The 57671-nt window shown below is 56.3% G+C and carries 51 protein-coding genes and 1 riboswitch (1 of these 52 running past the window's edge); of the genes, 34 read left to right on the forward strand and 17 right to left on the reverse strand.

The genetic code is table 11. The features are described from left to right. Nucleotides 1-86: 86 nt before the first annotated feature. From GGE09_RS15725 to GGE09_RS15735, 3 genes are all read right to left on the reverse strand, one after another. Nucleotides 87-572: a hypothetical protein gene (locus GGE09_RS15725; RefSeq protein ID WP_309747115.1), complete on the reverse strand. Its 486-nt coding sequence runs from the start codon at nt 570-572 to the stop codon at nt 87-89. A gap of 213 nt (nt 573-785) precedes the next feature. Beyond that, entirely contained in the window at nt 786-1670 is an 885-nt protein-coding gene (locus GGE09_RS15730) for a DMT family transporter (RefSeq protein WP_309747116.1), read from the reverse strand. Nucleotides 1671-1786: 116 nt separating this feature from the next. After that, on the reverse strand, nt 1787-2812 hold the full coding sequence (locus GGE09_RS15735; RefSeq protein WP_309747117.1) for a helix-turn-helix domain-containing protein: 1026 nt from the start codon (nt 2810-2812) through the stop codon (nt 1787-1789). Nucleotides 2813-2893: 81 nt separating this feature from the next. Here GGE09_RS15735 and GGE09_RS15740 point away from each other — a divergent pair, with 81 nt between their 5' ends. The 9 genes from GGE09_RS15740 to GGE09_RS15780 all read left to right on the forward strand — a co-directional run bounded on the left by GGE09_RS15740 (nt 2894) and on the right by GGE09_RS15780 (nt 13482). Beyond that, complete coding sequence (locus GGE09_RS15740) at nt 2894-3805, forward strand: 3-keto-5-aminohexanoate cleavage protein (RefSeq protein ID WP_309747118.1); 912 nt, start codon at nt 2894-2896, stop codon at nt 3803-3805. A 27-nt stretch (nt 3806-3832) separates the two neighbouring features. After that, nucleotides 3833-4336 (forward strand): lipocalin, encoded by a 504-nt coding sequence (locus GGE09_RS15745; RefSeq protein WP_309747119.1) that lies wholly within the window; start codon nt 3833-3835, stop codon nt 4334-4336. Between the two features lie 58 nt (nt 4337-4394). Then, a complete protein-coding gene (locus tag GGE09_RS15750; RefSeq protein WP_309747120.1) occupies nt 4395-4592 on the forward strand; it encodes a hypothetical protein in 198 nt (65 codons plus the stop codon). Between the two features lie 56 nt (nt 4593-4648). Further along, nucleotides 4649-6106, forward strand: coding sequence for a carnitine 3-dehydrogenase (locus GGE09_RS15755; RefSeq protein ID WP_309747121.1), 1458 nt, complete (start codon nt 4649-4651; stop codon nt 6104-6106). 78 nt (nt 6107-6184) lie between these two features. Further along, nucleotides 6185-8155: a CocE/NonD family hydrolase gene (locus GGE09_RS15760; protein WP_309747122.1), complete on the forward strand. Its 1971-nt coding sequence runs from the start codon at nt 6185-6187 to the stop codon at nt 8153-8155. A gap of 323 nt (nt 8156-8478) precedes the next feature. Continuing rightward, a complete protein-coding gene (locus GGE09_RS15765) occupies nt 8479-10065 on the forward strand; it encodes an ABC transporter substrate-binding protein (RefSeq protein WP_309747123.1) in 1587 nt (528 codons plus the stop codon). Between the two features lie 17 nt (nt 10066-10082). Further along, nucleotides 10083-11039 carry an ABC transporter permease gene (locus tag GGE09_RS15770; RefSeq protein WP_309747124.1) on the forward strand — a complete coding sequence of 319 codons (957 nt, stop codon included), beginning with the start codon at nt 10083-10085 and terminating at the stop codon, nt 11037-11039. Continuing rightward, on the forward strand, nt 11036-11848 hold the full coding sequence (locus tag GGE09_RS15775; RefSeq protein ID WP_309747125.1) for an ABC transporter permease: 813 nt from the start codon (nt 11036-11038) through the stop codon (nt 11846-11848). The genes GGE09_RS15770 and GGE09_RS15775 overlap by 4 nt, the downstream gene beginning before the upstream one ends. Further along, nucleotides 11845-13482: an ABC transporter ATP-binding protein gene (locus tag GGE09_RS15780; RefSeq protein ID WP_309747126.1), complete on the forward strand. Its 1638-nt coding sequence runs from the start codon at nt 11845-11847 to the stop codon at nt 13480-13482. The genes GGE09_RS15775 and GGE09_RS15780 overlap by 4 nt, the downstream gene beginning before the upstream one ends. Before the next feature lie 75 nt (nt 13483-13557). Here GGE09_RS15780 and GGE09_RS15785 read toward each other — a convergent pair whose 3' ends face one another. Continuing rightward, nucleotides 13558-14178 carry an NAD(P)H-binding protein gene (locus GGE09_RS15785; protein ID WP_309747127.1) on the reverse strand — a complete coding sequence of 207 codons (621 nt, stop codon included), beginning with the start codon at nt 14176-14178 and terminating at the stop codon, nt 13558-13560. A 104-nt stretch (nt 14179-14282) separates the two neighbouring features. On the opposite strand from GGE09_RS15785, the gene GGE09_RS15790 reads away from it, so the two are divergent. Together GGE09_RS15790 and GGE09_RS15795 are read left to right on the forward strand one after the other, a co-directional pair. Further along, nucleotides 14283-14654, forward strand: a complete 372-nt coding sequence (locus GGE09_RS15790) for a helix-turn-helix domain-containing protein (RefSeq protein WP_309747128.1) — start codon at nt 14283-14285, stop codon at nt 14652-14654. A gap of 74 nt (nt 14655-14728) precedes the next feature. After that, nucleotides 14729-15565 carry an alkaline phosphatase family protein gene (locus GGE09_RS15795; protein ID WP_309747129.1) on the forward strand — a complete coding sequence of 279 codons (837 nt, stop codon included), beginning with the start codon at nt 14729-14731 and terminating at the stop codon, nt 15563-15565. A gap of 9 nt (nt 15566-15574) precedes the next feature. On the opposite strand, the gene GGE09_RS15800 is transcribed toward GGE09_RS15795, so the two are convergent. From GGE09_RS15800 to GGE09_RS15810, 3 genes are read right to left on the reverse strand one after another with little or no spacing between them, the layout of a single operon-like run. Next, entirely contained in the window at nt 15575-16186 is a 612-nt protein-coding gene (locus tag GGE09_RS15800; protein ID WP_309747130.1) for a sulfotransferase family 2 domain-containing protein, read from the reverse strand. Nucleotides 16187-16208: 22 nt separating this feature from the next. Beyond that, nucleotides 16209-18266, reverse strand: coding sequence for an NAD-binding protein (locus tag GGE09_RS15805; RefSeq protein WP_309747131.1), 2058 nt, complete (start codon nt 18264-18266; stop codon nt 16209-16211). 30 nt (nt 18267-18296) lie between these two features. Further along, nucleotides 18297-19214 carry an alpha/beta hydrolase gene (locus tag GGE09_RS15810; protein WP_309747132.1) on the reverse strand — a complete coding sequence of 306 codons (918 nt, stop codon included), beginning with the start codon at nt 19212-19214 and terminating at the stop codon, nt 18297-18299. Nucleotides 19215-19583: 369 nt separating this feature from the next. Here GGE09_RS15810 and GGE09_RS15815 point away from each other — a divergent pair, with 369 nt between their 5' ends. Together GGE09_RS15815 and GGE09_RS15820 are read left to right on the forward strand one after the other, a co-directional pair. Then, nucleotides 19584-20954, forward strand: a complete 1371-nt coding sequence (locus tag GGE09_RS15815; RefSeq protein ID WP_309747133.1) for a formimidoylglutamate deiminase — start codon at nt 19584-19586, stop codon at nt 20952-20954. Nucleotides 20955-21018: 64 nt separating this feature from the next. Continuing rightward, complete coding sequence (locus tag GGE09_RS15820) at nt 21019-22353, forward strand: adenylosuccinate lyase family protein (RefSeq protein WP_309747134.1); 1335 nt, start codon at nt 21019-21021, stop codon at nt 22351-22353. Between the two features lie 18 nt (nt 22354-22371). Here GGE09_RS15820 and hpaR read toward each other — a convergent pair whose 3' ends face one another. The 5 genes from hpaR to GGE09_RS15845 form a co-directional block, all read right to left on the reverse strand. After that, nucleotides 22372-22800, reverse strand: coding sequence for a homoprotocatechuate degradation operon regulator HpaR (hpaR, locus tag GGE09_RS15825; RefSeq protein WP_309747135.1), 429 nt, complete (start codon nt 22798-22800; stop codon nt 22372-22374). Nucleotides 22801-22903: 103 nt separating this feature from the next. Then, nucleotides 22904-24442 (reverse strand): trimethylamine methyltransferase family protein, encoded by a 1539-nt coding sequence (locus GGE09_RS15830; RefSeq protein WP_309747136.1) that lies wholly within the window; start codon nt 24440-24442, stop codon nt 22904-22906. A 275-nt stretch (nt 24443-24717) separates the two neighbouring features. Next, nucleotides 24718-25812 (reverse strand): TPM domain-containing protein, encoded by a 1095-nt coding sequence (locus tag GGE09_RS15835; protein ID WP_309747137.1) that lies wholly within the window; start codon nt 25810-25812, stop codon nt 24718-24720. A gap of 44 nt (nt 25813-25856) precedes the next feature. Beyond that, nucleotides 25857-27254 (reverse strand): pyridoxal-dependent decarboxylase, encoded by a 1398-nt coding sequence (locus GGE09_RS15840; protein WP_309747138.1) that lies wholly within the window; start codon nt 27252-27254, stop codon nt 25857-25859. Between the two features lie 97 nt (nt 27255-27351). After that, entirely contained in the window at nt 27352-27756 is a 405-nt protein-coding gene (locus tag GGE09_RS15845; protein ID WP_309747139.1) for an SgcJ/EcaC family oxidoreductase, read from the reverse strand. A 332-nt stretch (nt 27757-28088) separates the two neighbouring features. On the opposite strand from GGE09_RS15845, the gene cysS reads away from it, so the two are divergent. From cysS to GGE09_RS15865, 4 genes are read left to right on the forward strand one after another with little or no spacing between them, the layout of a single operon-like run. Continuing rightward, on the forward strand, nt 28089-29567 hold the full coding sequence (cysS, locus tag GGE09_RS15850) for a cysteine--tRNA ligase (RefSeq protein WP_309747140.1): 1479 nt from the start codon (nt 28089-28091) through the stop codon (nt 29565-29567). Next, nucleotides 29564-31186 carry a citramalate synthase gene (gene cimA / locus GGE09_RS15855; protein ID WP_309747141.1) on the forward strand — a complete coding sequence of 541 codons (1623 nt, stop codon included), beginning with the start codon at nt 29564-29566 and terminating at the stop codon, nt 31184-31186. The genes cysS and cimA overlap by 4 nt, the downstream gene beginning before the upstream one ends. A gap of 32 nt (nt 31187-31218) precedes the next feature. Beyond that, nucleotides 31219-32187: an alpha/beta fold hydrolase gene (locus GGE09_RS15860; protein WP_309747142.1), complete on the forward strand. Its 969-nt coding sequence runs from the start codon at nt 31219-31221 to the stop codon at nt 32185-32187. After that, complete coding sequence (locus GGE09_RS15865; protein ID WP_309747143.1) at nt 32184-32978, forward strand: squalene/phytoene synthase family protein; 795 nt, start codon at nt 32184-32186, stop codon at nt 32976-32978. The genes GGE09_RS15860 and GGE09_RS15865 overlap by 4 nt, the downstream gene beginning before the upstream one ends. Nucleotides 32979-33008: 30 nt before the next feature. Here the strand turns inward: GGE09_RS15865 and GGE09_RS15870 are convergent, their stop codons facing one another. The 3 genes from GGE09_RS15870 to cobA all read right to left on the reverse strand — a co-directional run bounded on the left by GGE09_RS15870 (nt 33009) and on the right by cobA (nt 36423). Further along, nucleotides 33009-34232, reverse strand: coding sequence for an MFS transporter (locus GGE09_RS15870; protein ID WP_309747144.1), 1224 nt, complete (start codon nt 34230-34232; stop codon nt 33009-33011). Between the two features lie 80 nt (nt 34233-34312). After that, a complete protein-coding gene (locus GGE09_RS15875) occupies nt 34313-35572 on the reverse strand; it encodes a cobyrinate a,c-diamide synthase (RefSeq protein WP_309747145.1) in 1260 nt (419 codons plus the stop codon). Then, on the reverse strand, nt 35572-36423 hold the full coding sequence (gene cobA, locus GGE09_RS15880; RefSeq protein ID WP_309747146.1) for a uroporphyrinogen-III C-methyltransferase: 852 nt from the start codon (nt 36421-36423) through the stop codon (nt 35572-35574). The genes GGE09_RS15875 and cobA overlap by 1 nt, the downstream gene beginning before the upstream one ends. 225 nt (nt 36424-36648) lie before the next feature. Between cobA and GGE09_RS15885 the strand changes: the two genes are divergently transcribed. The 5 genes from GGE09_RS15885 to GGE09_RS15905 all read left to right on the forward strand — a co-directional run bounded on the left by GGE09_RS15885 (nt 36649) and on the right by GGE09_RS15905 (nt 40868). Then, nucleotides 36649-37704: a cobalt-precorrin-5B (C(1))-methyltransferase gene (locus GGE09_RS15885; protein ID WP_309747147.1), complete on the forward strand. Its 1056-nt coding sequence runs from the start codon at nt 36649-36651 to the stop codon at nt 37702-37704. Then, nucleotides 37701-38432, forward strand: a complete 732-nt coding sequence (locus GGE09_RS15890; protein ID WP_309747148.1) for a cobalt-precorrin-6A reductase — start codon at nt 37701-37703, stop codon at nt 38430-38432. Before GGE09_RS15885 ends, GGE09_RS15890 begins: the two co-directional genes overlap by 4 nt. Beyond that, nucleotides 38429-39073: a DNA-3-methyladenine glycosylase 2 family protein gene (locus tag GGE09_RS15895; protein ID WP_309747149.1), complete on the forward strand. Its 645-nt coding sequence runs from the start codon at nt 38429-38431 to the stop codon at nt 39071-39073. The genes GGE09_RS15890 and GGE09_RS15895 overlap by 4 nt, the downstream gene beginning before the upstream one ends. After that, the gene (locus GGE09_RS15900) at nt 39070-39729 is read left to right on the forward strand and encodes a dienelactone hydrolase family protein (protein ID WP_309747318.1); all 660 of its coding nucleotides are present in this window, start codon (nt 39070-39072) and stop codon (nt 39727-39729) included. Before GGE09_RS15895 ends, GGE09_RS15900 begins: the two co-directional genes overlap by 4 nt. A 95-nt stretch (nt 39730-39824) precedes the next feature. Next, nucleotides 39825-40868: a Hint domain-containing protein gene (locus GGE09_RS15905; RefSeq protein ID WP_309747150.1), complete on the forward strand. Its 1044-nt coding sequence runs from the start codon at nt 39825-39827 to the stop codon at nt 40866-40868. On the opposite strand, the gene GGE09_RS15910 is transcribed toward GGE09_RS15905, so the two are convergent. Then, nucleotides 40858-41553: a glutathione S-transferase N-terminal domain-containing protein gene (locus GGE09_RS15910; RefSeq protein WP_309747151.1), complete on the reverse strand. Its 696-nt coding sequence runs from the start codon at nt 41551-41553 to the stop codon at nt 40858-40860. The genes GGE09_RS15905 and GGE09_RS15910 overlap by 11 nt on opposite strands. Before the next feature lie 92 nt (nt 41554-41645). Continuing rightward, a riboswitch (SAM riboswitch) is annotated at nt 41646-41722 on the forward strand. A gap of 74 nt (nt 41723-41796) precedes the next feature. Between GGE09_RS15910 and metZ the strand changes: the two genes are divergently transcribed. The 12 genes from metZ to GGE09_RS15970 all read left to right on the forward strand — a co-directional run bounded on the left by metZ (nt 41797) and on the right by GGE09_RS15970 (nt 57284). Continuing rightward, nucleotides 41797-42975, forward strand: a complete 1179-nt coding sequence (gene metZ / locus GGE09_RS15915; RefSeq protein WP_405048566.1) for an O-succinylhomoserine sulfhydrylase — start codon at nt 41797-41799, stop codon at nt 42973-42975. 86 nt (nt 42976-43061) lie between these two features. Beyond that, nucleotides 43062-44192: a GTP cyclohydrolase FolE2 gene (gene folE2, locus GGE09_RS15920; protein WP_405048564.1), complete on the forward strand. Its 1131-nt coding sequence runs from the start codon at nt 43062-43064 to the stop codon at nt 44190-44192. A 185-nt stretch (nt 44193-44377) separates the two neighbouring features. Further along, entirely contained in the window at nt 44378-45826 is a 1449-nt protein-coding gene (locus tag GGE09_RS15925; protein WP_309747153.1) for a TrkH family potassium uptake protein, read from the forward strand. Next, complete coding sequence (locus GGE09_RS15930) at nt 45827-47410, forward strand: 5-guanidino-2-oxopentanoate decarboxylase (protein WP_309747154.1); 1584 nt, start codon at nt 45827-45829, stop codon at nt 47408-47410. It begins immediately after the preceding gene. Between the two features lie 161 nt (nt 47411-47571). Beyond that, the gene (comD, locus tag GGE09_RS15935; protein WP_309747155.1) at nt 47572-48078 is read left to right on the forward strand and encodes a sulfopyruvate decarboxylase subunit alpha; all 507 of its coding nucleotides are present in this window, start codon (nt 47572-47574) and stop codon (nt 48076-48078) included. Further along, nucleotides 48075-48629, forward strand: a complete 555-nt coding sequence (gene comE, locus GGE09_RS15940) for a sulfopyruvate decarboxylase subunit beta (protein ID WP_309747156.1) — start codon at nt 48075-48077, stop codon at nt 48627-48629. The genes comD and comE overlap by 4 nt, the downstream gene beginning before the upstream one ends. A 319-nt stretch (nt 48630-48948) precedes the next feature. Then, on the forward strand, nt 48949-49386 hold the full coding sequence (locus GGE09_RS15945; RefSeq protein WP_309747157.1) for a hypothetical protein: 438 nt from the start codon (nt 48949-48951) through the stop codon (nt 49384-49386). A gap of 274 nt (nt 49387-49660) precedes the next feature. After that, on the forward strand, nt 49661-50593 hold the full coding sequence (locus GGE09_RS15950) for a glycine--tRNA ligase subunit alpha (RefSeq protein ID WP_309747158.1): 933 nt from the start codon (nt 49661-49663) through the stop codon (nt 50591-50593). Continuing rightward, entirely contained in the window at nt 50590-51489 is a 900-nt protein-coding gene (locus tag GGE09_RS15955; protein WP_309747159.1) for a DUF6446 family protein, read from the forward strand. The genes GGE09_RS15950 and GGE09_RS15955 overlap by 4 nt, the downstream gene beginning before the upstream one ends. Nucleotide 51490: 1 nt before the next feature. Next, nucleotides 51491-53644: a glycine--tRNA ligase subunit beta gene (gene glyS, locus GGE09_RS15960; protein ID WP_309747160.1), complete on the forward strand. Its 2154-nt coding sequence runs from the start codon at nt 51491-51493 to the stop codon at nt 53642-53644. A 217-nt stretch (nt 53645-53861) separates the two neighbouring features. Beyond that, a complete protein-coding gene (gene ppdK, locus GGE09_RS15965) occupies nt 53862-56423 on the forward strand; it encodes a pyruvate, phosphate dikinase (RefSeq protein ID WP_309747161.1) in 2562 nt (853 codons plus the stop codon). 162 nt (nt 56424-56585) lie between these two features. Continuing rightward, nucleotides 56586-57284 carry a cell wall hydrolase gene (locus tag GGE09_RS15970; RefSeq protein ID WP_309747162.1) on the forward strand — a complete coding sequence of 233 codons (699 nt, stop codon included), beginning with the start codon at nt 56586-56588 and terminating at the stop codon, nt 57282-57284. A gap of 16 nt (nt 57285-57300) precedes the next feature. Here GGE09_RS15970 and GGE09_RS15975 read toward each other — a convergent pair whose 3' ends face one another. Then, nucleotides 57301-57671: the 3' portion of a CAP domain-containing protein gene (locus GGE09_RS15975; protein ID WP_309747163.1), read on the reverse strand. It continues 235 nt past the right edge of the window; only the last 371 of its 606 coding nucleotides appear in the window; the start codon falls outside the window, past its right edge; the stop codon is at nt 57301-57303.

A 57671-nucleotide genomic window follows, 5' to 3' on the forward strand; every position in this document is an offset into this window, starting at 1 on the left:
CATGCCAGAAACGGGATGCTGTCGCCCGTCGACTTTGAAGACAGACAGCGAAATAACAACCAAGAAGGTGTCTAGGAAACTAGGGGCTATTCAGTCGACCAGACTAAAGCAGTCATCAAGACTGACGCAAGGCCAGCAAGGCTGGCGCTCATCGCAACAAACCCACCATCTTCATCTAGCCTGCCCCAGTTACCGGGAATGAACGAGAATGCTAAATTAAACATGATTAAGAATAGGAAGAAATAGCCAATAAGGGCACCCATGATATGGATGTAGGCTCGCCTTTTGCTGAAAGGGGAATCCGAGCCGTCTGATAAATAAAGGCTTTCTGGATTTTTGTTCATCCAGTTGAAAATGTCTGGTTTAAACACTGCGTGGTATGTCACCCATGCCGTGTTGAGCAAAACAACCCATCCCAACACATATAGAAAAATTTGCATCCAATCCATGACGTCATTCTCATATACAGCCCTTAGAATATCATAACAGGCAACGTCCCAAAAACCACCGTTTGTTGAACAGTTCACCACACCGGACTTTGGAGCCCTTTGAGCCAAGGTCGCTCCGTTCACAGAGTAACCATGCAGTCTAAGTCTATTCTATATCAACTTTTCCACATCACTGACCTTTAAGGGCGCTATTCGCAGGGCGTTGGAACGTCCCAAGAACTCGCATCTTAAAAAACTAACATTTCATCGAAAGACTGACGCAGGACCGAAAAGCCACCAGCCTTTTGCTGACAGCTTAAGAACGCTATGCTTTACACAGAGGAATGGCTCTAAATCCTAGGCCGTCTTTTTGCCGCGCCACAGGATGAACAGGCCCGACAGCACGATCAGGCCAGAGCCAAGGATCATTGACGAACTCAGGCTCTCGCCAAAGACCAGCACGCCAAGACCGATGCCAAACAGCAGGCGGGTGTAGCGGAACGGGGTGACGGCGGATACATCGCCGGTGCGCATGGCCTTCATCAGGCAGGAATAGGCACCAGCACCCGCCAAAGCGGCGGCGGTCAGGCTAAGGGTGGCGGTGGTGTCAGGCCAGACAAAGGCTGCGCCCTCCCATATGGCAAAGGCGATGCCTGCGACCACAACTGACAAAAATCCATAAAGCCCCAGCAATGAGGTGCTAAGCGTTGCGGGGGCTGCGCGGCTGGCCAAATCGCGCCCCGCAAAGCCCAACATCCCGATGATTGCAAGGATCGACAACAGGGAAAAACTGTCAGCCCCCGGGCGGATCAGGACAATCACGCCGAAAAGACCGACGAAAATAGCAGTCCAGCGCCGCCAGCCCACGGGCTCGCCAAACACCAATGCCGCGCCTGCGACCACCACCAGTGGGGTGGCTTGCAGGATCACTGTGGCCGCAGACAGCGGGGTTAGTGTGATGGCCAGAACATAGAACAGGCGGCCCATGATTTCAAAGCCGACGCGGATGCGCATGGGGCGGGAAATCACGTCTTTGGTGTATAAAGGCTCACCGCGCAAAAGAGAGGTTGCGGCAAAAACCACAGCGCCGCCAAGCCCGAACAGGATCAGGATCTCGCCCACAGGCAGGCTGGCTCCTGCGGCTTTTAGCAAAGAATCCTCGACTGCGAAAATCGCCATAGCAGCCACCATGAACAGGCCCCCGATCAGGTTGGCCGACTGGCCTTCAGCACGTGGGGTCATGGGGGTTCCAGTGTTTTAGGGTGTTAAATCCGAGCTTGGGTGCAAGGCGCGCCCGCGCGATCGACCTGTTCCTGACGGGATTGGGCGGGGTTGTCAATTGCTGGCGGGTAGGGCTGTTAAGCTGTGCGCAGACCACTGGGCGCAACCCCGAAAGTTTCTTTAAACGCCCGCGAAAACGCCGCAAGCGAATTAAAACCGCAGCGCACGGCGATGTCTTGCAGGGGGGTGCGGGTGTCGATGACCATACGGTGGGATTCTGCCAGCCGCAAAGCGCGAAACGTCTTGCCCGGGCTGGTGCCCAATTCGGAAGCGAACAACATTTCAAGGCGGCGCACCGACAGGCCGCAATGGCGGGCGATAGCGGCAGTGTGGATCGGGTCCTCGATATGCTGTTCCATCAGTTGCAAGGCCCGCGCCACAGGCGGAGAGCGCCGTTTCAGGCGGGATACCGACACCAGCGATTGCGGGTCTGATCCCGCGTGAACCGGATCATATAGAAAGGTGCGCATGACGCTTTCGGCCAAGGATCGGCCGTGGTGGGTCTGGATCAGATGCAGCATCATGTCGATGCAGGGGCTGGCCCCGCCCGTGGTGATGAACTTGCCCGATTGCACAAAACGGTCGCGCACAACTTCGGTTTCGGGAAAATCCCGTTCCAGTTTTTCCAAGTCCTCCCAATGGGTTGTGGCGCGGTGGCCGTGAAGCACGCCACAGCGGGCAAGGATCTCTCCGCCGCCGTCAATGGCGCAGACAAGGGGTGTTTGATGGATAGCCGCCTGCAATCTGCGGCGGTTGTCGGGGGTGGTTTGTGCGGCAATGTCAAACCCGGCGATAATCGCCAGCATTTGGGCTGGCGGCAGGGCAGATGCGGGGTTCGCAGGCAGGTCTACGCCTGTAGTCAGGCGCACGGGGGCGTCGGTCAGGGTTGCGATGTCCCATGTATACACCTCAGCGCCCGCAGCGCGATTGGCCGCGCGTAACGGGTCCAGCACTGCGGCAAGGCAGAGCATATTGCTGTGGGGCATCACCAAGGCGCGTGTGTGAAACGGGCGCAGAGAGGGGCGTAGATTCTGGCCCGTACTTTGGCCCGTACTTTGACCTGTGATGCCGTTTTGCTGAGGCGGAATTTTTGCGGTATTCATCAAATTTGTTTCGTAAACTGTAAAGCGTGGGCCTGCAAGGGGCGGCACACTGGCGTCAACACGCGAATTTGGGAGCAGATCATGCCTTTGGAAATGAACACCGACGTCTTTATCACCTGTGCCGTAACAGGGGGCGGTGGCACGCAAGACCGCAGCCCCCATGTGCCCCGCTCCCCTGAACAAATCGCCAACAGCGCGATTGCTGCAGCCAAAGCGGGCGCGGCGGTGGTGCATTGCCATGTGCGCGACCCTGAAACCGGTGCGCCGCGCCGCGATGGGCATTTGTACCGCGAAGTGACCGAACGGATTCGCGCCGCTGATGTGGATGTGGTGTTGAACCTGACCGCAGGCATGGGCGGGGACATTGTCTTTGGCGATGTGGAAAACCCCATGGAGCTAAGCAAGACAGGCACCGATATGGCGGGCGCGACGGAACGCATGGCCCATGTGCTGGACTGTCGCCCTGAAATCTGCACGCTCGATTGTGGCACGATGAATTTTGCCGAGGCTGACTATGTGATGACCAACACCCCCGGCATGTTGCGCGCCATGGGGCAAATGATGACCGATTGCGGTGTAAAGCCGGAAATCGAGGCGTTTGACACTGGGCATCTGTGGTTTGCCAAGCAACTGGTCAAAGAGGGCGTTCTGGACAGCCCTGCACTGGTGCAGCTGTGCATGGGGGTGCCTTGGGGTGCGCCGGATGATCTGAACACCTTTATGGCGATGGTGAACAATGTGCCTGATGATTGGAACTGGTCCGCCTTTGCGCTGGGCCGTCATCAACAGCCGTTTGTTGCTGCTGCGGTGCTGGCGGGGGGCAATGTGCGGGTGGGACTAGAGGACAACCTGATGCTGGGGCGCGGCAATCTTGCCACCAATGAAATGCTGGTGGAAAACGCGGTTGGCATCATTGAACGCATGGGGGCCACTGTGATGGGGCCGGATGCTGTGCGCAAAAAACTGGGCCTGACCAAACGCGCACCGGTGTAAGCGGTGATGTGGCGTGGGGGTGCAATATTGGCTGTAGTGGTTGGTGTTCTGACCGCCTGTAGCCTTGCACCGTCCACGGATCACGGCCCGATCCGCAATCCAAAGGTGCTGATGTCTGCAACCTCGCGCTATGATGCGGCGCGGTTTGCGGGGCATTGGGTGACGCGGGCGGATTTTGCGGGGGACTGGCGGGTCACTGCCTTTGATTTTGCTGCACCAAAAGCAGTTAGGGCAGGGGCGTGGCGCGAACAGGGTGTCGGCGGCGAACCTGCGCGGGTTGCGCAAGTCTCGGCGGATCAGCCGGCGGTGTTTACCCTAACCTATGACGGATTGCCCAGACAAAGCCGCCAGATGGTTGTGCTATGGGTGGATGAAGGCTTTCGCACAGCAGTTTTATCCACGCGGGACGGCAGTTACGCGTGGATCGCGGATCGCAAGGCAACAGGCGGGGCGGATCGGGTGATTGCCGCCCGTCAGATGCTGGATCACAACGGTTTTGACACGACACAACTGCGCGGGGCGCTGGAATGATCCGCCTGTTGCGATATATCAGGTTGAACGAAACCGTATTAATCTTTGAGGTCCGATCATGAAAACTCTCACCCTAATCTGTTGTGGTGTTCTGCTGGCGGCTTGTGCCCCGCCAAGCGGGCAGAAAAGCAACCACCAGAACCTGAATGTCAAAGAATGCAAGCAGATTGCGGACGCGGTGTTTGACGCGGGCAAGCTGAGCAACAACCTGTGTCCGGGCTATATGCCTTCGGGTGAACCGATCGAGCTGCCCTAGCTGATCGGCTTGGGCACGGGCGAAGAACGACTAATTTTCAACTCTGTAGGTAGAATATGACGAAAATAGCAGCGATTGTGGGTGGCGGTGTAATTGGCGGGGCTTGGGCTGCGCGGTTCTTGCTGAACGGGTGGGACGTGCAGGTGTTTGACCCCGATCCCGAAGCTGAACGCAAGATTGGCGAAGTACTGTCCAATGCACGCCGTGCGCTGCCCAGCCTTTCGGATTTCACCATGCCAACGGAGGGTGCGATCAGCTATCACGGGACAATCGCACAAGCTGTAGCGGGGGCTGAATACATTCAGGAAAGCGTTCCCGAGCGTATGGATATCAAACACCAGACCTTTACCGCGATCACCGAGGCCTGTTCCAATACTGCGATCATCGGCTCGTCTACGTCCAGTTTTACGCCCACGGAATTGTCCAGCCAGCAGGTGGATAAAAGCCGGATCATGGTCTGTCATCCGTTCAACCCCGTCTATCTGTTGCCGCTGGTAGAGGTTGTCGGCGGCACCACTGCATCCCCTGAAGCGGTTGAGAGCTGCATAAACATCCTGACCAGTATCGGGATGAAACCGCTGAAGATCGAAAAGGAAATTCTGGGTCATATTGCCGACCGTCTGCTGGAAAGTGTCTGGCGCGAAGGTCTGTGGCTGGTCAATGACGGGGTTTGCACCACCGAGGTTCTGGACGATGCGATCCGCTATGGCTTTGGCCTGCGCTGGGCGCAGATGGGGCTGTTTGAAACCTACCGCATTGCGGGCGGCGAAGCGGGCATGCGCCACTTTATCGGGCAGTTTGGCCCGACAATGGATTGGCCGCTGTCCCACCTGATGGATGTGCCTGACCTGAACGACGCTTTGGTGGACAAGATTGCGGATCAATCCGATGCGCAATCCGGCATGTATTCGATCCGCGAGTTGGAACGTATTCGCGACACCAATCTGGTAGGCATGATGCGCGCTCTAAAAGCGCAAAACTGGGGCGCGGGTGCGGTTCTGGCCAATTATGACGCGGGCAAAAAGGCCGAGCAGGGTGCGCCTGACCTGTCAGGGTTGGTGCGCACGGCGTCTCGGACTGTGCCGCTCGACTGGTTGGATTACAACGGCCATATGAATGAGGCGCGGTATTTGCAGGCCTTTGGGGATGCCACCGACCGGATGATGGAAATTGTCGGCTGTGATGCGGAGTATATCGCGTCGGGCGGGAGTTATTTCACGGCGGAAACCCATATCCGCCATATTGACGAGGTCAGTGCAGGGGCCGAGATCACGGTGGACACTCAAGTGGTGTTGGGCGCGGGCAAGAAAATGCATTTGTTCCACTTCATGCGTGCCAGTGACGGGCGGTTGCTGGCCACGGGTGAACATATGTTGATCCATGTGTCGCTGGAAACCCGCAAAGCCGCCCCGCCTGCGGCCCATATTGAACAAAAGCTGGTGGCGATTGCGAAATCCCATGAAGCCTTGCCTGTGCCAGAGGGTATGGGGCGATTTGTCGGGCAGGGGCGCTAGTCGCTGACAGCATCGGGGGATTTCACATCCCCCGAACCCCCTGTGGGATATTTTTAGAAAATGGAGAAGGGCGCGAGTTTGGCAACGGATCTTCCGTATCGGGTTGAAGAAGAGGCGGATTTGCGGATTCCGTTGTCGGACGGGATAACCCTGTCAGCAAAGGTTTGGCGGCCTGTGGGCGCGGGGGCTGTGCCTGTTGTGCTGGAGTATCTGCCTTATCGCAAGCGGGATGGCACGGCGGCGCGGGATGCGCTGACCCATCCCTATCTGGCGGGGCATGGCTATGTCTGTGTCCGTGTGGATATGCGCGGCTGTGGCGAAAGTGACGGATTGTTTCAGGACGAATATTCCCCGCAAGAGCTGGCCGACGGGGTTGAGGTGGTGAACTGGCTGGCCGCGCAGGACTGGTGCTCGGGTTCGGTCGGGATGATGGGGATTTCATGGGGCGGGTTCAACGGTTTGCAGATAGCGGCCCTAGCGCCTGCGCCGTTGAAGGCTTTGGTGACGATCTGTTCATCCACGGACCGGTTTGCCGATGATATTCATTACAAAGGTGGTATCATGCTGGGTGAAAATCCGGGCTGGGCGGCAACGGCCTTGTCGTGGTTCTCGGTTCCGCCTGATCCTGCTTTGGTGGGGGACAGTTGGCGCGATATCTGGCTGGAACGGTTGGAAAACACGCCGTTTCTGGCAGAACGCTGGGTGCAGGAACAGGTGCGGTCTGCGTATTGGCAGCACGGATCGGTCTGCGAAGATTTCAGCGCGATCAAGGCGGCGGTTCTGACCGTGGGCGGCTGGCATGACGGTTATCGTAACACCATGGGGATTTTGCTGGATAATCTGACAGCACCCGTCAAAGGCATCGCGGGGCCGTGGAACCACAAATATCCGCATATCGGATCCCCCGGTCCGCAGATTGATTTTCTGGGCGAGATGTTGCGCTGGTGGGATCACTGGCTGAAAGGGATTGATCGCGGCGTGGCGGAAGATCCGGCCTACCGTGTTTATGTGATGGACAGTGTGGCGCCGGAAACGGCCTTCACCCACCGCGCGGGGCGTTGGATCGGGTTGGATCAGCCCCGAGGCGCGGATGAATTGCAGTATCATTTGAACGGGGCAGCGCTGGCACAACAGGCTGGTCCCGTAGCGCGTTCGGTGCAAACGGATGTGGCCTGTGGGCAGGGCACGGGAGAGTATTTTCCCTTTGGTTTTGGTCCGGGGGAATTGCCTGATGACCAGACAGCCGATGACGGGTTAAGCCTGTGTTTCGACAGTGATCCTGTGGGCGCGGCGCTGGATATTGTCGGGCAGGCGCGGTTGCGGTTGCAGCTTTCCAGCGATCAGCCGCAGGCACAGGTTGCGGTGCGTTTGAACGATTTGCGCCCCGATGGTGGTTCAGCCTTGATTGCCCATGGTTTTTTGAACCTACGGCAACGCGCGGGCGCAGCGCAGATGGTGGATATGCCTGTGGGCGAAGCGGTCGAGGTCGAGGTTCTGCTTGATCAGACCGCCTATCACTTGCCCGCGGGGCATCGGTTGCGCATCGCGCTTTCGCCGTCTTATTTCCCCTTTGTATGGCCTGAACCGACCCCTGTGACCCTGACGGTGACGGCGGGGCAGTTGCACCTGCCGCATTTGTCGGGCGAAGGTGTGGCTGTGTCTTTTGACGGGCCTAAAGGGGCGGAACCGCTGGAGTTTATCCGCCATAGTCCGCGTTTGGAAACCAAAGAGACCCAAGACGCGGGCGGGCATATCGAACTGGTGGTGTTCGGCGATGACGGATTGGTTGAGAACCCGGAAACGGGTCTTGTCACCAGCCAGAAGGTGCATGAAGTGTTCTCGATCCAGAGGGGCCAGCCAGCGTCTGCCAAGGCCAGTTTCGCGTGGGAAAGGTCAATGGGGCGGGGGGACTGGCAGGTCTCGACCCAATCTTCAGTCTCTTTGAAATCGGATGGGGCGGATTTTGTGATCAACGCTGACCTGACTGCGCAAGAGCAGGGTGAGGTCGTGTTTGAGCGCAAATGGACAGCGCGGGTTCCGCGACGCTGAGCACACCAATACTACGCAGGTGGGTGCAAAAATACGCGTTGGCGATGTCGCCAGCAAAAGCCGATCAGCGGGTTGGGTTGGGCATACAACTCTTGGTGGTAGGCAGGTCAGAAGGGCCGCATGTCTTACTATTGCGAGAGTCTTCTTGTCGTTTTACGCGCGTAAAAGGTCGGACTGGGCTTGGTCAAGGGGTAATCTCGTGCAAAAGTGAGCGGGAGCAAGGAGATGCGTAAGGAAAAGCTTGCCTAAGGGGGGTGATCCGCAGCACGCTCTATGTCATAAGTCATAATAATAAGAATCTGTACATCTAGGGAGAAATGATGATGAACGACGAACTGAAGCATCTGGCAAAACGTGTGGCACAGAAAACAGTCTCGCGGCGTGATTTTATTGGTCGGGCAGGTGCGCTGGGCGTGTCTGCAGTGGCTGCAAACACACTTTTGGCAGAGGCCGTTCACGCGGCTGGCCCAAATAAAGGCGGCCATTTGGTTCAAGGCATGGGCGGGGGCGAAAGCACCAACACGCTTGATCCGGCGCTGACCGCTTCGCAAGTTCCGTTCGGTAATTTGCGTCACTTTGGTGAAACGCTTGTGGGTGTTTCGGAAACAGGCGAGTTGACACCGCGTCTGTCTGAAAACATCGAAGCCAGTGCAGATGCCAAAACATGGACATTCAAAATCCGCAGCGGTGTTGAATTCCACAATGGCAAAACGCTGGACGCCAATGATGTGATGCGCACAATGGAGCGTCACTCTAACGAAGAATCCAAATCCGGTGCGCTGGGCATCATGAAGGGTATCGAATCCATGAAAGTGGACGGCGATAACTTTTCCATCACATTGAACAGCCCGAATGCGGATTTGCCGTATCTGCTGGCGGATTACCACCTTGTGATCCAGCCGGATGGCGGGTTTGACAATCCGGCAGACGGTGTTGGCACGGGTCCTTATGTTCTGGATGTGGATGAACCGGGCGTGCGTCACGTGTTCAAAAAGAACCCGAACTACTGGGGCGGGGATGTCGTGAACTATGACAGTTCGGAAATCCTTGTGATCAATGATGCAACCGCGCGGACTGCTGCGCTGCAATCCGGTCAGGTTCACCTGATCAACAAGGTTGAACCCAAAGTGGCCAAGCTGATTGACCGCGCACCGGGTGTTTCGATCCAGAACGTTGCAGGCCGTGGGCATTATGTGTTCATCATGCATTGCGACACTGCGCCGTTTGACAACAACGAGCTGCGTATGGCTTTGAAATACGCCATCAACCGTGAAGAAATGGTTGATAAAATCCTGCGCGGCTATGGCACAATCGGGAACGATATGCCGATCAATGCGGCCTATCCTTTGTTTGATGCGTCTATTCCACAGCGTACCCATGACATCGCCAAAGCCAAAGAGCATTACGCGGCCTCCGGTCACGATGGTTCTCCGATTGTTCTGCGTGTTGCTGATGGGGCCTTCCCAGGTGCGGTTGATGCGGGCGCCTTGTTCCAGGAAAGCGCGCGCGCTGCGGGTATTCCACTGGAAATCAAACGCGAGCCGAACGACGGTTATTGGTCCGAAGTCTGGAACAAACAGCCGTTCTGTGCATCCTATTGGGGCGGTCGCCCTGTGCAGGACCAGATGTATTCGACAGCCTATCTGTCCACTGCCGACTGGAACGACACACGCTTTAAAGACCCGAAATTCGACGAGTTGCTGAATCAGGCAAAAGCCGAACTGGACGGTGCCAAGCGCAAAGCGATCTACAGCGAAATGGGCTATATGGTTCGCGATACAGGCGGTGTGATCCTGCCGATGTTCAATGATTTTGTTGATGCGGTCAGCGATAAGGTTGCAGGCTATGTGCTTGATCCGAATGCCGAACTGTCCAACGGCTTTGCGCCTGTGCGCACCTGGTTTGCATAAGCGGTCTTGAACAGGTCATGCACCCAATCTTAAAATTGTTGGTTCAGCGCATTGCGCTGAGCCTGCTTTTGCTTCTCGCTGCATCCGCGATGATTTTCATCGGCACCCAAATTTTGCCTGGTGATGTGGCTCAATCCATTCTTGGTCAATCAGCAACCCCCGAAGCCCTGGCGAATTTGCGCACAGAGCTGGGGTTGAACGATCCGCCCATCACGCGCTATTTCAATTGGCTGTTCAGCGCGATGCAAGGCGATCTTGGCACGGCGCTGACCAACGGCAGGGATATTGCCGAAAGCCTTGGCGCGCGTCTGAAAAACACCATGTTTCTTGCCTTTTGGGCTGCGGTGATTTCCGTTCCTTTGGCGATCTTTCTGGGCCTTTTGGCGGTGCGCTATCAAAACCGCTGGCCTGACAAGCTGATCTCGGCGGTGACGCTGACGTCTATTTCCATTCCTGAATTCCTGATCGGCTATGTGTTGATGTATTTCATATCGGTCAAGATGGGGTGGTTCACATCGGTTTCAACGATCTATGATTCCATGTCGCTGGGCGAAAAGCTGAACGCCATTGCGCTGCCGGTTACGGTTCTGACGCTGGTTGTTCTAGCCCATATGATGCGGATGACACGGGCAGCGATCCTGAACGTGATGCAATCCGCTTATATTGAAACGGCAGAACTTAAAGGCCTGTCCATGTTCAATATCATCCGCAAACACGCCTTTCCAAACGCGATTGCCCCGATTGTGAATGTGGTAATGCTGAACCTCGCCTATCTGGTGGTCGGCGTTGTGGTGGTAGAAGTCGTCTTTGTCTACCCTGGCATGGGGCAATATCTGGTGGATCACGTTTCCAAACGGGATGTGCCTGTGGTGCAGGCCTGTGGTCTGATCTTTGCCGCTGTCTACATCGGATTGAACATGATCGCGGATATCGTTTCCATTTTGGCGAACCCAAGACTGAGGCACCCGAAATGAGAATTCCTATCAGTGCAATGATCGGTCTGTTTTTTACCGGTCTTTATTTCTTTATCGCAATCTTTGCCCCTTGGCTGGCCCCTTATGGCCTGACCGAGGCGGTGGGGGACGTTTGGGAGCCTGCCAGTGCGACCCATTGGCTGGGCACCGACAGTATTGGCCGTGATCTGCTGACGCGGATGATTTACGGCGGGCGCACCACCATCTGGATCGCAACGGCGGCGACAATCCTGTCATTTACCACAGGCGCGGTTTTGGGTTTGCTTGCGGCGGTTGTCGGGGGCTGGGTGGATCAGCTGCTGTCGCGGTTGGTTGACTTGCTGATGGCCATTCCATCGCTGATTTTCGCGTTGGTTGTGCTGTCGGTTATGCCGGTGACAATCACGGTTCTGATCCTTGTGATGGGTCTGCTAGACAGCACACGGGTCTATCGACTGGCCCGCGCGGTTGCGGTGGATATCAACGTGATGGATTACGTCGAGGCCGCGAAACTGCGCGGTGAAGGCCGCGTCTGGATCATCTTTCGCGAAATCCTGCCCAATGCTTTGTCCCCGCTGGTAGCGGAAATGGGGCTGCGGTTTATCTTTATGGTGTTGTTTGTATCTACACTGTCCTTCCTTGGCTTGGGTGTTCAACCGCCTGCGGCTGATTGGGGTGGTATTGTGAAAGAAAACAAAGAGGGGATCGTTTACGGTATTCCTGCAGCACTTGTGCCAGCCATCGCTATTGCGACACTGGCGATTTCTGTGAACCTTGTGGCGGATTGGATCTTGAACCGAACCACCAGTTTGAAAGGGGGTCGCGGATGAGCGATGCAATGCTAAAGGTCAAGAACCTTAAAATCGGCGCGACGGTCTATCCGCCCAGCGGAAAACCCCATGACATTGAAATCGTGCATGGTGTGTCCTTTGATCTGGAACGGGGCAAGGTGCTGGGCCTGATCGGGGAATCCGGTGCGGGTAAATCCACCATCGGCCTGTCTGCCATGGCCTATGGGCGCGGCGGTGTGAAAATCACCGGCGGTGAGGTCTGGGTTAACGGCACAGACATTCTGCAACAGGGCATCAAAGACCTGCGCAAATTGCGCGGGGCGACGGTGACCTATGTCAGCCAATCGGCGGCGGCGTCTTTCAATCCTGCGAAAAAGATCATGGAGCAGGTGACAGAAGCCGCTATCTTGCAGGGGAAATTTTCCCGCAAAGAGGCCGAAGACCGCGCAGTTGCATTGTTTGACAAGCTGGGCTTGCCTAATCCTGAAAAGATCGGCAACCGCTATCCCCACCAAGTTTCAGGCGGTCAGTTGCAGCGCTGCATGACAGCGCTGGCCCTGTGCCCTGAACCTGATCTGGTGGTGTTTGATGAACCGACAACGGCGCTGGATGTGACCACGCAGATTGACGTTCTGATGGCGATCAAAGCGGCGATCCGCGACACGGGTGTGGCGGCTTTGTATATCACCCACGATCTGGCTGTGGTGGCGCAGGTGTCTGATGACATCATGGTGCTGCGCATGGGCGACATGGTGGAATACGGTCCGGTGGATCAAATCATCAACGCGCCCAAGGAAGAATACACCCAAGCCTTGGTGTCTGTGCGTTCCATTGATCACGTGGAAAAAACGCCCACATCTGAACCCGTTCTGACCGTCAATCAAGTGACAGCGCGGTATCGGGGCACCAACTTTGACGTTCTGAAAAACGTGAATGTTGAATTGCACCCGGGGCAAACGCTGGCGGTTGTGGGGGAAAGCGGCTCGGGTAAATCGACCCTTGCACGGGTGATCACGGGCCTGTTGCCCCCCAGCGACGGGCAGATCGAGTTTGCAGGGCGTACCCTTAGCCCCGCATTGCAGCAGCGCAGCAAGGAAGACCTGCGCGAATTGCAGATGATCTATCAGATGGCGGATACGGCGATGAACCCGCGCCAGACAGTGGGCACCATCATCGGCCGCCCGTTGGAGTTCTATTTCGGCATGCGCGGCGCGGAAAAGCGCAAGCGGATCAAAGAGTTGCTGGAAGAGATCGAAATGGCCGACGGCTTTATCGACCGCTATCCCGCAGAGCTGTCAGGCGGCCAGAAGCAACGTGTCTGCATCGCCCGCGCATTGGCGGCAAAACCCAAGCTGATCATCTGCGACGAGGTAACATCCGCACTTGATCCATTGGTGGCAGATGGGATTCTGAAGCTGCTGTTAAACCTGCAAAAGATCGAAAATGTGGCCTATCTGTTCATCACCCATGATCTGGCCACAGTACGGGCCATCGCTGACAGTATTGCGGTGATGTATCAGGGAAAAGTAGTGCGCTACGGATCAAAAACAGAGGTCCTGTCGCCACCGTTTGACGATTATACCGATCTGTTGCTGTCCTCGGTTCCAGAAATGAAACTGGGGTGGCTGGAAGAAGTGATTGCCCATCGCAAGATGGAGAGCGCTGGGAACTAAGCCCCTGATCCACAGTCAAATATGCAAACAGAAACGGGCTGCCATTGCACACTGCAACGGCAGCCCGTTTTGTGTTTAATCAGAAATAACCGTGAAAATCTGACCTTTATGCTGGGGAGTTTCCACCTCATCCATCAAGGCCACGGAAAAGTCTTCGGCTGAAATGGTACTGTTGCCTTGCGCGTCGCTTAACAAAACACGCCCGCCACTGCGATAAGACCCTGTACGTTCCCCCGGTGCGATAACGGATGGCGGGGCCAGCACGGTGAAATCCAGATCAGATGTGGCAAGCCGTTCAAAGGCGGCGCGCATGGCTTTTGCCTCGGCTGCATAGGGTTCGGGCACCACATTGGCCACTGCGGTTCCGTCGGGCAGGTTCAATGATCCGGCGCCGCCAACCAGAACCAGCCGTTTGCGCCCCACAGAACCGATCAGCGCGTCGATATAGGCCAAAGCCTCGGCGGTGGTATCTTTGGTTGAACGGGGGCTGACGGCACCAACAACCAGATCAGCCTGTGCAATGGCCTCCTTCAGCGCGGGGGGGTCGGCCAGATCAAGAGCCAGCGGCGTGACGTTTGGATTGTCATTTGCCGGTGCCGCGCGGGAGGCTGCGATCACAAAATGGTTGCGGGAGATTGCCTCGTTTGTGATCCGTGATCCGATCATGCCGGTCGCGCCAAGAAGTAGGATTTTCATTTCATTTCCTTTGGTATTAAGTTACTGTTGGTAACCACTTACGAAAGGTAATCGCCAAGCGGAATACGCACTTTGGCGTCTCATAGTTACTTGGAGGGAAGCACATGTGTGCAAAGCGTGCGCAGAATTACGATTGTCCGGTGCGTGATGTGCTGGACCGTGTCGGGGATGCTTGGTCGGTTTTGGTGATCTTGGAACTGTCCAAGGGAAATGCGCGGTTTAATGCGCTTAGCCGCGTGGTCGGGGGGATTTCGCCGCGCATGTTATCCGTCACACTGCGGCATCTGGAACGGGACGGGTTGGTGGCCCGCACCGTGATCGATGTGAAGCCGCCGCAGGTGGATTACGGGCTGACAGAGCTTGGACGCTCACTTTATCGGGCAATTGGGGCCTTGTCCCACTGGGCCGAACAGCATCAGCCTGCCATCCGTGAAAGCCGCACGGCCTTTGACAGCGCGCAGGATGTTGCCGCCTAGCGGGTAAGTTTCGGGTTGCAATTTCGCCCTGATCTGTGTTGCTGGCGGTGTCACTCAGCACAAGGAATTGACCGATGAAAACCAAAATCTTGCTGATTATTCTGGACGGGGTTCCTTGGCGCAACTGGGAACGGTTGTTTGGCAATCTCGAAGGCCATGTAGATGCGGGCAATGCGCAAAAATGGAAGATGCGCGCGGTCCTGCCGTCGATTTCTGCCAGTTGTTATGCGTCAATCCATACAGGCGTTGTGCCCGCAGAACACGGCTGTACCGGCAACGGCAATGTGTTTCGTCTGGATCATCCCGATGTGTTTGGCCAAGTGCGCAAATCAGGCGGTGTGACGGGGGCGGTGGCCCATTCGTTCTGGTCCGAATTTTTCAACCGTTCGCCGTTTGATAACGTACGTGACGTGGAATACGATGAACCTGAAAGCGATACCATCAACCACGGGCGGTTTCACACCATGACGGGCTATGGCCGTGCCAATCAGATGACGCCTTGCGATCTGGATCTGTTCGGGACACTGACCAATCTGTGCCTGCGCTTCGGGCTGGATTACGGGATGCTGCACACCTGCACGCTGGACAGCATGGGGCATCGGTATTTCCATGAAAGCGAGGAAATGGACGGCGCTTGTTTCATCATGGATGAAATGCTGGCCCCGTTTATTCCGCGCTGGCGGGCTGCGGGATATGAGGTGATCGTCACCGCCGACCACGGACAAGATGAACGGGGCCATCACGGCGGACGTTCGCCGCTGCAACAGGAATTTGCGCTGTATTATTTCGGCGACGCAAAAGGCCCTGCGGCGGATACGGTTCTGGATCAGGTGCAACTGGCGCCAACAATCCTGTCACGGATGGGGGCGGATATTCCAGATACGATGACGGCGAAACCTTTCCTGAAATAGGAAGGGGCGTTAGCTCTCGGGCAGGGTCACGGGTGGATTTGGCAGATTGCGATACCACTCAAACTCTGTCGCGAAGGCTTGTTCATATGTCTTGCGGCTGGCTTCAAAATCTATCGGTTCAGGCGTTGGTTCTGAAACGTTCAGTTCTGGCAGCACCAGTTCAGCACCGTAAATATTGCGCAGCAAGGTTTCAAACGCGCCCAGATTTTCATATTTGAAAATCATGTCCACAGTGTCGCCGCTGCGGGTGTCTGTGCAAAACAGATTGTCCAGAAACTCCATCGCCCAGCCGCTTTTACCAGTGATGAAATTGTCCAGAAACGTGGGGAAATCCAGATGGCCCACATAACGTGGGTCGTCTTTTAGCGTATCGCGGGCGCGAAATTTATACCAGCTTACGGCCTTGTCAAACGGTTCGCGCACCACGGTAATTGTGGTAAACCCGTTGGTGCGCAAGGGGGCTTCCATGCGGCGGTAACGGGTATAGTCGATGTGTTTCAGCACCGGATTGCCATTCAACCGGGCCATGCCTTTGACCTGACCCAAGGCCCGTTCCATCGACGTGGATGCCACTTTCCGGTTGGACAGGAAAACCAGCTTGCGGGTGTAGTCGATCATCATTGTGTTGATCCAGTCCGGTTGATCAGTTCAGGGCAATTCCAGCGCGTTTTACGGTCTTTTGAGCCTGTCCGAATTCCGCACCATAGGCATATCCCGCCCGCGTCGCCCCGGCAATAATACCCGGTGCAAAGCAATCGCCGATACGTGTGACAGTTTGCAGCCCAGCGTCCAGCCAATCGGCTTTGCGAGCTTGAAGGGCGTGCCAGAGTTCGTCTTTTGGCAAGCGGGCGGTAACGGGCACAAGGGCCGCACAGGCGTGGGTTTCAACCTGACCTGAATAGACACACCCAAGGCTGATACTGTCGGCAGTCAGGCCGCTTAAATTCTTTAGGGCCTTAATTTCAATGCCCTTTTCGATCAGTCGGCACTGGATGCGCTCTTGTTCCAATGTGTTGTCACTATAAGGGGCGACGATTGCGGCAGGGGTGACGAACAGCACCTTTCGCCCTGTGTTGGCAATCTGTTCAGCCAGGACGCTTGCAAGGTAAAAACAATCGTCGTCAAATACCACAATCGGGCCGTCGGGCAGGGCATCCGCGCCGTTTTGCATCAATGCATCCGGGGAAAACACGTTCGGTGCATCAAGGAAGGGCAGCGGCGTGCGGTGGGTGCGGCCAAACCCGTCACTGCGCCATGTGGCCCCCGTGGCCAAGGCCACATGCGGGATGGCATAGGACAGGATGTCATCAACCGTCAGCGGGCTTTGGGCGTATAGTTCCGCATTGGGGCGGGGCTGCAATTGGCCCAACCGCCAATCCCGAACGCGGGCCCACTCGGCAAGGCCGGGCAACTGGCTTTCAAGGGTGACGCGCCCGCCAAAACTGTCGCGGGCCTCGGCCAGTGTGACATCTGCACCGCGCGCGGCAAGGGTTCGGGCGGCCTCTAGCCCTGCAGGGCCAGAGCCGACAATCAGATGGGCGGCAGGTTTTTCCAGCGGGCGCAGGATTTCAGGATGCCAGTCGCTACGCCATTCCTCGCCCACTGTAGGGTTTTGGGTGCAGCGCATGGGCACACAGGTGTTGTCGCCCGCAGTGCAGATATTGCAACCGATACATTCGCGGATGTCATCGACGCGGCCTTCATTGATTTTATTGGGCAAATGGGGGTCTGCAATGGACGGGCGCGCCGCGCCGATCAGGTCCAGATGGCCCGATTTGATCAGCCGCACCATTGTATCGGGAGAAGTATAGCGCCCCACGCCGACCACGGGTTTGCTGGTCACGGATTTGACGAAAGCAGTGTAGGGTTCCTGAAACCCCTCGTTTGAAAACCGCGAGGTCTGGCTGTCATTGCTCCAGTCCGACAGGTTCACATCCCACAGGTCAGGCTCGTCGGCGAGGGCAGCGATGATGTCGCGGCCTTCAACCTCGTGGCGCAATCCTTCGGCGCCCAACAGTTCATCAACTGCCAGACGGATCGCAATGGCGCAGCTGTCGCCCACGGTGTCTTTCAGATCGGCCACAACCTCACGGAACAGGCGCAGGCGGTTTTCAAAACTGCCGCCGTATTCATCGGTGCGGTGGTTGTGCCGTTTCAGCAGGAAATGCTGCAAAATAGTCATATCGTGGCCCGCATAGGCGTAAATAATGTCAAATCCAGCCGTTTTGGCCCGCTTGGCAGCATCGGTGAACCAGCGGCGCAGGGTTTTGATGTCGGTTTTATCCATCTCGCGGGCTTGGATGGGGTCATAGCTCAGCGTGGGGGTGGCGCTAGGGGCGATGGCATATTCGCGGCTGTAGCGGTTTGGCGCGTGATAGCCGTTGTGTACCAGTTGGATCGCCGCAAGTGATCCGTGTGCGTGTACGGCATCTGTCATCAGGCGCAGGGCGGGGATGTCGCTATCGTCCCAGATCCGCCCTTCATTGGCGGGGGACAGATCGGAACTGCCGTGGATTTCCACCTCTTGCGTGGAAACCACACCCCAGCCGCCTTGGGCTTTAACCCCGCGATGGGCGGCCTCGGCCTGGGGGTGGCGATAGCCCATTCCGGTGCAATGGGGCACCTGATAAAAGCGGTTGCGGGTGGTATGGGGACCGATCTGAACCGGTTCAAACAGAATATCGTATCTGGGGTCGCGCATGGCATGTCCTACAATTTGAGGGCGGCTGTGTTAGTAAGGCCATTCACCGTTTTTAAGGGCGTTTAGCGCGAAAATGATGCGATCAAAGCTGTCGCGGGCCCGCTTTACGGTGGTTCTGCCGCGCAGATAGCCGTGGACCAGACCAGTTTCGTTGAACCAGACGGCTTGCCCCGCAGCGGCAAGGATTGCATCGCGGTAATCGCGGCAACCATCGGTAATCGGGTCACATTCCGCTGAAATCAGAACCGTCGGCGGCAGGTTGGTGAAATCCGTGTCTTGCAGGGGAACCGCCGTTGGATCGTTCTGCGGCTTTGGCCCGTTGTAGCGCACACCTTCATAAAACAGGATTTCGTCGCGGGTCAGCATCGGCGCGTTGGCATGGGTCAGGAAAGAACCCGCATCAATGTCGCCGCCAAGGCCGGGGTAGACCAGAACCTGCCCGATCAAACGGGGTTCATTGCGCAGGCGGTGGCTGACGGTGGCCCCCAAATTGCCCCCCGCGCTATCGCCCGCCAGCAATACCTGACCCCTGCGGGTTTCCAGTATGTGGCGTGTGACGGCAAGGCAATCGTCGAACATGGCGGGGTGTTTGTGCTCGGGGGCCATACGGTAATCGACCGAGACCACATCCATGCCCGTCCGCTCACAGATTTCAGCGCAAACATCATCATGGGAGTCCAATCCACCGACCACAAAACCTCCCCCGTGAAAATACATCACAGTGACGTCTGATCCGCCGCAGGTATAGTGGCGGGTCGGGATCGTGCCGACCTTGTGATCGGACGCGCTGACGCCGTCAGGGTAGCCCGCAAAAAAGGCCCGACACATGGTATCATAGATTTCGCGTTGTTTTTCGATAGACATATTAACAGTGTCAGGCGGATAGTATTCCGCTGTTTTATTGATGAAATCCCAAGTCTCGGCGTCGATGTGTTTTGTATAATCCATAGGCGCAGCCTAGGTCTGCGGCGGGCGGGCTGCAAGGGATTCTTAATCGGAGCCGGGGTGGAAATTTCATTTATGAAATCTGATAAATGGTCTTTGTGCCGGGCGGTTGTGCGGGGGGTTTGGTCAATAAAACAACAGGTTGTGGAGAAGTGTGAAAGCAGTGCTGTGGTTGCCTTGGACAGTATGACACCTTGGCGTTGTTGGTGTTGGGCTTTAAGCGATCGTATGTTTCTTTTGGAAAATGCAGTGCAGGATTTGCACGGTATCGGGGTCACATCCAATAAATCGCACCCCATCCATACAGTAAGGGATTGAAATAGAGACCGGGATATTGGTATGTTATTATGACTAGTCATAAAGGTTAAATGTATGCCCCAAATTTTCGCAAAGAAAGCCCGATTGGCCGATGGCTGGGCGCAGAATGTGCTGCTAGATGTTAAGGACGGTCGCATTGTTGGTTTGCGCACTGGTGTGGCTGGTGGGGCGACTGGTGGGGAAACCTCGGTGGATTGCCTGCTTCCAGCACTGGCGAATTTGCACAGCCATACGTTCCAACGCGCTATGGCGGGGATGACCGAATACCGCGCGGCTGGCCGTGAGAGTTTTTGGACATGGCGGACCCTGATGTACCGCTTTCTGGATCGCCTGACGCCCGAACAAGTGCAGGCCATCGCGGCATTGGTTTTTGTGGAAATGCAAGAGGCAGGATATGCCAGCGTGGGGGAATTTCACTATGTGCATCACCAGCTTGGCGGTCAACGCTATGATGATCTGGCAGAGCTGTCAGCCCGGATTGCGGCGGCGGCGGATCAGACGGGCATCGGCCTGACGCTGTTGCCCGTTCTTTACACCTATGGCGGGGCAGGACAGCAGGCATTGGCGGGCGGTCAATTGCGCTTTGGCAATGATCCGGCGCAGTTTCTGGAACTGGTGTCTGCGGCTCAGGGGGCCGTTGCCGCCTTGCCCGATGATGCGCAAGTGGGCATCGCACCTCATTCGTTGCGCGCCACCTGTCCGTCCGATCTGGCACAGGTTCTGGCGCAGACACCACAAGGCCCTGTCCATATGCATATTTCCGAACAACCCGCCGAGGTTGAACAGATCAGCACATGGCTGGGCGCGCGCCCCGTGGAATGGCTGTTACAAAATGCTGACGTTAATGAACGCTGGTGTCTGATCCACGCGACCCACATGACCCAAGCGGAAACAATTGGGCTGGCCAAATCCAAGGCCGTGGCAGGGCTTTGTCCGATCACAGAGGCGAATTTGGGGGATGGACCCTTCAATGGTCCCGCCTATCTGACGGCACAAGGCCGCTTTGGCGTTGGGTCCGACAGTAATGTGCGGATTTCGCTGACCGAAGAGTTGCGCACCTTGGAATACTCCCAACGGTTGCGCGACGTGGAACGCAATGTGATGGTTCTGGGCGAAGGCTCGGTGGGCGAAACCCTGTATCTGGGCGCGGCCACGGGCGGTGCGCAGGCGGTTGGACGGGATGCAGGGGAAATCCGCATTGGTGCGCTGGCCGATCTGGTTGCAATTGACAGCCAGCATGTATCGCTCTGTGCGCTTGGCGATGACAAACTGCTTGACGGATTGTGTTTTGCAGCCAGTGACGCGGTGGTTACCGATGTTTGGTCTGCGGGCCGCCATCAGGTGCAAAACGGGCGGCATGTGGCGCGGGATGCGGTGGAACGCGCTTATCGCGGTGCCGTGGCAGCTTTGGTGGCTGATTTGTAACATTCGGGATGACCTTCGGGTCGCCTAACGCTATTGTCACGCCAAATTCAGAATGAGGGTGACAATGGCGATTTCTTTGGCCGAAGGGCAGATGTTCAAGGGACTTTTTGGCGACGCGGAACTGACCGTTCTGTTTTCCGACAGCGCCGAGGTGCGCGCCATGTTGCTGGTTGAAGGTGCCTTGGCGGCGGCGCAGGGTAAACTGGGGGTGATCCCTGCGGAAAGTGCCGACATCATCAACCGCATGGCCCGCGAAGTGCTGATTGATCCGGGCTATCTGGCCGAAGGGATCGCGCGGGACGGTGTTGTGGTGCCCGCGTTGGTGGCGGCGTTTGGCAAGGAAATGCAAGCGCCTGAACATAGCGCTTTCTTGCATAAAGGGGCCACATCGCAAGATATTATCGACACAGGGCTGGCGCTGCGGTTGCGGCGGGTGCTGGATATTCTGGACAGTCGCATGGGGGCCTTCCTAAATGTTCTGGCGGATCAGGCCGAGACCTATAAAAACACCCCAATGGCAGCGCGCACGCGGCATCAGATCGCCACGCCAACAGCGCTGGGGGCGCGGATTGCAGGCTGGGGCGCACCGTTTTTGCGCCATCGCCAGCGCTTGGCCGAACTGCGCCCGCGCGTGTTGGTTGTGTCTTTGGCTGGGGCCTCGGGTAACCTGTCCGCCTTTGAAGGGCGCGGGCTGGAAACAGCGGATGCACTGGCGGATGAGCTGGGGCTGGGGCGGGCAGAATTGCCGTGGCACGCAGCACGGGACGGAATTTCAGAACTGGCGAATCTATGTGGGTTGATCTGCGGATCGCTTGGAAAAATCGCGCAGGATCTGCTGCTTTCCGCACAGATCGGAGATGGCTTGAGAGCAGGCGCTTCGGGCGGGTCCAGCACCATGCCCCATAAGGCAAACCCCACAGGGGCCGAGGCGATGCTGGCCCTGTCCCGTCAGGGGCAGGGGCTGGTGGCGCAGATTTCAGGGGCAGCAATCCACGCGCAGGAACGGGATGGTGCGGCATGGTCACAGGAATGGCTGTCTTTGCCCGCTTTGATTGTGGCCACGGGGGCGGCGTTGCGTCATGGGCTGGAGCTGACCCAAAGCCTGCATGTGGACGCAGATAAAATGGCGGCAGTGTTCGATGATACCCAAGGTTTGATGATGGCCGAAGCGGCGAGTTTTGCGCTGGCAGACCATATGGGGCTGGCCGACGCCCGTTCGGTGACAAAATCGGCCTGTGCCAAAGCGGTGGCATCGGGCGAGAACCTGCGCGATGTGATTGCACGCGAAACTGTGCTGCCGATAGATTGGGATGCGGTGTTTGACGCCCGATCTGCCCTTGGGGAATCCGGCGAAATCATCACACGGTTTGCGGCACTAGTGCGGGCGAAAAATGGCTAGGCTGGGATTGGAGTGTCGTTAGAACTCGGACAATTTTCCAAGCTTATTCAACAGGTTGATTAGCTGGGCTTTGCCAAAATGTTCTTCCAGATCCTCATAAACCTTGCGGGCTTTGGGGGCGATTAGGGCAATCACCTCTTGGCCAGGTTGGGCAAGATGGATGATCTGTTTGCGACGATCCGTGGGATGGGCCTCGCGCCGGATCATTTCGCGTTTTTCCAGCAGGGCAAGGATGCGGGTCAGGCTGGGGGTCAACACCACGCAGCGCTCGCCGAGTTCAGTGGGTTCCAGCGGTCCGACCTCATCCAAAACGCGCAACACACGCCACTGTTGTTCGCTCAGATCGTTTTCCATCAGATAGGGGCGAATACGCCGCATTACCGATTCACGGGCACGCAGCAGCATGATGGGAAGGGATTCTTCCGTCTTTGCGAAAAATTTGCTCATTTGGGGTATATGGCCTGTGCGGAACTTTCTAACAGGTTCACTATAGGCGCTGCCCCCGCAAAGAAAAAGCGGTGTTTTGAGTGCGGGGGCTAAGGCGTTGTGGTTAGGCGGGCAGGTGGATGTTAAACCTTTCCCTGATCCGCGCGTCTGTTTGGGGATCAAAACGGGCAGCGGATCGGTCTGCCAAGATCTCGGCTTTACGCTGTGTGGCTTTCTGGATCAGGTTGGGTTTGCCCAGTTCCATCCATTCCTTGGGCGAGGTCCGATCCCCGATTGCAGGGTAGATATATTCGGTTTGCATCAACGACAGGGTCTGCGCAGAACCCAGATAATGCCCCGGACCTTCAAGGCAAACAGCGCGGATCACATCCAGCGAAACGGTGTCTTCATTCACCTCAATCCCGCGCACACAGCGCAGGGACTGGCCCAGCAGATCATCCCCGATAATCAGGCTTTCCAGACAAAACCCAAGCAGCGAGGCGTGCATGCCCACAGACTCATACACCATATTAAGGCCCGCAAGACCTGCCATGACGTTGGAATGGGCCTGTTCATACCCCGCCTGCATATCGGGCATTTTGGCATCCGCAATCCCTGCGGCAGCGCCCCCAGGCAGACCAAGGAAATGGTGCATTTGGGCGCAAGCGGCGGTCAGCAATGCCTGTTCGCCTGATCCGCCAGACATGGCACCTGTGCGCAGGTCCGACACGAACGGCCAAGTGCCAAAGACGGTTGGATGGCCGGGCGCCATGGCGTTGACATAGACCATACCCGCCAGACATTCGGCAACCGCCTGGACAATTGCGCCTGCGATCGGGGCGGGGGCAGTGGCCCCTGCCTGACCCGCTGACAGCAGCAGGATCGGCATACCGCCGCGAATACAATGTTCCATCACCTGACAGGATTCGGTGGCGAATTTCATTGGCGGCACGACAAAGCAATTGGAATTGGAAATAAACGGCCGCGCGCGGTAGGCGGCCTCTCCGCCTGCGATTTCGTAGATCAGCTCGAACGCGCCTTTCATGAAGGATGGTTCGGTAAAGGACGTGCCGATGTGTTTTGTGGTGCCCGCACTACAGGCGTAAATGGTGTTGAGGTCCATTTCGAAATTATCGGGAATGTCGCGGCAGACCATCGGGCGTTGCAGGAAATGCACGTTGTCCAGCCGGTCTACGATGCGCGCAGCGTCATGCAGGTCTTGGACAGTGCATTCGCGGTAGCTGTTGGTTTCTACATCCACCAGATGCACCGCAGCCCCCGCTGTACCGTAATGGACGCGGTTGCCCGACAGGATCATATCGTGTTTCGCGTCGCGCCCGAACAGCGTCACGGACCGGTTTGCTTTGGCGAGCATGTCTTCGACCAGCGCACGGGGAAAGCGGATGCGGTTGTCATCGCCAAGGATCGCCCCCGCATCGGTCAGGATTTTCACCCCAGACGGGGGCGCATCGGCAAAGCCGATTTGCTCCATCGCATCCAGTGAAGCTTGGTAGATACGTTGAACGGCGGCGTCGGACAGGGGTTTATAGGTGCCACCGTCCATGCCTGCGCGTACAGGGCGGATGGCATCGGACAGGGGGGCTGCACGCAGGGCTTGGCGGGCAGAGCGGCCACCAGCGCGGCGGGAACGAGGGTCGGACATAACAATAATCGCTTTGAAAAGAGAAGGGACGGGCGTCAGCGGGTCAGCCGTTTTGGCGATCCGCGGGCCGCACGGCCCCGATCCGCACCAATGGTGCGAGAGATCAATGCCGTCATCCAGTCAAGGTCGATCATAAGCGGTGTTTCTTCTCCCAAACTGGATCAAGCCTGCGGTTTCAAAGCCCCGCAGGCATGTCTGTTCGCGTCAAAAACGTCGCTTTCAGATTGGGATTGCCCTGTTTTCCGCCTGTTTCAGGGGGAACAGAGGGCGTGGCTTTACCAGCTTCCGCCTGCACCGCCACCAGAAGAGGACCCGCCACCAAATCCCGAACTGCCTCCCGAGGAGGAGGAGCTATCGGATTTTTGGGGGATGATGACCGTTTCAGAATAGCGGTGATTGCAGTTGCGGCAGCTGTAATCCACCTTTGCCGTACCGGAATGTGATGTGGTCGCCGCAGAGATAATCGTGCGGTCAGAATGCAATGTTTTAAAGCTGCAATCGGGGCAAGCCGCGAATTGGCTGAACCAGGATTTATACCCCTCAATCATGGTGTGGTCGTCGTATTGGCAATACCAGACGTCATAATCTTTGGATTTTAGCGCTTCTTCAACCCGTTGCCCCTGGGCGAGGTATTGATCGTCTTCAAATTCCGCCAAACGGTGCATTTTACGGTTGCATAAATCACAGGTGCGGGGGCGAAACCGCAGCATTCTGCGCAGTCCGAACAGGCCGATACCCGTGCCGCCAAGTCCCAGAAACCCCGCAAACCACGCCCAGAACCCGCCAGAGCGGGCGTTGTCATAGGCGTTTTCGGTTTCGTTCCTGACGCGGGATAAAAATGTGGGGCGGTTGTCTGTGCCAAATTCAAGCTGCACACGTTTCAGTGTTTCCAACGTGCCTGCCTCGATGCCTGCGCTGTAATCGCCTTTTTTGAAGGCAGGCAGGAAGTGGTGGTCGATGACCCGTTTTGCGCGGTCGTCAAAGACAGGGGGATAGCCGTCGCCCAGCACGATACGCATTTCGCGGTCGCTGCGGGCCACTAGGATCAGGATGCCGTCGTTGCGATCTGCATTGCCGATGCCCCAAGTGTTGAACAGCCCCGTGGCAAAGTCTTTCAGGGTCGGGCTGCTGCCATAGTCGGTACGGCTGTCGATGGTGACGATGGTTGCCTCCAGCCCCCGATCTGTTTTGGCTTGGCGCAGGAGCGTATCAAGGCGGGATTCAGTTTCGGGATCAATAAGATCGGCAAAATCATTGACGTAAAGCGAATTGTGATCGGGATAGGATTGCGCCTGCTCCTGCGCCAAAGCAGAGGCGGCAAAACACAGGGCGGCACAGGTGGCGAAAAGGGATTTTGTAAGAAAATTCATCCCTGTTGCCTACGGTCCCGCCCTGTGTTTATCAAGAAAAACCGTCAGGCGGCCAGCTCGGTTATTACGTCATAGGCGGTCATCACATCGTCGCGGGTACAGTCGAACTGGCCAGCGGTAAAGCGGATCACATATTGGCCCTGATGCAGGGTTTGGGTCAGGTAGATCCGCCCGTCGTCATTGATCCGCTGCAACAATTCCGCAGAAGCCGCGTTCGGATCACCGCCTTTGGGGGTGTATTGAAAGGTGAACAGGGCCAGTCGGCTGTCTGTGGTGATGGTGAAATCGGGGCGGGCGCGTAGTTTGGATTCCAACTCTTTGGTCCAAGCCACGTGGTTGCGGATGCGGCTGCGCAATCCTTCCAGACCGTAGGCGCGGATCAGGAACCACAGTTTCAGGGCGCGGAAACGGCGGCCCAAGGGGACGGTCCATTCGTTGAAATTGGTGATTTCCTGCGCTTGTGGGGTTTCCAGATAAGACGGACGCAGGCCCATAGTGCGGCGCTGGATATTGGCGTCTTTCAGGAACTGGATGGAACAGTCGAAATTCGCACCAAGCCATTTATGGGGGTTAAAGACGATACTGTCGCAATCCTCGGCCCCGCGCCACACGTCGCGGAACTCGGGACAGATCATCGCCGATCCGGCCCATGCGGCGTCTAGATGGGTGTACAGGTCCTCGGCTTTGGCGATGGCGATCAATGGGGGCAGATCATCGCATGCGCCGATGGAGGTGCCGCCCGTGCACAGTACCAACCCTGCGGGGATATGACCCGCAGCGCGGTCGGCAGTGATAGCATCTTGCAGGGCGGTCGGGTCCATTTCAAAGGCATCGTTGGTTGGAATTTTAACCAGATTATCCTGCCCGATACCCGCAACCCAACAAGCTTTGTCGATAGAGCTATGAACTTGGGCAGAGCAATAAATGCGCAGGCGGCCCTGACCGGACAGGCCCTTGTCGTTGCCCGTAAACCCCGTGGCCCGCTCGCGCATTGTCAGGATTGCTGACAGTGTGGCGCTGCTGGCGCTGTCTTGGATCACGCCTTTGAACCCTTCGGGCAAGTCCATGGCCTGACGCAACCAGTCAATCATCACCTGTTCGATTTCAGTCGCCGCAGGCGAGGTTTGCCACAGCATACATTGGGAGGCGATGGCGTTGGTTAATTGTTCCGCAATCATCGACGCAGGGGCGGCATTGGACGGGAAATAGGCAAAGAAACGCGGGTGTTGCCAATGGGTTATCCCGTCCGGAACGATCCGTTCAAAATCTGCCATGATGGTTTCCATATCCACAGCCTGTTCCGGCGGATGGGCTGGAAGCCGCGCGGCAATGGCACCGATTTCGGTTTGGGCGCGCACGGGTTTATCGCGTAGGGTTGCGAAATGCTGTTCGATCCAGCGGGTCACGCGATTGGTCCATTGGGCGTAATCGGAATATTTCATGTCATCACCTAGCTAACGTGTTAACTAGATTGTAGCGGCAGCTTATTTTTTATGCAAGGGGAAGCTATACGCGCATTCGTATCCCCAAAGCGCAGTTCTACGCTGATTTACCAGAAATCTGTGCCGCATAGTCTTCTGCGTCAAACCAGCCACGGGATGATTTGATTTTTATGTCGTCTGACACGTCCCATTCTTCCCAGCCGCTAACTTTGGTGAATGCTTTGGTTTCACTATGGTGCCCGTAAAATGTCCAAACAAACAGCGCATGGTTGCCAGAAACGCGGATGTCATCGCACATCAGGTGCAGGTCGGGAAATGCAGCATAAAAGCCCTCGGCCATTTCTGCGATGGCTTTATGGCCTGTTAAAAGGTCGCCATTGTTGACGGTGATTTGGCCGTCGTCGGTGAAATGATCTGCCACGAACACACCATTATGAGAAGTCCAGGCAGCGGCATAGTCGTTGGCCAAAGCGATGATCGCGTCTTTGCGGGATTTGGGCATTGGGGCGTCCTTTTCATTTTCGGGGCAAACTAACAGTGCGGACGCAGGCCGTCTATGCGCAGCGATTGGAAACTGTCTGTACCGTTAAGAGTTGGCGCGGCGGCAGGGTTGTGGATATTTCCCCCAAAAAGAGCCGCATTCGCGCAAGCATTGTTGGGCTTGCCTTTTGGTGCAGGGTGGCTATGGTCAGCGCCATGAGAAACCAAAGCATCATTTGCTGCATTTGCATTATCCGCTGACAGTGTCAGGCGGGCGGCTTCTCTATTCCTTAATGTGATATGAAGTGTTAGGTCCGCCGCGGGACAGATACGCGCGCGTGTAAGGAAGACCTAATGACGACGATCAAACTATATAACACCAAAACCCGCAAAAAAGAGCCGTTTGTGCCGTTGGATGCGGATGATGTGCGGATGTATGTCTGCGGCCCGACGGTCTATGACCGCGCCCATATTGGCAATGCGCGTCCGGTTATTGTGTTTGATGTGCTGTATCGGTTGCTGCGCGAAGTTTACGGGGATGACCACGTAACCTATGCGCGGAACTTCACGGATGTGGATGATAAGATCAACGCCAAGGCAGCAGAAACAGGGCGATCCATCCGCGAGATCACGGATGAGACAATCCGCTGGTATCTGGAAGATATGGGTGCTTTGGGCAACCTAGAACCGGATCACGCGCCACGGGCGACCGAATATATTCCCCAGATGGTTGCGATGATTGAGGGTCTAATCACAGCGGGTCATGCCTATGCGGCCGAGGGGCATGTGTTGTTCGCGGTGGAGTCCTATAAAAACTACGGCTCGCTGTCGGGGCGGGATGTAGAAGATATGATCGCAGGCGCGCGGGTTGAGGTTGCACCTTACAAACGCAATCCGATGGATTTTGTACTGTGGAAGCCGTCAGACGCAGAAACACCCGGCTGGGAGAGTCCTTGGGGCTATGGGCGGCCCGGTTGGCATATTGAATGTTCGGCCATGGCGGATGCATTGTTTGGCAAACGGTTCGATATTCACGGCGGCGGGCTGGATCTGGCCTTTCCCCATCATGAAAACGAAAAAGCGCAAAGCTGTGCTTGCGGGTCGGAAGACGACTTTGCTCAGGTCTGGATGCACAACGAGATGTTGCAGGTTGAGGGCAAGAAAATGTCCAAATCCTTGGGCAATTTCTTTAGCGTGCGGGAACTGATTGATCAGGGATATCCGGGCGAGGTGATCCGGTTTGTGTATCTAAGCACGCATTACCGTAAGCCGATGGACTGGACGGATAAGAAGGCGAAAGAGGCAGAGGCGACTTTAAGGAAGTGGCGGGCGCTGACCGTTGGGGTTAAACCCGCTGCCCGTGCGGCTCCCGAGATGATGTTGGCATTGGAAGATGACTTAAACACGGCAGGGGCTATTGGTGTTTTACATCAGTTGGCTAGGGGAGGTGACCATAGAGAACTAGTTGCATCGGCTTCAGTGCTTGGACTGTTGAATGCCGAAAATAGTTCTTGGGCTCAGCCAAGAATCTACAGTGAAATTCTGGGGACTCGTTTAGACAGGTTGGCCAAGGCTTGGGGGAACGCTCGTGCCGAAAGAAAGTATGACTTGAGCGACAGAATTAAAGAAGCTCTAAATTTGAATGCAATTATCTTGGATAAAGGTTTGCGATCAGTAGACGCAGTAACCTTTGTAAAAAGCTTAACATGCGAAGAAAAGAAAGAGTACAAGTTTGATAGCTTTCTGTTTTTACGTGATGCTGACGCGCATCTTCCAGAACTGGAATCCATACTGGCAAGTAGAATAGATAAGCTTGAGGAAGATTTTTTATGACCAAAGAACGCTTGTATCTTTTCGACACCACTTTACGCGATGGGCAACAGACCCAAGGGGTTGATTTTACGGCAGAAGATAAGACCCGGATTGCTTTGGCGCTGGACGGGTTGGGGCTTGATTATGTCGAAGGCGGCTGGCCGGGGGCGAACCCGACGGACAGTGATTTCTTTGATGCAGCGCCTGCGCTGACGCGGGCGACGTTTACGGCTTTTGGCATGACCAAACGCTCGGGGCGATCGGCTGAAAATGACGATGTTCTGGCGGCAGTGATGAACGCCAATACGCCTGCAGTCTGTCTGGTGGGCAAGACCCATGATTTTCATGTGACCAAGGCGCTGGGCATTTCGCTGGACGAAAACCTGACCAATATCCGCGAAAGTTTTGCCCATATTGTGGCCAGTGGGCGCGAAGCCTTGTTTGACTGTGAACATTTCTTTGACGGGTTTAAGGCGAACCCTGACTATGCGCTGGCGGCGGCCAAAGCGGCCTATGATGCGGGGGCGCGCTGGATCGTGTTATGTGACACCAACGGCGGCGCTTTGCCGGATGAGGTACGCACGGCCACCAAAGCGGCGATTGCAGCGGGGATTCCGGGGGATCACTTGGGCATCCACACCCATAATGACGCGGAAATGGCCGTGGCCAATACGCTGGCGGCGGTGGATGCCGGCGCGCGCCATATTCAGGGCACGCTGAACGGCTTGGGCGAACGCTGCGGTAATGCCAACCTGACCGCGATCATCCCGACCTTGCTGTTGAAAGAACCCTACGCAAGCCGATTTGAAACGGGTGTGACGCTGGGCGGGTTGAAAACTTTGACCAAGGTCAGCCGGATGCTGGACGATATATTGAACCGTGTCTCGCACAAATGGGCGGCTTATGTGGGGGCCAGTGCCTTTGCCCATAAGGCGGGCTTGCATGCCAGTGCGATTTTGAAAGACCCGACCACCTATGAACACGTTGATCCTGCGACTGTGGGCAATCAGCGGATCATTCCCATGTCCAATCAGGCGGGGCAAAGCAATCTGCGCAAGCGGTTGAAGGATGCTGGGATCGAGGCACCCAAAGGCGCGCAGATGCTTGAAATTCTGGATGAAATCAAGCGGCGCGAGGATCAGGGCTATGCCTATGACAGCGCGCAGGCATCCTTTGAAATTCTGGCACGGCGGGTGTTGGGCATTTTGCCCAGCTTCTTTGACATCATGCGCTACCGCGTGACTGTGGAACGGACCAAAGTGCCGGGCAAAGGCCGTATGACCCTGTCCGAGGCGGTTGTGGCGGTGAATATTGGCGGGCAAAAACACTTGTCAGCCAGTGAATCCATGGATGAAACCGGCAACGATCAGGGGCCAGTGAACGCGCTGTGGCGGGCATTGGAACGGGATCTCGGGCCGTATCAGGCGATGATCGACGATATGCATCTGGTGGATTTCAAAGTGCGTATCACCAATGGCGGCACCGAGGCTGTGACCCGCGTGGTTATCGACAGCGAAGACGGGCAGGGCATGCGTTGGTCTACGGTCGGGGTCTCAGCCAATATAGTTGATGCCAGTTTTGAGGCCTTGGTGGATGCAATCAACTGGAAACTGCTGCGCGACGGAGCGGTGGCGGTCTAGAGCGCTGGTTTTGGCGTAACAGGGGGGGCGTGATGGATTGGGTGATATTCGTTCTGCGATTTGTGGCGATTTCTGCTGTGATCTATCTGGTCATTGCTGGCGGGCTGATCCTGTCGCAATGGCCGTCTAAGGTAGCGGGTGAAGGGCTCAGTTTCGCCAAGCTCGGGTTGATCGGCGATCCGGTGGACCCTGTGACCTATAAGGCTCGCGATGGCGCCAAACTGGCGGTTCGGTCCCACGGCGGGCAGGGTGGTCCCTTGGTTGTTGTGGTGCACGGGTCTGGCGGGCACGGCGCTGCCTATGATTGGCTGGGTGCGCGCATTGCAGCGGAAACAGGGGCAAGGGTGTTGGTGCCTGATTTGCGCGGGCACGGGGTGAACCCTGCGCCCAAGGGCGATGTGGCTTATATCGGCCAGCTTGAGGATGATCTGGCGGATTTAATTGCCCAGTACCGCATTAAGGGGCAAAAGCTGTTGTTGCTAGGCCATTCATCAGGCGGTGGTTTGGTTCTGCGATATGCAGGTGGCGCTTACGGTGACACTATGGACGGGGCCGTTTTGTTAGCGCCGTTTTTGAAATATAACGCGCCCACCATGCGGCCCAATTCGGGAGGCTGGGCGCAGCCTTTGACGCGGCGGCTGATCGGGTTGTCTATGTTGAATATGGTGGGTTTGAAGGTGTTGAACGGCATGACGGCGATTGTGTTTAACCTGCCCGAAGGAGCTTTGGCTGAAAGCATGGCGGGGGGCTATTCATTCCGAATGAACACCTCCTTTTCGCCGCGCGCCGATTACCTGAAAGATGTGGCTGCCCTGCCGCCCTTTGTGGTGATTGCAGGGAAGGACGACGAGGCGTTTCTGGCGGATCAGTATCAGCCAGTCATGTCAGCGGTGACTGACAACGGGCGCTATCACATTCTGGACGGGGTGTCCCATCTGGATGTGTTCACACAAGAAAAGACAGTAGATCTGGTAACAAACTTTATGCGGGACAGGTTATGAGTTTAACAGAAGATATCGCCAGTTGTGCAGAAACCGTGCATGCAGGGGATCCGATGCGGTTTTTATCGGCGATGACCGCCACTGGCGCGGATCGCGATGCCTTGATGGTGCTTTATGCCTTTAACGTCGAAGTGTCCCGCGCCCCTTGGGTGACATCCGAACCGATGATCGCAGAGATGCGGTTGCAATGGTGGTTGGATGCGGTTGAAGAGATTTACACAGGGGCCACGGTGCGCAGGCATCAGGTTGTGACGCCACTGGCGGATTTGATTGCCCGAAAACAATTGCCCCGTGCGCTGTTTGACGGCGCGATCAACGCGCGACAGTGGGATATTTACAAAGAACCCCACGCCGATGAAGCCGCACTATGGGCCTATCTTGCGGCAACTGGTGGCGGGGTAATGGCCTTGGGCTTTAAAGCGCTGACAGATGCAGGGGACACGGCATATTTGGACGCGGCGCAGGCCTATGGCACCGCCTGCGCGGGGGCTACATTGCTTGAAGCTGTACCTGCTTTGGAAACGGCTGAGCGTTATCCTTTGGTGGATGGTACGGGGGCTGGTGTGCAGGCGTTGGCGCAGGCTGCGTTGGATCGGTTGGACAGGGCGCGTTTGCAGTTGAAGCGCGCGCCTCGGCCTGCGCGGGCTGCTTTGCGCGCCGGCTGGTTGGCGCGTGGAGTTTTGCGTCAGACTGTTGCAGAGCCGCAGTTGGTTGTGGCGGGTGGATTAGGTGGCTCGGACGCGGGGAAACGGTTGCGTTTGATGGGTTTGGCTGCGACCGGCCGATTCTAAGTATTTGAGGAACATTGAAGCCGAAGGGGGTTAGCCCTTTGGTTGATCAGATGTTTTGCGGGTGATCATGGCCAGCCAGACCAGAGAGCCGAAGGCCAGTGCGAGGAAAGGCACCATAGCGAGGTTTACGGCGTGCCAGCCCTCAATCGTGCTGCCCCCTGAACAGTTCATCAACCCGCCAGATGCGAGGGATGCGACTGTGACCATACCAAAGACCATGAAGTCGTTCATGCCTTGGGTTTTGCCCCGTTCCTCGGGCGTGTGGGATGTGGCCAGCATGGCCGTTGCGCCGATGAAGCCGAAGTTCCAGCCGATGCCAAGCAGCACGAGGGCCAGGAAGAAGTTGGACAGCTCCACACCTGATAGCGCAACAAGGCCTGCGCACATCAGAATGAACAGGCCGGTTCCCATGATCTTTTCAACGCCAAAGCGTGCGATCAGGTGGCCGGTAAAAAAGCTGGGGGCGAACATGGCGAACACATGGGCGGTGACGATCTGGCCTGCGTTTACCTCGGTAAAGCCGCAGCCGACAACGGCGAGCGGGGTTGAGGTCATGACCAGGTTCATCAACGAATAGGCTACCATTGCGCAGATAATTGCTGTGGCAATGCGGGGGGTTTTGAGCAGTTCAAGCCTGCTGCGACCTGTGTAGGGTTTGTCCCTGTCCACTGCGACGTCAGATGATTTCAGGAAGGGAAAGATCACGAACCCTACGCAGTTCAGCACAAAGGCAGCCACATAAATGCCCAGAAAGGGAACCACCATCGCGTCAAAGGCGGCTGCGCCCAGTTGCGGGCCGATAATTGCAGACAAAAGCCCCCCTGCCATCACATATGAGATCGCTTTGGGGCGATAGACATCAGAGGCAAGATCGGTGGCGGCAAAGCGATAGAACCCTTGGGCTGACATATAGATGCCGGTGAAATACGACCCGATCAGTAGCATTGTGAAAGAATCGCTGTAGATGGCGTAGGCACAGACCAACGCGCCCAAAGCACCGCCGGATGCCCCAAGAATAAAGCCCGCGGTCCGCCCGAAACGTTGCATGAATTGTGACAGCCAAGGTGCCGTTGTCATAGAGCCAAAGACAATCATCGAGATCGGCAATGTAGCAAAGCAGATGTTTGAAGCGAGTTTTTGCCCTGCGAGTCCCGAAAAGGTAAACAAAAGAGGCATTTGCGCGCCCAGAACGGCCTGCGCGATGATCAGGATCAGCACGTTGCGTTTGGCGAATTGGTCTGTTGTGGTCATCATGGGGCAAAGCGGTATCTTGGATTTTCGGGGATGCCAAGCGGATAGTTGCCTTGTGCTGCAATGGCGGCTGTTGGCTGGTCTTAGGCGCGATCAATGATATGGGCGAATGATCCGCTGATGGTGCCACTGCGCAAGCCCATGGGGTTAAGGACGGTGCCTTCGGCATCAGTGGCGTGGAACAAGGGGTCGCCTTTTGCGCTTAGGGTTGTGGCGTAGTGGAATTCATGGGCTTTGAGGTCCCAAGCCCAAGGGCCGCCTTGGGGGGTCAGGTTTCGATAACCAAGGTGGAGTTTTCGGCTGGCAAAGCTGGTTTCCAGTCGCAACAGCCCTGCCATTTGGTGACGGGTTCCGCTTGCGTCCACCAGCCCGTCGCCCAGCATCATATAGCCGCCACATTCGCCATAAACTGCTTTGGCGTTGCGCAGACCATCCAGGAAACGGGTGTTTGCGGCGAGTTGACCTGCGTGGAGTTCCGGATATCCGCCGGGGAGGATCACCATGTCGGCTTGTGGTGGGGGGTGATCCGCAAGCGGGGAAAAGGTTTCAATTTCAGCGCCTTGGCCGTGCCAACTTTGCAGAAGATGGGGGTAGGCAAAGGCGAAGGCGGTGTCGGATGCGATAGCAAGACGTTGTGCAGGTGGGGGCAGCGGCGTGCTTGTCGCCTGTGGCGGGGTTTGGTTTTCTGCAAGGCCAATCAGTTGGTCGATATCGACGGAATCTGCCGCGATGTCAGCGGCTTGATCCAAGAAAGTTTCGAGGTCCGGATGCTCGGCTGCTTGAATAAGCCCAAGGTGTCGGGACGGGGTTTGCAGACCGTTTTGACGGTGCACTGCACCAAGGACGGGGATGCCAAGCGGTGCAAGGGCCAAACGAACCATACGTTCATGGCGGGGTGAACCGACTTTGTTCAGGATGATGCCTTTGATGGTGACGCTGGGATCAAGAGTAGCAAAACCTTTGGCTACGGCGGCAACGGATTGGGCCTGATGGGAAACATCAAGGATCAGGATGACAGGCAGGTTCAGTATGCGGGCCAGATCAGCCGTTGCGCCTTTGCCATCCGGTGGGGCGCCGTCGAATAGCCCCATCGCGCCCTCAATAATCAGTGGATCAGGCCCCGCAGCAAGTGCGCGAATGTGATCCGGGTGCATGGCCCAAGCATCAAGGTTAAAACATTCCGCCCCGCAGGCAGCGGCGTGAAAGCGCGGGTCGATGTAGTCAGGACCGGATTTTGCAGATCGTACGGGGATGCCGCGGTTTTTTAAGGCCCGCAGGATGCCAAGCGTAAGGGTGGTTTTCCCACTGGCAGACCCCGGTGCAGACAGGATTAATCCCGCCATTAAGACGCCTCGGCGGGGCGGCCTCGACCTAACGGATCAGTGTTGCGGGGCGGGATGCCTTTTGCCATGCTCATCCAGTCCAGCGTCTGGCGCATCAGAACTGATCTGCCAACGCAGATAATCGCAGGCGGTGTCAGCCCAGAGGCGGCGAGATCGGCAGTCAGATTACCAAGGGTGGTTTCAAGAACCTGCTGGTCTGGGGTGGTGGCACTGGTCACAACGGCGCAAGGCTCGGATGCGGGGCGACCTGCGGCCAACAGTTCTTTGGCGATGGGGTCGATGTGTTTCATCCCCATGTAGATCACCAGAACTTGCGAGCCTTGGGAGATGGCGGGCCAGTTCAACGAAGACGGGGTTTCGCCCGATTGGTCATGTCCGGTCACAAAGGTGACGGATTGGTTCACGTCGCGGTGGGTGACAGGAATACCCGCATAGGCAAGACCGCCGATTCCTGCTGAAATACCAGGGATAATGCGGATCGGAATGCCGTGTTGCACAAGGGTCTGACCCTCTTCGCCACCACGCCCGAACACAAAGGGGTCGCCGCCTTTAAGGCGCAGAACCCGTAGGCCTTCCTTTGCAAGGTCCACCAAGCGCAATGAAATATCCCGTTGTTTGGCCGAAGGCTTCCCCCCCCGTTTCCCCGCATATTCCAGCGTGGCATCAGGTTTCGCCCATTCGAGAATTCGTTTATCCACAAGCGCATCATAGACGATAACATCCGCCTGCCGCAGCGCGTTCAGGGCGTGCAGCGTCAGCAATCCCGGATCACCGGGGCCTGCGCCACACAGCCAGACCCAGCCAGATTGCAAAATGGGCCAGTCGCCCGAGGGAAGAGGATTCGATGTCATACGAGCTTTATGGACCCGAAATGCCAAGGCTCGCAAGACGGGTTGCGACGGATTATTGTGTAATAGAGGCAGCGCAATGAGTATTTCGGGAACATTGAAGCGCTCAACTGGTCCCAGCTCTTTTTGTTTTTCAAATATCCAAATTCTGCCCTGTCAGCCTGCGCAGGGCACGGTAGAGATGCTAAAGCAATTGCCAAAGGCGGGCTTGGGTTTTACCTGTGGGGCATGGCTATAAAACCCGCCGGAGAATTACGCCGTGGCTGGACCACAGGCGCCTGTGCGACCGCCGCTGTGAAAGCGGCGTTGCTGGCGCTGTGGGGGGACGGGTTTCCGCGCGAGGTGGGAATTGTATTACCCCGCGGAGAGACTCCGGTCTTTCCACTGGTCCATCAGGCACAGGGGGCTGGCTGGGTCGAAGTCGGGATTACCAAAGATGCGGGCGATGATCCTGACGTGACCCATGGGGCGTTGATTTTGGCAAAAGTGTCTGCCTCGGCTGGGGGCGTGGTGTTTTGTGCGGGTGCTGGCGTTGGCACTGTGACCAAGGCTGGTTTGCCCATCGGGGTTGGTGAGCCGGCGATCAATCCGGTGCCGCGCCAGATGATGCAGGCTGTTGTGGCTGAAATGGCCACGCAGTTCGGGCAGGCGGGGGATGTTCGGATTGAAATCTCTATTCCTGACGGGGCTGAAATTGCGCTGAAAACATGGAATCCGCGGCTGGGGATTGTGGGCGGGCTTTCGATTTTGGGCACCACGGGTGTTGTGCGGCCGTTTTCCTGTGCAGCGTGGATTGCGTCAATCCATCGGGGGGTGGATGTGGCGCGTGCTGGTGGGCAGTATCATGTGGCAGGATGCACGGGGGCCACGTCAGAGCGGGTGGTGCAGAACCTGTTTGGTTTGCCGGATCATGCCATGTTGGATATGGGGGATTTTTCGGGTGGTTTGCTGAAGTATTTGCGCAAGAATCCGGTTCCGCGCATCACCATTGGTGGCGGGATCGGCAAGATTACCAAGCTGGCGCAAGGGGCGGTTGATTTGCATTCTTCCCGCTCGCAGGTGGATTTTGCGGCTTTGAACCAAATGGCCAGCGGTTTGGGGCTGGCGGATGTTTCAGGTGCGAATACCGCGTTAGAGGCGGTGCAGATTGCGGGGCCAAGGTTGGCCGTGGAAATTGCCCGTTTGGCGCGGGAAAAGGCCTTGGCGCAGTTGCGTGGAGCGGAGGTTTTGGTGGATGTTGTGGTGATTGATCGCGCGGGCAAAATATTGGGGCAGGCAGGTTGAAACGGGTTTTGGTTCTGGCCGGGTCTTCCGAGGCGCGGGAATTGATTGCTGCGATTTCCAGTCGTTTTGATGTTGTTGCATCTTTGGCGGGGGCGACACGTGCGCCGTTGGAACTAGGGTGTGAAACGCGGGTTGGCGGCTTTGGCGGCGTGTCGGGCTTGGTCGATTATTTGCGGGACGCACGGATTGATATTCTGGTGGATGCCACCCATCCTTTTGCCGCGCAAATGACCGATCACGGGGCACAAGCCGCTTCTTTGGCGGGGATCGCGCATGTTGTTTTGCAGCGCGAGGGTTGGGTGCCAACCGCAGGGGATAACTGGGTTTTTGTTGATAGGTTTGAAGAGGTTGCGCAGATTATCCCAAAGGGATGCACGGTGTTTTTAGGCACAGGTCGCCAAACGTTGGGGGATTTTGCCAATATGGTGAACCGGCGCTTGTTATGCCGTGTGATTGATCCGCCGCAAGGGCCGTTTCCGTATGACAGCGGGCGGTTTGTGGTCGGGCGGCCCCCGTTTTCGATTGCCGAGGAAGTGGCGTTTTTCCAGTCCGAATCGGTTGAATGGTTGGTGGTGAAAAATGCGGGCGGCACCAGATCGCGCAGCAAGCTGGATGCGGCGCGCCAATTGGGTCTGCCTGTGGTGATGCAACGGCGGCCAGCCCTGCCGGATGTGCCTGTTGTGGACAGGGTTTCTGCCTGTGTGGCTTGGCTAGAGGGGCAGACATGAGCAGGGGAATAGCGACAGGGCGGATCATTGAAACGGACGCTGATGTGGCCGAAGGGGCGGCATGGCTTGCCGCGCTTGATCCGCGATTTGCGGCGGCGTTGGCGCAGACAGGGCCATTGCCGTTGCGCCGTCGGGATGACGGGTTTGAGGCGTTGTTAAGCGCAATCATTGGCCAGCAGGTTTCGACTGCATCGGCCAGCGCGATTTGGGCGCGGGTTGTGGCGGCGGGGATGCATCAGCGGGATCGGGTGCGCGGCGCAAATGATGCGGATTTACAGGCCTGTGGTCTGTCGCGTCCAAAAGTGCGATATGCCCGTGCTTTGGCGGAAAATGAACTGGATTACAGCAGCTTGCGCGGCGTTCCTGATGAAGTGGTCATTGCGGAACTGTGCAAGATAATTGGCATTGGCCGCTGGACCGCCGAGGTTTATGCCTTGTCGTCCCTAGGACGTGCCGATGTGTTTCCAAGCGGGGATTTGGCCTTGCAGGAGGCGGCGAAACTGGTGTTTGATCTAGAAGACCGGCCAACTGAAAAACCCATGGCGCAGATGGCTTTGGCTTGGTCGCCGTGGCGGGCGGTGGCTGCACGATTGTTATGGGCCTATTACCGCGTGGCAAAAAACAGAGAAGGAATACGATAATGGCACTGTTGGAAAGCCACAAGAAAGCCCCGAAATCGGGCAAAACGAAATCACTGGTGATTTTTGTTCATGGATATGGCGCGGACGGGAAGGACTTGATCTCGCTGGGCGATCCCTTGGCAGATCACATGCCTGACACGGTGTTTTATGCGCCGGATGCGCCGAATAAATGCCAGATGAATCCGATGGGATTTGAATGGTTTCCGATCCCGCGGATGGATGGTTCAACCGAGGAAGCCGCGCGCGCCGGAATGGAAGAAGCGGTTGGAATTCTAAGCGATTGGCTGGATGAAACCATGAAGGCTGAAGGCGTCACAGCGGCTCAGACAGTTCTGGTCGGGTTTTCCCAAGGAACAATGATGAGCCTGCATGTGGGGCCGCGTCTGGCTGACAAACTGGCGGGGATTGTCGGGTTTTCGGGGCGTTTGCTGGCCGCCGAATCCATTGACGAAGTGGTGAACAAGCCGCCGATCCTGTTGGTGCACGGTGATATGGATGATGTGGTTGCGCCAAGTTCCATGCCAGAAGCGGCCGAAATTTTGGGCAAGGCAGGATTTGAAGTATTCACCCATGTTTCCAAAGGCACAGGTCATGGAATTGCGCCCGACGGGCTGGGCCTTGCGCTGCAATTTATGATCGAAAAACTGAAAGTTTGACCCAAATTCGTGCTAATTGCGTCCCATTTTCGCCCGATTGGCTGGGTATTTCGATCCGTGGGTAGCAGTAACTAGCATTGAATTGGAGCAGCAGCGTGGCAACGCAGACTGTATATACGCTTGGCGCGTCACAAATCTCTGTGTCGGGCGGGGAATCCTTGTCCGGCATAACACAGGGGGATGGCAGCCATTTGTTGGGGAAAACGATCACGTTGAACTCTAACAATTGGGAAACCGTGGCGATTGAAGATCCGGATGCAAACTTTCAGGATTCCAGTAGCAGCCAAACGCTGAGCAACACGATGGATTATGATGGCGTAAACTATGCCAGCGGTATTCGGGTTGAGGCTGAGTATTCCGTGGTGGTTCAGGACCCCGATGGCAACAGTTATACCCTTGTGGGGTTCAACCTGAATGAGCCGGGCATAACAAGCTATGCAACGGTTGAGGGGCTGGCCTTTGTGGGCGGCGTCGCAGGTTTTCCGCCAGTTGGGGTGCCTTTAACGGTAGTATCCAATCAGGAAGGCCCAAGCGTTCCCTATGCAAATCTGGCTAGCCCGCCCTGTTTTGTCGCTGGCAGCTTGGTGGAAACGCCAACGGGATGTGTTCGGATCGAAGACTTGGCTGTAGGCGATTTGGTCATGACGCAGGATCGCGGTGCGCAGCCTGTGCGCTGGATCGGGCGGACCCGCTTTCCAAAGGCTGCACTGCGGGCAAACCCGAAGCTGTGCCCGATTGGTATCAAGGCAGGTGCGTTTGGGCCGCTTTGCCCTGTGCGCGATACGATGGTGTCGCCGCAACATCGGATTTTGATTTCAGGTTGGCAGGCAGCGTTGCTGTTCGGGCAGGACTCGGTTTTGGTGCCTGCTAAAAAACTGTGCAATGACGCGACTATTACAACGGTCTACCCCGTTCAGGACGTGGAATATTTCCACCTTTTGTTTGACCAACATGAGGTGATTTCTGTTGACGGGATGTTAAGCGAAAGCTTTTTGCCCGGTCCTGAAACCGCAGGAATTTTGCCCGTTCAAGATGAATTTATCAGTATTTTCGGGGCGTTACCGAATGGAGTGAAAGCGGTGCAGGCGGTGCGGCCTTTGGTTTCAGACCGCAACACCGTTTTACTGGCTACCGTTTGAACAGGTTCTTCTGCGCGTCCTTGCCCCGATTGTCAGAGCGTAATTCAGCGTGATGGGCACGGCCTTTTTGTACGCCGACGCGGGCAGCGCAGCGGTCAATCCAAGCCGCAAGATTTGGCTTGTCCTCTAGGGTCTGTTCCTGACCCTCCCACAGGCTGGCCCAAGGCCAAATGGCCATATCTGCGATGGAAAAATCACCACAGACGTAATCGCGGCCCTGAAGCTGGCGATCCAACACACCATAAAGCCGCGCGGTTTCGGCGCGGTAGCGGTCTTTGGCATAGGGGATATCTTGGGGCGGGTCCATGTGGGGGGCGTATTTGATAAAGTGATGGCATTGGCCCGCCATCGGCCCAACACCGCCCATTTGCCACATCAGCCATTGGTCGATCTCAATCCGTTCCCGTTCGGATGCGCCATAGAATTTGCCGGTCTTGCGGGCGAGGTATTGCAGGATCGCGCCGCTTTCAAAGATGGAAATCGGCGCGCCGTCCGGCCCGTCCGGGTCAACGATAGCCGGCATTCTGTTGTTGGGGGCGATTTTCAGGAAGTCGGCTGCGAATTGATCGCCTTTGCCGATGTTGATCAGATGGGTTTCAAACGGCAGGTCAAATTCAAACAGCGCGATTGAGATTTTCCAGCCGTTCGGGGTGGGCCAATAGTATAGGTCGATTGGAGTTTGCATAAGAGTCCCTTTGCTTTTGGGGCAGAGTGAGAGGACAGCCGCCCCATCGCAAGGGGAAATTCATGGATTGACGGGATTTTGGTGCTGGCGTATGCAGCTTGCGTGGCGATTTGTAACCGGATTGTGGGCCACGTTAATCTTACCGCTAAAAGGTCGAGGGCAGAGAAGACGCACCCCGATCGTTGTTACGGTTGGGGTTTTTTCTTGGGCTGACCCCTTATGCAGCCCGCCAAAAAGGATGATGTGATGGACAATTGGAAACCAAGCACAAAAGCCGTGCATGCTGGCACGAAACGGTCGCAATACGGCGAATTGTCGGAAGCGATCTTTATGACGCAGGGCTTTTTGTACGAAAGTGCAGAACAAGCCGAAGCGCGTTTCATTGAAGCGGGTGACGACGAATTTATCTATGCGCGGTATGGCAACCCGACTGTGGCCATGTTCGAAGAACGGATGGCCGCGATTGAGGGGGCAGAGGATGCCTTTGCCACGGCCTCTGGCATGGCGGCGGTGAACGGCGCATTGATGGCTTTGGTGCAAGCAGGTGATCACATTGTTGCGGCGCGGGCATTGTTTGGGTCTTGTTTGTTTATCGTGGATGAAATTCTACCGAAGTTCGGGGTTGAAGTCACCTTGGTGGATGGCACGGATCTGGACGCATGGCGCGGGGCTGTGCGCCCTGACACCAAAGTCTGTTTCCTGGAAGCGATTTCGAACCCAACATTGGAAGTGATTGATATCGCAGGTGTTTCCGAAATCGCCCATAAGGTAGGCGCGGTGGTTGTCGTGGACAATGTATTCGCAACGCCAGTGTTTCAGAAATCAATGGAACTGGGCGCGGATGTGGTGGTTTATTCGGCCACGAAACACATTGACGGGCAGGGGCGCTGTCTGGGCGGGATCGTTCTGGGCAGCCGCGAATTTGTGCGCGGGCCGTTGCAGACCTATCTGAAACACACAGGTGCGGCGCTTAGCCCGTTTAACGCTTGGGTGATGCTGAAGGGGCTGGAAACGCTGGCCCTGCGCTGTGAAGCACAAGCCGCCAGTGCTACCTATCTGGCGGATGCGCTGACTGGGCATAAAGCGATCAATCGGGTGATTTTCCCCTTTGCGGACGACCACCCCCAACAGGATTTGGCGCGGCGTCAGATGACACAAGGCGGCACGATGATCTCGCTTGATCTGGCGGGGGGGAAAGCGGCGGCGTTTTCTTTCCTGAATGCGCTGAAAATTGTTCGTATTTCCAACAATCTGGGGGATGCCAAAAGCATCATCACCCATCCTGCCACCACCACCCATCAACGTCTGAGCGACGCACAGCGTTCGGGTCTCGGGATTACAGATGGTCTGGTTCGGATATCGGTTGGCTTGGAAGATAAAGATGATCTTCTGGATGATATCTTGGCGGCTTTGGCAGGGTAATTGTCGGTTTTACCGAGATTTAATCTGGAATATCTGGCACTGATGCCCATATAAAAGGCAACTGCGGTTAAACCAAGGGGTGATCCATGAATGTTCATGACCCAGCTATTGAGACCGAAATACGTTCTGAAGAAGAGGGGACTGCCCCGACAGAACAAGACGCGCGTGAGGCCCTAGCGGTCTTGCGACGCTGGGCATCTGGTAATGACGCCATGGCCTTTGCGAATCTGGCGCCAAGTGATGCGGCAGGGGCGCTGGCCCGTGGGACAACGGCGGATTACCCTGTCATGTCAACGCTCTATCCTGATGATCTGGTGGCCGATAAAGCCTATATCGCGGATTTGCCAGACCTGCAAAACGGACCGGCAAGCCTGATTAAAGGCGCGAAAACCGCGATCCAGCATGTGGGAATTTCCAATTTCCGCCTGCCGCTGCGCTATCTGACTCGTGATAAAGGGGAAATGGTGCTTGAAACTTCGGTTACGGGCACGGTGTCTTTGGAAGAAAACAAAAAAGGCATCAATATGAGCCGCATTATGCGGTCCTTTTACACCCATGCAGAGCGGGTGTTCAGCTTTGATGTGATGGATGCGGCCCTTGGGGATTATGTGGCCGATCTGGACAGTCTGGATGCGCGTATTCAGATGCGGTTGTCTTTTCCGATGAAGAAACAGTCGCTTAGGTCTGGATTGCAAGGCTATCAGTATTACGATATCGCGCTGGAATCGGCCTATCGCAACGGTACCAAAACGCGGATTTTGCATCTGGATTATGTCTATTCATCCACCTGTCCCTGTTCGCTTGAATTGTCAGAACATGCGCGGCGCACGCGGGGGCAATTGGCAACGCCCCATTCACAACGCTCTGTCGCGCGGATTTCTATGGAAGTGCTGCCGGGCGAGGTTCTATGGTTCGAAGATGTGGTGGCGCTGTGCAACAAAGCGGTGCCCACCGAAACGCAAGTTATGGTGAAGCGCGAGGATGAGCAGGCTTTTGCGGAACTGAATGCAGCGAACCCGATTTTTGTCGAAGATGCGGTGCGGCTGTTCTATCGGTCTTTGGCGCAGGACGCCAGAATCGGCGATTTCCGTGTGGTGGCCAGCCATCAGGAAAGTCTGCACAGTCATGACGCTATTTCGGTGTTGTGTCGTGGACCGATGTTTGAAACCTCGACCCTTGATCCGCGGATGTTCGAAACATTGATCCACCGCGGTTGACCCGAGATTTTCAGATTTGACGTTGATGCGGAATTGACGGCGGGTAGGGGGCCATGCCTCACCCCCTCGGCCTTGCCTCACCCCCTTGCGGATATTTGTGGAAAATGGATGGCTTGGCGCGGTTCAGGCCGTGATCATGCGTTGTCTGCTTGACAGTTTCATCGCAGAGCGCCAAGCCTGCCTTTATGTTTGATTTTCGCCCTGCTGCTTATGTAATTGGCCTGCTGTCGATGGCCCTTGGTTGCACCATGGTGTTTCCAATGGCGATGGATATTTTCGACGGAAATGGCGAGTGGTGGGTTTTTGCGCTGTCCGGCTTGCTGACGGCCTTGTTTGGTGGGTCAATTGCGCTGGCTTGTGCCAATCGTTCAACCGGCGGGTTGTCAATTCAACAGACGTTTTTGTTAACCACCAGTGTTTGGGTGGTTCTGCCTATTTTTGGCGCCTTGCCGTTTTGGTTCGGGGCCACGGATGCGCGGGTTGTGGACGGGTTCTTTGAGGCCATGTCCGCGATGACCACCACGGGGTCAACAGTGTTTACCGGTCTTGGGGAATTACCGCGCGGGATCTTGTTGTGGCGCGGCATGATGCAGTGGTTCGGCGGCATCGGGATTATTGTTGTGGCGATGGTTTTCCTGCCCATGCTGCGGGTCGGGGGGATGCAGATTTTCCGATCCGAAGGTTTTGAAACCATGGGGAAAATCCTGCCGAAAGCGGCGGAAATTGCCAAGCAGATCGGTGTGATCTATGTGGTGCTGACGGTTGTGTGTTTTGCCTGTTATCTGGCTGTCGGCATGTCTGGTTTTGATGCAACTGTGCATGCGCTGACCACGCTGTCCACAGGCGGGTTTTCAACGGGGGACGCATCATTTGGCGCGTTTCAGGGGCCTGCGGAATATGTGGCCACGGTATTCATGATGTTGGCGAGCCTGCCGTTTGTGCGGTATGTTCAGTTGATCGCCGGATCCGCCGAACCGCTGTACCGCGACACCCAGATCCGTGCCTTTTTGATCTTGTTTGCGATCCTTGTTGTGGTTCTGTCGTTTTATCAATTGATCCACAATCATGACGATCTGGAGCGGTCTATTCGCGAAGGCATGTTCAATGTTGCCTCGATTATTTCGGGGACGGGGTTTGCCAGTGTGGATTATCAGGCTTGGGGCGATTTCCCGATGATGCTGTTTTTCATGATGGGCTTGGTGGGTGGTTGTGCGGGGTCAACCTGTTGTTCCATCAAGGTATTCCGCTACGAGTTGCTGGCAAAGTCGATTGTTCTGCAAATCAAGCGGTTGCACAATCCAAGCGGTGTTTTTGTTCTGAAATACAACAGACGCTCTGTGCCCGATGGGGTTATTTCCTCGGTCATGGCGTTTTTCATGCTGTTTCTATCCTCGCTGGCGGTGTTGTCGGTGGCGCTTGGGATGACGGGGCTGGATACGGTGACGGCGATTTCGGGGGCGGCGACGGCGCTGGCGAATGTGGGGCCGGGTTTGGGCGACAAGATCGGGCCGTCCGGGAATTTCAGCGAGTTGAATGACATTGCCAAGTGGTTGCTGGCCCTTGGTATGTTGGTGGGGCGGCTGGAATTGATGTCGGTCTTTGTTCTGTTTACGGCGAATTTCTGGAGAAACTAAATGAAACGACCTTTGGGCGCGCAGATCTCTCATATGTTGAAAGATCGGGGGGTGGATACGATCTTTGGGATTCCGGGGGTGCATAATGTGGAAATGTACCGCGGGATTGAAGAAGCGGGCATCACCCATGTTCTGGCGCGTCATGAACAGGGGGCGGGTTTCATGGCCGATGGCTATGCGCGGGCGACGGGCAGGCCCGGGGTCGCTTATGTGATTACGGGGCCGGGGCTGTGCAATATCATGACGCCAATGGGACAGGCCTATTCGGATTCGGTGCCGATGCTGGTGATTTCCAGTTGTCTGGATGAGGTGTCTGCCTTGAAAGGCCAGTTGCACCAGATGCAGGACCAGCGGGCCGCGGCAGAGACCGTTTGCGACTGGTCGGTAGAGGCGGGCACGGCCCATGCGGCTTATCAGTTGATTGATCGGGCTTTGGTGGAATTCAAAACCCAGCGGGCGCGGCCTAAACATATTCAGGTGCCAATTGCGCTGGCGGGTGCGCCGGCTGACGCGGCGGATGGTTTGATTGACGTGCGGTATGTGCCCTCTGTGGATGCGGGGCAGGTGGCGGAATTGGCTGCGCGGATTGCGGCGGCGCATAAGCCGTTGTTTGTATTTGGCGGCGGCTGTTCCAAGGGGGCGGCCAGTGGTTACGCCAACCAGCTTCTAGAGCGCTGTCAGGCGGCGGCGTTTACGTCTTATGCGGGGCGCGGGGTGGTGCGGCCTGACTATCCTTTGTTGTTTGGCAGCAGTTTGTCCAAAGGCAGTGCGGTTGACGTATTTGCGCAAGCCGATCTGGTGGTTGTGTTCGGGTCCGAACTGGCCGAGGTGGATATCTGGCGGGAGAAGTTGGGCTATACCTGTCCGATGGTTCGGGTGGATTTGGACCCGCAGGAGTTGGCCGACGACCAGCGGTGCGATCTGGCGATACTTGGGGATGTCTCGGCCGTGTTGCAGGCCTTGGCAGACCATGCGTTTGACGCAAAATCAGGGTGGGAGGCTGAAGCGGTTGCACAAACCCGCAAGGTCTGGCGGGCGCAGACGGACAGTGACCGCCCTGGCATTGTGCCGATTGTGGATGCCTTGCAGGCGGCTTTGCCTGCCGAGACAACGATCTATTCGGATATGACCCAATTTGCCTATACCGCAAAAGATGTCTGGGATATGCCAGCGCCGAACCTGTGGCATCATCCTTATGGTTTTGGCACGCTTGGCTATGCGATGCCTGCGGCGATTGGTGGCAAGATCGGTTTGGGGGATGCACCTGTGATCGCCATCGCGGGGGACTACGGGTTTCAGTATACGGTGCAGGAACTGGGCGTTGCTGTTGAACTGGGGCTAAGCCTGCCGATCATCTTGTGGGACAATGGCAAGTTGAAAGAGATCGAGGATTGTATGGTCAATGCGCAGATCGCCCCGAATGCGGTGATTGCGCAGAACCCCGATTTTTGCAAACTGGCCGAGGCTTGGGGGGCGTTGTCAGCCCATCCAGATTCCTTGCAGGCTTTGCAACAGGCCGTGACAGCGGCGTTGCAAGCGGATGGACCGACGCTGATCTATGTGACGCCAGATATTCTGGGGTAACATCGTTTCGCTTTTCCCGAAGCCACCGTTTGGTTTCGCCCGTTTTTGCGGGTTCGGGATTGCGGTTGGTTCGGATTTGCGAAAGGAAGAGGCAACAGCCTTTACGCAACCCTCCTGATGAGTGGACCCTTAACAATGGATTTGGACAATGGACATGGACAATGGATGTAAATGACAAAATCGTAGCCGATATGGTGAAAAACAGGATCGAGTTTGTCACCACCGTGCCCTGCAAACAACTGGCCGGTGTGATCGACGCGGTTGAGGAAAGCGCGGATATTTTCCATATCCCGTCCAATAAAGAAGACGAGGGCATGGGCCTGTGCGCGGGGGCCTATATGGGGGGCAAGCGGTCTGCGATCATCATGCAGAACACCGCCATCGGGGTGACGATCAACACGCTGGCCACGCTGATCCAATACTACCGGATGCCGCTGCCCATGTTGATTTCCTACCGCGGTGAACTGCGCGAACCTGTGGCCTGTCAGGTGGAAATGGCAGTTCACACCAAGGCGCTATTGGCCCAGTTGAACATTCCGACCTATCACTTTCACAAACAGTCTGACGTGGAAGAGTTCGACAACATCCTGCAATACACATTCATGTGCAACAAACCGGTCGCCATTCTGACCGATGCATCTTTCTGGGGAGGCTATGGCGACCAATGATACGTTCTGAAGTTCTTAAAACACTGGTTCCAATGATTTCCGACGAGTTGGTGGTCTGTAACATCGGCATTCCCAGTCAGGAATTGCACGCACTGGATGATCAGCCGTCCAATTTCTATATGCTGGGGACGATGGGGTTGGCGTCGAGCATCGGTTTGGGCTTGGCATTGTCGCAACCCAAAAAGGTGATCGCCATTGACGGGGACGGGTCGGTTCTGACCAATTTCGGAACGCTGCCAACCATTGCGAATAATGTGGCGGATAACTTTATCCTGCTGATTATTGATAACGGGTCTTATGGGTCTACTGGCGATCAGCCGACCTATGCGGGAAAGAAAACCTCGCTCGCGGCGGTGGCCACGGCGTGCGGCTGTGAAACGGTTGTGGAATGTCGCGCCGAAGATACAGCCGCTGAGGTGCGCAAGGCGCTGGACGGGGATAAGATGACGATCATTGTATCCAAATGTGAAAGCGGCAATCGCAAAGAGCCGGTGATCACTATGGATCCGGTGGTGATCCGCGACCGGTTTATGAAGGCGGTTGCCTCTTAAGCAGGGGGGCTTGTTGTCGACGTCTTGGGATTTTGACGCTCGAATATCCGGGAATACGAAAGTAAATAGGGGTTTCGCATCGTGCGGAGCCCCTTTTTGATAATTTTATTAAAAATTTTTTCAATTTAAATCAGTAGGTTGCGATTTAGTGGGGCCAAAAGTTAAATCGGGTGGGAACTAAAGCGCGTGTTGTTTTGTTGTATTTACATCGACAGGGTGTTGCAGCGTCGAAACTTGAAAGCAGGCAGGTAAGTAATTGTTCCTGATGTGTTTTTCAACATTGTAACGCCTTTAAAGAATTCAACGAAGGAGACGTAATATGTTTACGGCTAAGAAAATTTTGACTGGTTTTACTGCAGCTGCATTGATCGGTGGTGCATCCGCCGCTTACGCAGAAGTTGACAGCGTGTCCATCACGGCCAAAGACCAAGCCCTTTCCGAAAACGCCGTTCTGGCTGATCGCGTTGTTGCAGAGGAAGACGGTTGGTTGGTGCTGTATACAGTGAAAAACGACGGCAACGGCTTTGCGACTGTGGATCAGAAAATCGGTCATACACACATCAACGGTGGCGTGAACGAGAACGTCTTGGTGACCCCGACCAAAGATCTCGAATCTGGTGAACGCGTTGTTCTGATGCTGCACACTGATGCGACTGGCGATGTTCCAAATGAATTTGAAAACATGACAGACACATCAAAAGATGGTCCTTTCTTGGTTGATGGTTATGTCACCATGCTGGTTGTCAAAGTCAAATAAGACCAATGACACCCCCTGTTTCAACGATCCGTTGATCAGATAGAAAAGTAAGCCCTGCAACCAGAGTGTTGCGGGGCTTATTTCGTTAAAACAACCAATCAAGCTGTTTTGGGCTGGTGAAAGCCTGCCTGCACGGGCCATTTGGCCCTGACTGTTCCGCGCGCGGAACTTTTTGGGTGAGGTATATCACCGCCATTTTTCCAGATGTAATTGACCCCATTGCGCTGTTTCCATAAGGAAGGCGCAGGAATGAACAGCCCTGTGGGATGAGGTTATGTCTGTGGTCGAAAAAAGCAAACCTAGGTCTTTTCAAGAGATTATTTTGCGGTTGCAAGGATATTGGGCGGCCAAAGGCTGCGCCATCATGCAGCCCTATGACATGGAAGTCGGGGCGGGCACGTTCCATCCGGCGACCACGTTACGCTCGCTTGGGGGAAATTCATGGGCTGCGGCCTATGTGCAGCCCTCGCGCCGTCCAACCGATGGGCGCTACGGCGAAAACCCGAACCGGTTGCAGCATTATTACCAGTATCAGGTACTGATCAAGCCAAGCCCGCCGGATTTGCAAGAGCTGTATCTGGGGTCTTTGCAGGCGATTGGTGTGGATATGGATCTGCACGACATTCGATTCGTTGAGGACGATTGGGAATCCCCCACGCTCGGCGCTTGGGGTTTGGGCTGGGAAGTCTGGTGCGACGGGATGGAAGTGTCCCAGTTCACTTACTTCCAGCAGGTCGGCGGGCATGACTGTAAACCTGTGTCGGGTGAGCTGACCTACGGGTTGGAACGATTGGCAATGTATATTCTGGGTGTGGATCATGTGATGGACATGCCGTTCAATGACCCCGATGCGCTGATTCCGCTAACCTATGGCCATGTGTTCAAACAAACCGAACAGGAATACAGCCGTTGGAATTTCGACATTGCCGACACTGATACGCTGCTGAAACACTTTGAAGACGCCGAGGCCGAGTGCCAGCGTATTCTTGCCGCGCCTTATGACGATCCAAAGACTGGCAAACGGATCATCATGGCCCACCCCGCCTATGATCAATGCATCAAGGCCAGCCATTTGTTCAACCTGCTGGACGCACGCGGCGTGATTTCGGTCACAGAACGCCAAGCCTATATCGGGCGGGTGCGCACATTGGCGAAATCCTGTGCGGATGCGTTTGTGCAGACAGAAGCAGGGGGCGCAGCAGCGTGAACGGTAAGCTGATGGTTGGCGGGATAGTTGTTGCGGCTTTGGCCATGGGGGCAGGGCTGTGGTACAGTCAGACCTATGCCTATTACGAACGTGTAAACGGGCTGGAAGAGGTCACCGCCTTTGGTGATCCGTTTCCGGTCACAGGCTATCAGGGCATCGACGCGGCAACGTCGCCGTTGAAAATGCGGGCGTGTTTTACCGTGGATTGGGATTACGCGCCGTCTGATACCTACCGCGATGTAGCCACGCCTTTGCAGGCCCCTAGCTGGTTTAGCTGTTTTGATGCGGCTGCCCTGACCGAGGATATTGCCGATGGTAAAGCCGTGGCATTGCTGGCAGATCGCAATCATCCCTTCGGGTTTTCCCGTTTTATCGCGCAATACCCTGACGGGCGCGCCTATATGTGGCGCCAATTAAACGAATGCGGCCATGCGCAATTTGATGGCGAAGATATGCCAGCAGGCTGCGAAGAAGAAGAGGCCAGTCTGGCCGCGCCAGTGCAGAAAACCCGCAGCCTTGCGGCGGGGGGCATTTCCCCTGTGGATGTTGTAATCACCTTAACCCCTGTGGGCGGCGGCGCACCCGAAGACATCTTGCAAGACGCAGTGATTGCAAGCAGTGACAGTGCAATCCCCCAGTCCCTTTGGGCGTGTTTTACCACCCCGATGTCTATGGCGATGTTGACTGAAACTTATGAAGTGACCGACGCGGTCACGCCAGAAAATCCTGCCACCCCTTTGCCGTGCTTTGATGCAGAGGGTGTGAAAACCGATGTGACCAGCGGCGATGCGGTTGCGTTCCTTGGCGAAAAAGATGTGTGGCCCGGCGTGGATCGGGTTGTTGCGGTATATCAAGATGGTCGCGCAGTGGCGTGGAACCAGAAACGGGCGAATTGACATGGCTGACCTGCTATTAGAACTGTTTTCCGAAGAAATCCCTGCGCGGATGCAAAAACGTGCTTCTGAGGATTTGAAAAAGCTGGTGACGGACGGTCTGGTTGAGGCTGGCTTGACCTATGAAAGCGCGGGCGCCTTTGTAACACCGCGCCGTTTGGTGCTGTCTGTGACAGGGCTGACCGATCGCTCGCCCGATCTGAAGGAAGAACGCAAAGGCCCGCGGGTGGATGCGCCTGAAAAAGCGATTGAGGGTTTCTGCCGCGGGGCAGGGGTGACGCGGGACCAACTGGTGGCGCGGGACGAAAAAAAGGGGCAGGTGTTTTATGCCCTGATCGAAAAACCGGGTCGGGCGGCGGCTGAAATCATCGCCGAACTGGTGCCTGCCACGGTGCGCAACTTCCCTTGGCCAAAATCCATGCGCTGGGGGGCTGGCACCCTGAAATGGGTACGCCCGCTGCATTCGATCCTGTGTATTCTGCATGACGCCGAAGGGGCTGAAGTGGTGCCGTTTGATGTGGACGGTATCGCCAGCGGGAACACCACGCGGGGCCATCGGTTCCACGCGCCGGATGCGTTTAAAGTGAACAGCTTTGAAGATTACGCCAGCAAACTGGCCAAAGCCTATGTGGTGCTGGACAGTGCGGCGCGGGCGGATACGATTTGGAATGACGCAACCAATGCGGCTTTCGCGCAAGGCTTGGAAGTTGTTGAAGACAAAGGCCTTTTGGCAGAGGTCGCAGGGCTGGTCGAATGGCCTGTTGTCCTGATGGGCGACATTGCCGAAGACTTCCTTGGCCTGCCGCCAGAGGTTTTACAAACCTCGATGAAGGAACACCAAAAGTTTTTCAGCGTGCGCAATCCGAAAACCGACCGGATCGAAAAATTCATCACCGTGGCCAACCGTGAAACCGTGGACAATGGCGTGACCATTCTGGCGGGGAACCAAAAGGTGCTGTTTGCGCGACTGTCAGACGCCAAGTTCTTTTGGGAAAACGACCTGCGGATTGCCAAAGCGGGTGGGGCTGCTTGGGTTGAAAAACTGCAAAATGTGACTTTCCACAACAAGCTGGGATCACAGGCGGAACGGATTGACCGGATCGCCGCTTTGGCCCGCGAAATCGCCCCCGTTGTGGGCGCCAACGCCGATGCAGCCGAAGAGGCTGCACGCTTTGCCAAGGCGGATCTGTCGTCTGAAATGGTTTACGAATTCCCTGAGTTGCAAGGCCTGATGGGCCGCTATTATGCGCAGGCTGCGGGCAAATCCGTGGATGTGGCAGCGGCGGCGCAGGAACATTATTCGCCGCTGGGGCCATCCGATGACGTGCCAAACGCGCCTGTGTCTGTTGCTGTGGCGCTGGCCGACAAGATCGACACGCTGACAGGGTTCTGGGCGATTGACGAGAAGCCCACAGGCAGCAAAGACCCGTTTGCACTGCGGCGGGCTGCGCTGGGTGTTATTCGGTTGGTTTTGGAGAACGGGCTGAGTTTACCCGTTTCTAACTTGACCGAGATATTCCTTCGGTCTCGAGAAATATTTGAAAGTGACAATAACCTCGATGGTTTTGCCCTTGCTGTAATTGTAGCTAAAGTGAATTTGGCTAATACTGAATTTCAAAGCCGTGAAAAAAGAGATGACCTCATCTCCTTCTTCCACGACCGCCTAAAGGTCTACCTCCGTGACAAAGGCATCTCTCATGATGTGATCGACGCTTGCCTTGCGATGCCGAACAATGACGACTTCACGCTGTTGGTGAAACGTGCCGAAGCCTTGCAAGGGTTTGTGAAATCCGACGATGGCACCAATTTGCTGCAAGGTTACAAGCGGGCGAATAATATTCTGTCGCAGGCCGAAGCCAAGGACGGGGTGGAATATTCCTACGGCGCGGATGTGAAATTTGCCGATAGCGATGCAGAGCGGGCCTTGTTTGCCGCGCTCGACACTGCCGAAGGCGCGATCTCGCCCGCAATGCAGGCCGAAGATTTTGGCGCGGCAATGACGGCTATGGCGGGGTTGCGCGGGCCGATTGACGGGTTCTTTGACGCCGTTCAGGTAAATGCCGACAGCGAGGTTGTGCGCCGTAACCGCTTGAATTTGCTCAGCCGTATCCGCACGGTCATGGGGCAAGTCGCGGATTTCTCCAAAGTTGAGGGCTAAGGCCAACCGGTTTTATCGGTGATGCGACCAAGATGATTAAGACGGCCCCGGATTATGTTCGGGGCCGTTTTGTATTGGAATCATTCCATTTTGTGCTGCGGCGCAGAAACTAAATATTAAATCATTGAACTTAAACGGATATCCAGAAATGCACGCCCTTGCCACATTGCAAGCGGCGGCATAATGTTTGGGGAACTTGTTCAGGAGCCTTCGTCGCATGGCAGATTTCGCGGATATTGCCGAAATCACAGGTTCTGCCAAATTGCCGGCAGAACATTACGGTATTCGGGCCGAAGTATTGGGTAAACTCATGGCCGAAGGCGTGCCCGTGCCGCGCGGTTTTGCCGTTTCAAAAGCGGCGGTGCATCGGCTGGCTGTGGGCAATATTCCTGATCTGAGCGTGTTCAAAGATGTGCTGAAACCGGGTGTTTTGTATTCCGTGCGGCGCAGTCCCGAAGAACGAAACTGGGGCGGCCCTAGGGCAATGCTGAACATCGGCATGTGCGATAAAACCCGCGATGTCATGGCGCGGGACATGGGGCTTGAGCGGGCAAATGACATTTATAGCCGGTTTATCCGCAGTTATGCGCAAAAAGTGGCGCGGCTGGACGAAGACGACTTGGAAGAACTGGTCGAGGCAGAGTTCACCAATCGGGGGCGGGATTACGGCCGCCTGATCACCGCCTTGCTGGAGTTTTACGAGGACGAGCTGGACGAGCCGTTCCCCCAAGACCCGATGGAGCAGATGCGACAGGTGTTGCGGGCGGTGGCACGCATGTGGGAAGGCACAACCGCGCGGATTTTACGTCAGGCGCGGGGCGCTCCGATGGATGCGGGGCTGGGGCTGATTGTGCAGGATATGGTTGCGGGCACCGGCGCGGGAGAATGCGGCGTGGGTAGCGCGCAGTTTACCTCGCTTGCGGTTGGGTCTGAAGGCACGCACGGGCGCTATATTAGCGAGAGTCAGGGGAATGATTCGATCACAGGGCGCGGTGGAGAGCTGTTTTTGGGGCGCGATGCGCGGGGACCGTCAGTCGAAGACGTGGTGCCAGAGGTGTTTGCGCAGTTAAAAGAGTTGACCTCTAAGGCGCGTGGCATTTTGCGGGATGAAATCCAGATCCAGTTTTCGGTGCAGGACGGGGCGGTTTGGGTGCTTGATGCGCGGCCTGCGGATCGTTCGGGGCGGGCTGAGGTGGAAATCGCGGTGCAATTGGTCAAGGACGGGTTGCACAGTAAAGAGCAGGCGTTGTTGTCTGTGACGCCGGGGTCTTTGACCGAAATGCTGCACCGCCAGATTGATCCAAAGGCGAAATATCAGGTTTTGACCCAAGGGATTGCGGCCAGTCCGGGGGCGAACTCTGGCAAGATCGTTTTCAGTGCCGAAGCCGCGCAGGCCAGCGCGGCGCAGGGCGAAAATTGTATTCTGGTGCGGTCTGAAACCTCGCCCGAGGATATTCGCGGCATGCATTCGGCGCAGGGCATCCTGACCGAGCGGGGCGGGATCACCAGCCACGCTGCGGTGATCGCGCGGGGGCTGGGGCTGCCGTGTATTGTCGGGGCCAGTGAAATCGACATTGATTTGCGGCGTAAACGGTTCGAATTGCCGGACGGGCGCAAGTTCTGTGAAGGCGATGTCATCACGCTGGATGGGGCCAGCGGTGAAGTGATCGCGGGGGCGCCCGATTTGATTGAGCCGGATTTAAGCGGTGCTTTCAATACGTTACTGGACTGGACGGATGAATTTCGTAAGCTGGGTGTTCGCGCAAACGCCGATACGCCAAGCGATGCACGGCTGGCGCAGACCTTTCGGGTGGACGGGATCGGGCTGTGCCGAACCGAGCATATGTTCTTTGAACCCGGCCGTCTGACAGCTATGCGCGAGATGATTTTCGCGGATCAGGATCGGGATCGGCAGGCGGCGCTGGATCGGTTGTTGCCCATGCAGCGGGCTGATTTTGTCGAGTTGTTCGAAACCATGGTGGGGCTGCCGGTGTGTATCCGTCTGCTCGACCCGCCGTTGCATGAATTTTTGCCCCAAAGTTCGCAAGAAATCCGCAGTTTGGCAGAGGCAATGGACCTGCCTTTGGCCAAAGTGATGGGGCGGGCCGAGGATTTGAAGGAATATAATCCCATGCTGGGCATGCGGGGGGTGCGGCTGGGTCTGACGGTTCCGGGCATTTATGACATGCAGGCGCGGGCTATTTTTGAAGCTGCCGCTCAGGTGCAAAAGAAATTTGGCACCCAGATTAAACCCGAGATTATGGTTCCTTTGGTATCCGCCAATAAGGAAGTGGAAATCGTCAAAGGGCGCGTTGATGTTGTTGCAGCAGAGGTGCAGATGGCAACAGGGCAGCGGCTGGAATATTCGGTGGGTGTCATGGTGGAAACACCCCGTGCAGCGTTGAAGGCCGGGCAGATCGCGCAATATTCCGAGTTTCTGAGCTTTGGTACAAACGATCTGACGCAGATGACCTATGGTCTGAGCCGGGATGATGCAGGGCGATTCATGCGGACCTATGTGAACCGTGGTGTCTTTGTCGAAGACCCGTTCCATTCCATTGATCTGGACGGAGTCGGCGAGTTGTTAACCATTGCGGTGACGCGGGCCAAGGCGGCGCGGGGCGATATCGGGCTTGGTTTATGTGGGGAACATGGGGGCGATCCGGCCTCTGTTGCCTTCTGTCACAAGCTGGGTTTGGACTATGTTTCCTGCTCGCCGTATCGGGCCCCCGTGGCCCGTTTGGCAGCGGCGCAGACGGCGATACGTGAAGATGGTTAATGCCCTCAATGGCGGCGGAAGATGGCTGTAGAACGGCGTTTTGCAGAAAAACTGTGCAAAACCTGAATTTTCGACTATACGACAGCTAAAGTTTTACGTTGGAAATGAGGGACCGCGCTGTTTGGAATCTGCCTCCGGACGAGTGTGGTTTGTGTATGTGATATGAAAATGCTGTCTGGGATGAAAGTTGGCATCCGGCCAATTTGTGCTGTTTTAGCCTTTGCTTTATGCGCTTCTGCGCAAATTGCCTCGGCCGAAGTGGAATTGAAATCTGTTAACGATATTTTAGCCCAAGAGCGCCGTCAGTTGGTTGCACTGGGAACGAATCGGGCAAAGAAAATCGCGGGTGTTGGGGGCAATTCCATCATCCGTATCGCCAGTCTGTCCCGTCCGAAAGAGAAAAAAGCCAAGGTTAAAACCGCACAAGTTACAAGTTTCTCACAGTTGCGTGAGATGCCGAAAGCGGCTGGCGGGCCAGAGTGGGCCTGTCTGACAGAGGCGCTGTATTTCGAGGCGCGCGGCGAGAGCTTCAAAGGCATTGCGGCGGTGGCTGAGGTGATTGTGAATCGCAAACAGTCCAAGCGGTTCCCCAATTCAGTTTGCGGTGTGATCAGCCAGGGTGTTGGTGGCAAACCGGGCTGCCAGTTTTCCTATAAATGTGATGGTCATGCGGAAGTGTTCCGTGAGCCCAAAGCCTATACTCGGGTGGCCAAGATGGCCCAGCTTATGCTGGAAGGTCGTCTAAGCAAAGTCACCAACGGCGCGCTGTTTTATCATACCAAGGCGGTCAAGCCGCGCTGGTCTCGTAAATTCTTGCGCACGGCGCAGGTGGGTGCGCATTTCTTTTACCGCCCAAGCTAATATCGTCCAAGCTAAGTCAATCGGCAAACACCTGCGTGATATAGAATTGCCCGCAAGGCGCGCCTGAAGGATCGAATTTTGCAGCAGCGCCCATGCGATCTGCGTAGCGCGACAGGATGTTGTCGCGGTGCGCGGCTGAAGCCATCCATTTCGATGTGACTGTCCGCGCAAGGCTCGCGTAGCTGTGGGCGGGGATTTCCGTGCTGGTGTTTGGTGTGACAAAGCGGCAGGCTGCGCGGTCAATCACATGGAACGGGGTCTGGTGACCAAAGCGATAGCGTGGGATCAGGGCGATGTTCTCGGCGATCCAGCGCCAGTGCAGATTGGCCAGTTTGGCACGGTCTTTCACGGTTCTGGCGTTTCCTGCTTTTGAAATATGGTTAAATG

This window comes from Roseobacter sp. N2S (assembly GCF_031454055.1).
In the GTDB taxonomy this organism is placed as follows: Bacteria; Pseudomonadota; Alphaproteobacteria; order Rhodobacterales; family Rhodobacteraceae; genus Amylibacter.

What these genes read in the sequence shown, in the direction of transcription:
- GGE09_RS15860 (WP_309747142.1), top strand. Translation starts at nt 31,219, where the DNA reads ATGGATTGGGTGATATTCGTTCTGCGATTTGTGGCGATTTCTGCTGTG.
- GGE09_RS15755 (WP_309747121.1), top strand. Translation starts at nt 4,649, where the DNA reads ATGACGAAAATAGCAGCGATTGTGGGTGGCGGTGTAATTGGCGGGGCT.
- GGE09_RS15830 (WP_309747136.1), bottom strand. Translation starts at nt 24,442, where the DNA reads ATGTCCGACCCTCGTTCCCGCCGCGCTGGTGGCCGCTCTGCCCGCCAA.
- GGE09_RS15875 (WP_309747145.1), bottom strand. Translation starts at nt 35,572, where the DNA reads ATGGCGGGATTAATCCTGTCTGCACCGGGGTCTGCCAGTGGGAAAACC.
- GGE09_RS15885 (WP_309747147.1), top strand. Translation starts at nt 36,649, where the DNA reads ATGGCTATAAAACCCGCCGGAGAATTACGCCGTGGCTGGACCACAGGC.
- GGE09_RS15970 (WP_309747162.1), top strand. Translation starts at nt 56,586, where the DNA reads ATGAAAATGCTGTCTGGGATGAAAGTTGGCATCCGGCCAATTTGTGCT.
- GGE09_RS15790 (WP_309747128.1), top strand. Translation starts at nt 14,283, where the DNA reads ATGTGTGCAAAGCGTGCGCAGAATTACGATTGTCCGGTGCGTGATGTG.
- GGE09_RS15775 (WP_309747125.1), top strand. Translation starts at nt 11,036, where the DNA reads ATGAGAATTCCTATCAGTGCAATGATCGGTCTGTTTTTTACCGGTCTT.
- GGE09_RS15770 (WP_309747124.1), top strand. Translation starts at nt 10,083, where the DNA reads ATGCACCCAATCTTAAAATTGTTGGTTCAGCGCATTGCGCTGAGCCTG.
- GGE09_RS15840 (WP_309747138.1), bottom strand. Translation starts at nt 27,254, where the DNA reads ATGAAATATTCCGATTACGCCCAATGGACCAATCGCGTGACCCGCTGG.
- ppdK (WP_309747161.1), top strand. Translation starts at nt 53,862, where the DNA reads ATGGCAGATTTCGCGGATATTGCCGAAATCACAGGTTCTGCCAAATTG.
- GGE09_RS15865 (WP_309747143.1), top strand. Translation starts at nt 32,184, where the DNA reads ATGAGTTTAACAGAAGATATCGCCAGTTGTGCAGAAACCGTGCATGCA.
- GGE09_RS15835 (WP_309747137.1), bottom strand. Translation starts at nt 25,812, where the DNA reads ATGAATTTTCTTACAAAATCCCTTTTCGCCACCTGTGCCGCCCTGTGT.
- GGE09_RS15740 (WP_309747118.1), top strand. Translation starts at nt 2,894, where the DNA reads ATGCCTTTGGAAATGAACACCGACGTCTTTATCACCTGTGCCGTAACA.
- cysS (WP_309747140.1), top strand. Translation starts at nt 28,089, where the DNA reads ATGACGACGATCAAACTATATAACACCAAAACCCGCAAAAAAGAGCCG.
- GGE09_RS15950 (WP_309747158.1), top strand. Translation starts at nt 49,661, where the DNA reads ATGTCTGTGGTCGAAAAAAGCAAACCTAGGTCTTTTCAAGAGATTATT.
- comD (WP_309747155.1), top strand. Translation starts at nt 47,572, where the DNA reads ATGGATGTAAATGACAAAATCGTAGCCGATATGGTGAAAAACAGGATC.
- GGE09_RS15795 (WP_309747129.1), top strand. Translation starts at nt 14,729, where the DNA reads ATGAAAACCAAAATCTTGCTGATTATTCTGGACGGGGTTCCTTGGCGC.
- GGE09_RS15810 (WP_309747132.1), bottom strand. Translation starts at nt 19,214, where the DNA reads ATGGATTATACAAAACACATCGACGCCGAGACTTGGGATTTCATCAAT.
- GGE09_RS15780 (WP_309747126.1), top strand. Translation starts at nt 11,845, where the DNA reads ATGAGCGATGCAATGCTAAAGGTCAAGAACCTTAAAATCGGCGCGACG.
- GGE09_RS15805 (WP_309747131.1), bottom strand. Translation starts at nt 18,266, where the DNA reads ATGCGCGACCCCAGATACGATATTCTGTTTGAACCGGTTCAGATCGGT.
- GGE09_RS15895 (WP_309747149.1), top strand. Translation starts at nt 38,429, where the DNA reads ATGAGCAGGGGAATAGCGACAGGGCGGATCATTGAAACGGACGCTGAT.
- GGE09_RS15800 (WP_309747130.1), bottom strand. Translation starts at nt 16,186, where the DNA reads ATGATGATCGACTACACCCGCAAGCTGGTTTTCCTGTCCAACCGGAAA.
- GGE09_RS15870 (WP_309747144.1), bottom strand. Translation starts at nt 34,232, where the DNA reads ATGATGACCACAACAGACCAATTCGCCAAACGCAACGTGCTGATCCTG.
- glyS (WP_309747160.1), top strand. Translation starts at nt 51,491, where the DNA reads ATGGCTGACCTGCTATTAGAACTGTTTTCCGAAGAAATCCCTGCGCGG.
- GGE09_RS15910 (WP_309747151.1), bottom strand. Translation starts at nt 41,553, where the DNA reads ATGCAAACTCCAATCGACCTATACTATTGGCCCACCCCGAACGGCTGG.
- GGE09_RS15815 (WP_309747133.1), top strand. Translation starts at nt 19,584, where the DNA reads ATGCCCCAAATTTTCGCAAAGAAAGCCCGATTGGCCGATGGCTGGGCG.
- cimA (WP_309747141.1), top strand. Translation starts at nt 29,564, where the DNA reads ATGACCAAAGAACGCTTGTATCTTTTCGACACCACTTTACGCGATGGG.
- cobA (WP_309747146.1), bottom strand. Translation starts at nt 36,423, where the DNA reads ATGACATCGAATCCTCTTCCCTCGGGCGACTGGCCCATTTTGCAATCT.
- GGE09_RS15765 (WP_309747123.1), top strand. Translation starts at nt 8,479, where the DNA reads ATGAACGACGAACTGAAGCATCTGGCAAAACGTGTGGCACAGAAAACA.
- GGE09_RS15750 (WP_309747120.1), top strand. Translation starts at nt 4,395, where the DNA reads ATGAAAACTCTCACCCTAATCTGTTGTGGTGTTCTGCTGGCGGCTTGT.
- GGE09_RS15730 (WP_309747116.1), bottom strand. Translation starts at nt 1,670, where the DNA reads ATGACCCCACGTGCTGAAGGCCAGTCGGCCAACCTGATCGGGGGCCTG.
- GGE09_RS15845 (WP_309747139.1), bottom strand. Translation starts at nt 27,756, where the DNA reads ATGCCCAAATCCCGCAAAGACGCGATCATCGCTTTGGCCAACGACTAT.
- folE2 (WP_405048564.1), top strand. Translation starts at nt 43,062, where the DNA reads ATGAATGTTCATGACCCAGCTATTGAGACCGAAATACGTTCTGAAGAA.
- GGE09_RS15785 (WP_309747127.1), bottom strand. Translation starts at nt 14,178, where the DNA reads ATGAAAATCCTACTTCTTGGCGCGACCGGCATGATCGGATCACGGATC.
- GGE09_RS15925 (WP_309747153.1), top strand. Translation starts at nt 44,378, where the DNA reads ATGTTTGATTTTCGCCCTGCTGCTTATGTAATTGGCCTGCTGTCGATG.
- GGE09_RS15735 (WP_309747117.1), bottom strand. Translation starts at nt 2,812, where the DNA reads ATGAATACCGCAAAAATTCCGCCTCAGCAAAACGGCATCACAGGTCAA.
- comE (WP_309747156.1), top strand. Translation starts at nt 48,075, where the DNA reads ATGATACGTTCTGAAGTTCTTAAAACACTGGTTCCAATGATTTCCGAC.
- hpaR (WP_309747135.1), bottom strand. Translation starts at nt 22,800, where the DNA reads ATGAGCAAATTTTTCGCAAAGACGGAAGAATCCCTTCCCATCATGCTG.
- GGE09_RS15945 (WP_309747157.1), top strand. Translation starts at nt 48,949, where the DNA reads ATGTTTACGGCTAAGAAAATTTTGACTGGTTTTACTGCAGCTGCATTG.
- GGE09_RS15820 (WP_309747134.1), top strand. Translation starts at nt 21,019, where the DNA reads ATGGCGATTTCTTTGGCCGAAGGGCAGATGTTCAAGGGACTTTTTGGC.
- GGE09_RS15930 (WP_309747154.1), top strand. Translation starts at nt 45,827, where the DNA reads ATGAAACGACCTTTGGGCGCGCAGATCTCTCATATGTTGAAAGATCGG.